Here is a 40,582-nt window from a genome sequence, read left to right on the forward strand (position 1 = left end):
ATTGCCCCTTCCCCTGCCGGACTGGAACGTGAGCCAGCCTTCCTCCTGCCATAGCTGCAGTTTTCGGCGAGTCTGCTTCGTACTGAGCATCAGGACTTCCGCAATTCCCTCTACTTTTACGGCTCCTGATTTGACCTGATTCCATAACAATAGTAAATAGCGATCCATATGTTCTCCTTAAAAGTAGACATTTTTATTTAAAAAGGGAATTTTTAGTTCTATCCGTCTCCTTTAATATACAGATTATAGAAGGAGGCTGGCAATATGAAATGGAAAGAATATCCTCAAAACCTGAAAGTCCGCTTAATTACGTCATTTTTTAACCGTGCGATTTCGAGTGCCGTCATGCCGTTCATGGCTTTATTTTTCGCGCAGCATAAAGGTGCTGTGTGGGCAGGGATTTTCCTGGGCATCAATGTTTTCATTGCGTTTATTGGCAATTTGATTGGCGGGTATATATCAGACCGTTTTCACCGCAAAACGATTCTGCTGCTAACATCTACAATCAGCGCTGTCACTTTTGGAGCGATGACGGTCAGCTTGCTGCCTGAACAAAAATGGATCACAGTCTTCGCTGGGGGATATATGTGTTTCATGTTGTTCAACAGTTTAGGCCGTCCATCGATGCAAGCCATTATCATCGATTCAACGACAGCCAAAAACCGTAAAGCCATTTACGCTCTCGACTACTGGTTCACGAACTTGTCTCTGGCAATAGGTGCTGCACTCGGCGGATTGTTTTATGCCCATCACCAGCTGGCTTTGTTTACGGCATTGACAGCTGCCTCTGCAGGTTTGCCAATCGCGTATGCAATCTGGCTCCAGGACACATCTGTTCCACAATTGGAGCAAAAACATAAAAATATCTTTATCGACCTGATTGCCAACTACAAAGTTGCATTGCAGGATAAACCATTCGTCATGGCGATTCTCGGAAGCATGTGCATTTACTCAGCTGAATTCTCGCTCAACAGCTATATCGGCGTGCGTTTGGCTGATGAATTCCGTCCGCTGTTTGTTGGCAATTTTGAACTATCAGGCGTGAGGATGCTCAGTATACTGAATATCCAGAACATGCTTCTCGTTGTAATGCTGACTTTTATCGTCACAAAAATCACGGACAAGTTCGATAAGAAAAAGATGCTGCTGGCGGGGCTGATTTTTTACAGCATTGGATACATCGTGATGACGTCTGCAAATGTGTGGTACGCTTTGCTTTTGTTCAACCTGGTTGCAACCATCGGAGAGCTGATTTACTCGCCAATAGCCAATGCTGAAAAAGCGAATATGATGCCAGAAGACAAACGCGGCTCCTATTCAGCGTTTTCAGGCATCAGCTTCAGCGGCGCAGACTTGATCGCCCGTTCAACGATCATCATGGGGGCCTTTTTAGTGCCGAGCATGATGAGTGTGTATATTGGCATCATTTTGATGGCGGGAACATCGTTGCTGTATGGCGGGTTGTTTGTGGTTCGTGGGAAGAAACGAAAAGAGTTGTTTGTGAAAACTGTATAAAAAAAGAGGGAAAACCTTGGGTGCAGGTTTTCCCTCTATTCATTTCACGTCTGAAGAGTCGTCGTAATCGTAGCGGAAGCCGTCTGTTTGATTAGCAGAGGGTTCGTTCTTTTCGTTTTTCTGCTGCTGTTCAACCGGATTCTTATCTGGTTGCCTCTTGTCAGGGTTCAAATGCGTTGCCTCCTTTTTGACTTCTATTATCCCAAGTCAATTCTTCTTATATTCATAAGGCTGACGATTGGGGAAATACTAGGAGTATAAATCCTGACAGAACGAGGAAGCCAATGCAGCGCAATTACGCAATCGACTTCATCAAATTTTATGCCATCGTGGCAGTTGTCATCATCCATACCTTCCCTGGCAATGATCAGCCAGGCTATTTTGTCCTTGATAACCTTTCAAGATTTGCCGTCCCGTTTTTCTTCGCCGCATCAGGCTATCTGTTCAGCCTTAAGGTGAGCGAGAATCCGCAGTCCTTTGCTTACTTCAGGAAATATGTCACAAAAATCCTGAAGATTTACGTTAGCTGGCTTATTTTCTATTTCGTCTATGATGTGTCGAGAATCATACTGACCAACGAAAATCCTTCAGATGAACTTTCGAAGTATATGGAAAATATGACCGCCCTCAACCTTCTCTATTACGGCCAGGGGACGAGCGGCTATCAGCTGTGGTTCGTGATTTCACTAGTGTGGAGCACCGCGATTTTATACCTCTTTTACAGGCTGAAAAGAGTCAGGCTGCTGTTGGTGATCGCCCTTTGTTTCAATCTACTCGGCCTGTTTGGACAGTCTTATTCGATATTCGATGAGCTGCCGGTGAGCACTACCCGGGCCGCTCTATATGTCAGCCTGTTTTATACAGTGCTGGGATTCTGGCTAGCCAATGTTCAAGCGTGGCAAAAATATAGCGGAAGGATTTATTTCTACCTGTTTGGCCTTTTTACCATCCTGCAGGTTCTGGAGGGATTCTGGCTTCAAAAGGGGTTGGATGCTAAACATGGAGAGTACTTCCTATCAACGATTTTCCTTACCATATTTCTGTTCCTGTACGCCTTAAGCAACCCCAATCTCGGCAAGGGCTTATTCATCACAAAAATCGGGGCAAACTCGCTCGGAATATATGCCATTCATGTTTTCTTCATAGATATGGTCGATTTCCTCTTTGAAAAAATCGGCTTGGAAAAGAGTACCCATAACTTACTGCAGAATTTAGTGGACGCGTCTCTTGTTTTTGTTGTGTCGTACGTTGCTTACAAGCTGATTCAGTCTGCTAAGCAGGCGTTAATCAACAGAGCCTGACCCATCATGGATCAGGCTCTGTTCTATGGAAGTCCCTATCTCTCCTCAATTAAATCCCGCTCCAGCCGTTCCAAAATCCGCCGCTTCTGATAAAGCATCGTCCCGGTCTCGGCAAGGTCGCTGACCATCGACCGATTGGCGAAGGCGCCGAACACGATTCCGGCTACCGGCACCATCTGGAGCAGCTTTTTCCAGCCGAAGGATTCTGTATAAGTCAGCGTCACCTCGCGCCAGCCCTGCAGCTGGGAAATGACTTCACGCGATTTGTTTTCATTGTTAAAATCGGTCAGTTCGTTCAGGATCGCCTGTTTTCCGACTACATCGGCGGAGGAGTACTGCAGGCATTTAATGATGAATACTCTTTCCTTTTTATCATGTGGATCGTACCCATGGATGATGGCGATGTCCTGCAATGTTTTTAGCGAGAGGGCAAGGACCGCAGGAATATCAATTGCCAGGGTGAAAATCCCGCCAATCCCTGTGCTGGCTCCCTGGATCGTTGCGGCCTTTTTTCGCTGCTCGCCAAGGGCCAGGGAGGCTTTCTTCATTTCCTCTACTGGTACATTCTCAAGGTCAGATAACTGGTTAACTCTCCTGCCTGTCTTTTTCTCAAAGTATTGAAACACTGATTTCTCGCTGGTCAAATACTGGCCGCCGGTTTGAATGTAACTACCCATCTCATCAAGCAGGAGCCCGACCTTCTCCTGGATGAACTTTGGCGTGAACCGGTCAAGCATCTTGAATGGAAGCCTGGTCAACTTCTCCCAAAACCACAAGCCTTTCTGGTCCTTCTCCCACTTTTCGATTTGCTTCAATTCCTGCAATAAATAATCCTGTGAATCCATGCTCAACCATCCACCTGTCATTTTTGATACTATATTAACGGTGTACACCATCAGAAAGTTTCATTTTACATCGAGATTATAGTGTTCCTTCGCCAGCAGTTTGAACTGGCTCGCATCGATTTCTTCCTTCGCAACCTGGCCATCCATCCAGCGGGTGAAGCTCGTTTCTGTCAGAACCATGCTGCCGTCAGCAGTCACCCTGGTAAGCAGCGGCTTCTTATTAAAAGGGGATTGTGGATGTTCGGTGATGATTTTCTTCATTTCGGATAAGTCACTTACATCGTCAACCGGATCACGGGAATCAAAGGCGTATCCGATTCTCCAGTCAGTGTCCTTATTCTTAAGCTTCATCTCTAAAAAGCAGTCACCGAATTCACTTTCTTCTTTTTTCACCCGGAACTCCCCGGTGGGTGTGATGGTTTCGGAGCCATCAAGTGGAACTGGCCTCAACGGCAGATTCCCCCCGAAACCTGTATCGATCAAATACCGCTCGCCTCGATCGTTCAGGATGATCGCTGCATGCGTCCTGCCAGTTGGGCTAAAGCCGTTAAGTTCAGGGACGTATACAGACCCGCGGACCAGCTGGACATCAAGGCCATTTTCTTTTAAAAACAGATATAAAATCCCGTTAAGATCATAACAAAGACCGCCTTCGTTTCGGTGGAGAATTTTATCCACGAGGCTGCCCTCATTCAATTCATCAATACTGCCTGAAAGCGTGCAGAGGTTTTCGAACGGAAGCCCAGATGCAGTCAGCTCCAAAAAACCGCCAAGATTTTCGATAGTAATGGGTTCTTCTGAATTCATGCCAATCCTTTTTCGGAAAAGCAAATTTAGATCATTCATCTCTCAATACCTCTTTCTCATACTAGACATACTACAAGAATACTTGAAACTGCCAGTCAGATTCCAGTTATCACATAGTTCTATTTACTCATTTTTCAAGTATCGATCACTTTAACTCGACAACGATCCTGCCTGTTTTTGACGAATCAGTGACATTTGTTGAAGAACCAACTCGTTTTTCCTATGAAAGTCCCGATTCCTGCAGGATTATGGAACTATTTGCTTGCTTTCTGAGCGTTGATGCTCCGTTGCTGGACGGGCAATTCTATTGTAAAATGAAAAAGATAGATTATTGCAAACGCTTGCATTTTTTCAGAGGATCAAATTTTTTTACCTGTTTGTGCAAACGGTTTCATAGATTGCGCATTCCAGAAAGGAGGACGCTGAAAGACTGATTTTAGCAGCATCAATCAATCTAGGGAGGAATGGATTCAGATGAGAAGAAGCACTAAACGCAGTTTCTCGATTTTCATGACAGCGATCATGCTGTTGAGCTTGTGGATTCCTTTTATATCTGCACAGCAGGCAAACGCAGAAGGAACCCCCGCAGCTTCGGAAACAACCAATCGCGAAGTCCGCTTTACCTATATTCGTGAAGATCAGAATTTTGGTGAGTGGAATATATGGACCTGGAATACCGGTGTACAGGACGGCCAGGTTGATTTTACAACTAAGGAAGGCACCAAGGCGGCAGCAACTATCCCTGTTGGCGCGAATACGTCAGAAATGGGATTCGTGCTTCGCAGTACTTATGACTGGAATACGGCACAAAAGGAATTCGGGGACCGTTTTATCAGGGTTAGCAAAAACGATTCCATTACTAAAGTGTACGTGACCAGCGGCGTAGAGCAAATCCGTATCGTACCTGATGGGTCGGCTCCTGTCATTAATAACGGAAATGCTACCTTCTTTTACCGTGACAAAGAGCTCTTCGCAAGAAATCAGATGGACACGATTGAAAAAGTAGAATTAAAGTTTGACGGCAAGACTTTACCAATGACTTATGAGCCAGAGAATGAGAGATTTGTAGTTTCATATGAGAACATTCCAACTGGAACGCATAAGTACACGTATTTGGTTACGAAAAATGGTGTTACGAATGAAGTGACCGATCCTTACAATCCAGTTTCAGAGATCGCGTATGTGAACGCTGACCTGACTGTTACAGGCTCTGTCAATCCAGCCGAGATTGATTACAGCCAGAACGCTGTATTGAAAGTTGATGTAGAGGGTCTGACAGATGGCATTGAAGTCAGCTCTATCACTGCGGATATTTCCGAGCTTGGCGGATCAAAGACTCTTGCCATCGACCCTTCATTGATGGAAGTAACCATTGCAGTCGATGACAACATCACGGCAGGTGCCAAGAACATTCCCGTAACGGTTACCGATTCATTTGGCACCCCTCATACAGGCACTGCCAATGTAACAGTAAAAACAAGACAATCTGTCGGCGAAAATGATTTTGACTGGGATGAGTCGATCATTTACTTCATGCTGACTGACCGTTTCTTTGATGGGGATTCTTCTAATAACGATCCTTATGAGTTAAACTATGACACTACTGATCGCGGTACGTATCAGGGTGGCGATTTTAAAGGAATTACTGAAAAACTAGACTACCTTGACGAGTTGGGCGTTAATACAATCTGGATCAGTCCGATTGTTGAGAACATCAAGCACAATGTCCGCTACAAAGATGGTGATCCTTCTTATTATGGGTATCACGGATACTGGGCCAGCAATTTCGGCGAATTGAACCCTCACTTTGGGACGATGGATGATTTTCATAACCTGATTGACGCTGCACATGACCGCGGCATCAAAATCATGGTCGATGTTGTATTGAACCACACTGGTTATGGTTTGAAAAATGTTGATGGCCAGGTGACAAACCCTCCTGCCGGCTATCCGACGGATGAAGAACGCAACAATTTCAGCAGCCTGCTCCGCCAGGGTTCAAATGTTGGCAACGATGAAGTGGTTGGTGAGTTGGCAGACCTTCCTGACTTCAAAACAGAGGACCCTGAAGTCCGCCAGACAATCATCGACTGGCAGACAGACTGGATTGACAAAGCAACAACGAATAATGGAAATACAATCGACTACTTCCGCGTAGATACAGTGAAGCACGTAGAAGACGCAACCTGGATGGCATTCAAGAACGCCATTACGGAAAAAATGCCAAAGCATAAAATGATTGGCGAAGCATGGGGTGCAAGTGCTGATAACCAACTGGGCTATCTTGAAACAGGAATGATGGATTCCCTGCTTGATTTCGATTTCAAAAATATTGCTCATGATTTTGCAAACGGCAACCTGAAGGCAGCCAATGATGCCCTGATTGCGCGCAACGATAAAATTGACAACACCGCTACACTGGGCCAATTCCTTGGAAGCCATGATGAGGATGGTTTCTTATACAAAGAAAGAGATGACAAAGGCAAACTGAAGATCGCTGCTTCCCTGCAGGCAACAGCGAAAGGCCAGCCAGTGATTTACTATGGAGAGGAACTTGGACAAAGCGGTGCAAATAACTACCCGCAGCAAGATAATCGATACAACTTTGCATGGAATCAGGTGAAAGGCAATGACGTCCTTGCACACTATAAAAAAATCCTGAACTTCCGCAGCGATCATTCTGAAGTTTTTGCCAAAGGTGAACGTACTGCGATTGGCGGCTCTGACGCTGATAAGTTCATGGTTTTCGCAAGAAAATATGAAAATGAAGCGGCATATGTTGGTTTGAACGTAGCTGATGCTGCAAAAGAAGTAACATTGACAGTTGATGGTGAAAACGCAGTAGTAACTGACCACTATTCAGGTGAGACCTATACTGCGACAGATGGAAAAGTAACACTAGCAATCCCTGCAAAAGCTGATGGCGGTTCAGTTTTACTGACAGTCGACAGTGGTGAAATCACTGCTGCAGCAGCGGCAGGTTCTGGAGATGGCGGCGGAGATGGAACTGTTGAACCAATCCCAGCCAACCACATCCGCATCCACTACAAGCGTGACGATAACAACTATGAAAATTATGGAGCATGGCTGTGGAACGATGTAGCCTCCCCTTCTGCCAACTGGCCGAGAGGTGCTACCATGTTCGGGAAAACGGACAGCTATGGTGCCTATATTGATGTAGAACTTAAAGATGGCGCAAAAAACATCGGCTTCCTCGTGATGGACGTAACAAAAGGTGATGCCGGTAAAGATGGTGGAGACAAGGCTTTCACAATCACATCTCCTGAAATGAACGAAATTTTCATCAAGCAAGGCGATGACAAGGTTTACACTTACGAACCAGTCAACCTGCCGGCTAACACCGTCCGCGTCCATTATGTACGTGACAATGCTGACTATGAAAACTGGGGGCTATGGAACTGGGAAGATGTCGTGGCACCTTCTGATGGCTGGCCTATAGGTGCAGCTTCCTTCACTGGAACTGACCGCTATGGTGCTTATGTCGATATCAAACTGAAAGACAATGCTAAGAAAATTGGCATGATCACCTTAAACAAGTCAACTGGCGACAAGGACGGCGGAGACAAATCCTTCAACCTTCTCGACAGATACAATCACCTATGGGTAAAACAAGGCGATGACAATGTCTATGTATCTCCATATTGGGAGCAGGCAACAGGCCTCACATCTGCAGAAGTCATCTCTGAAGATACGATTCTATTAGGTTTCACGATGACAGATGGATTGACGGCTGAAGAACTGAAATCAAAGCTGGAGATCAAGGATGCTAGCGGTGCAGCCGTTTCAATTAAAAGTGTTGAAATCAAAGGCAAATCCGTAACAGTGAAAGCAGATTTCGATTTGGAGAAGCTTCCTTTATCAGTTACCTACTCTGGCAGAACGGTAAAAGCGGAGTCTGGCTGGAGAATGCTTGATGAAATGTTCTCCTATGACGGCGATGACCTTGGCGCTACTTACAAGAAAGGATCTGCCACCTTGAAGCTCTGGGCTCCAAAAGCCAGCAAGGTTGTGGCAAACTTCTTTAATAAAGACAATGCAGCCGAACAGATTGGCAGCATCGAACTGACAAAGGGTGAAAAAGGAGTCTGGTCAGTGACTGCAGCTCCTAAAGACCTCAAAGTAAAAGATCTTAAGGGTTATTTTTACCAGTATGAAGTGACAAATAACGGAGTCACAAATAAGGTTCTCGATCCTTACGCGAAATCGATGGCAGCGTTCACGGTGAATACAAAAGGTGAAGCTGGCCCGGATGGGGATACTGTCGGTAAAGCGGCGATTGTTGACCTGAGCAAAACAAACCCAAAAGATTTTAATCATGCGAAAATCAAAGGCTATGAAAAGCGCGAAGACGCCGTAATCTATGAAGTGCACGTACGTGACTTCACATCCGACCCTTCTATTGAAGGTGATTTGGATGCTAGATGGGGTTCATATAATGCGTTCACCGACAAGCTGGAATATCTCAAAAAGCTTGGTGTAACGCATGTTCAATTGCTTCCTGTCATGGCATGGTATTATGGCGATGAAACGAAGATGGGCCAAAGGGAACTTAATTACTCTGCCGGCGGAAATGAGTACAACTGGGGCTATGACCCGCACAGTTACTTCTCTCCGGATGGCGCCTATTCAGAGGATGCAACTGACCCTGAATTGCGCGTAAAAGAACTGAAACAGATGATTGATGCGATCCATGAGGCTGGAATGGGTGTCGTTCTCGACGTGGTCTACACTCATATGGCAAAAGCCAGCCAGCTAAACGATATCGTTCCTGACTACTATGCGTTCAAGGATGCTCAAGGAAACTTCCTTGGCGGTTTCGGCAACAACCTGGCTACAAGCCACAAGATGGCCGAAAAACTGATGGTCGATTCTGTGAAATACTGGTTTGAAGAGTACAAGATTGATGGAATGCGTTTTGACATGATGGGTGACGCGACCTATCCTTCCATCCAGAATGCTTACGATGCAGCGGCATCCGTCAATCCTGATGCATTGTTCATCGGTGAAGGCTGGAGAACATTCGCAGGGCACATCGCTGAGCCGGATTTAGCTGGCATGGGCGCTGATCAGGATTGGATGGATAAAACCGATAATGTCGGCGTATTCTCTGATGAAATCCGTAATGAGCTGAAATCAGGCTTTGGTTCTGAAGGTGAGCCTCGCTTCATCACAGGCGGTGCCCGCGATATCAACACGATTTTCAACAATATCAAAGCACAGCCAGGCAATACAGCTGATGATGATCCAGGAGATATGGTCCAGTATATCGCGGCGCATGACAACCTTCCGCTTCACGATGTTATTGCGCAATCGATTAAAAAAGATCCATCGATTCCTGCAAATGAATTAGAGATTCACAAGCGCATCCGTCTGGGCAATTCCTTGATCCTCACCTCCCAGGGTACTGCTTTCCTACACGCAGGCCAGGAGTACGGAAGAACCAAGCAATGGAAAGGCGATGGTGTCCCTGAGCAGAAGTATCACGAATTGATGGATGAAAATGGTGATTCATTCGGCTATTTCATTCACGACTCCTATGATTCATCCGATGCCATCAACATGTTTGACTGGCAAAAGGCAACAAATAAAAAGGAATACTCAGTCAACACAACGACACAAGCCTACACGAAAGGCTTAATTGAGCTAAGAAAGTCAACAAATGCTTTCCGCCTCGGCGAAAAGGAGCTCGTTGACCAGAATGTAAGATTGCTTGATTTGCCTGAAATCCAGGATACGGACCTAGTCATCGCATACGAAAACGAGTCCACAGACCGTACTGGCACGTACTACGTATTCGTAAATGCTGATACTAAAGCTCGCACATTGACACTAGGCGATCTTGATTTTTCAAAAGGAAAGGTACTGGTCGATAATGACGAAGCCGGTAAAACTCCGGTATCCAAAAAGTCTGGATTCAATATGTCAAAAGACAAGTTGACACTTGATCCATTGACAACGGTCGTCATCAAAGTAGACCAAAAAGGCAAGAAGAAGTAAACTTTCACGGCAGGTATCATCCTTACCAGATGGTACCTGCCGTTATTTTTGCCTTAATCGTTTACTGTCAGCGCTATCAAGGGTATCATTAATGAACAACTAGAACGACTAAGGAGAATCGGATGCTGGATTATAAGTTATATAAGGGCCGCGGCTCGGAGTACATTGTGCTGCTGCACGGGATTGGCGGGAACTCGAACATCTTTTACAAACAGCTCAAACCTTTCCTCAAAAAATATCATATTGTGGCGATCCATATGCCTGGCCATGGAAAATCGCCAGACATAGACTCGTATCAAGATGGGTTTTCGTTTGATGTGATTGTCCGGGAGATTCTGCATACCCTCGATCATCTCTCGATACGAAAAGCGCATTTTGTCGGGATTTCGCTCGGTTCGATCATCGTCCACCATCTTCTGCAGACGCGCCCCGAGCGAGTCAGGTCTGCCGTTCTGGGCGGCGCCATCACCAGGTTCAACCTGTTCGCCAAATCACTGATCAAATTGGCAGGAGTGATAAAAGACTTCATTCCTTTCATGTGGCTGTACCGCATTCTCGCCTTGGTTTTGATGCCGAAGGACAATCACAAGGATTCGCGGCGTTTCTTCATCCAGGAAGCCTACAAGATGAAACGCAAAAATTTCCTCGCATGGTACCATCTTGCCGGCGATGTCAAAGCCACCTACAGCAAGGTCCAGGAAAACAGTGAGGATATCCCAAAGCTCTATATATCAGGCGCCGAGGACCATATGTTTGTCCGCGAATTAGCGGAAGACCTGCGCGGAGCTGAAAACTCGGAGCTCGTGATCCTCGAGCATTGCGGACACGTCTGCAATATCGAGAAGGCCGATGAATTCAACGAGCTTTCCCTCGAATTCATGGACAAGCATCAGGTCAAAAAAGCGCATATCAGTTAATTTTCTGTCTGCTTCTCGACCTATCGCTGATCCGATTCGGAAGCTTGTTTTAACAGTCAAATAGGCTTCTTTAATATAAAAAGGGAGCTGGCCAAGCGGCCTGCTCCCTTTTTGTTGCTTATTAGTAGTAAAATCCAGGTCCGCAGCATGGGTACATCGGATATCCGTAACCATAGCCACCATAAAATGGCCTCGGGTAAAACAAAGCGCCGCCCAATAATCCACCAGCCAAACCACCTAAAAACGGTAATCCAAAGCCCCAGCCGAACCTCTGATCCTGCATTCGATAAGGATTTCTGTATGCGTACATACGGCTTACCTCCCTCTTTTCTATTTTGTATACACTACTTTTATATGCGTTTATCACGGTTTTGGCTTGGGCGAATACACCTGTAAGGCAGGCTGATTCTGGTTGGTATCCATGAGTTTTCGCGTCAAACTCCTGAATGAATTTCAGCCTTGGATAAATGAAAAAAAGCATAGGATGAACAAATCCCATGCTTCACACTTTGCGTATTTAAACCCTGAACTTCGCAACCATTTCCCTCAGGTTCTCTGCCAGCCTTGCGAGTGAAGCGGAAGACGAAGATACTTCCTCCATGGAAGCAAGTTGCTCTTCCGTGGCGGATGCGATTTCCGCCGTGCTTGCGACTGAGTCGCGGGCAATTTTGGTCACCTCATCGATTGAGGCGTTCACCTGCATGACGCTTGCCGACATTTCTTCGGAGATTGCGGAGACTTCCTGGATTTCCGAGCTGACATTTTCGATCGACCTCATAATCTCATCAAATGTCCGGCCAGTATCTTCAACCAAAGATGTTCCCTCTGAAATTTCTGCCGTTCCTTTGTTCATCATCTCGACGACCTGATGGGTTTCTTTTTGGATGACTTCAATCAAGCCGGAAATCTGGCTGGCAGACTGTCTTGAAAGCTCAGCCAGCTTCCTGACTTCATCCGCGACGACGGCGAACCCTTTACCATGCTCGCCTGCCCTTGCTGCCTCAATGGCCGCGTTTAGAGCGAGCAAATTCGTCTGGTCCGCAATCCCGGTGATGACCTCAATGATTTTGCCGATTTCAGCCGATTTTCGGTCCAGATCCTTGATGACCGAATTCGTTTCGCTTGTTGTATGGTTGATCGCTTTCATCTTTTCAATGACTTTTTCCAGAGAATCATGGCCAAGCATTGCCTGTTTCGTCGTATCCACCGCAGACTCTGCGACTGTGGAAGTCGTAACTGCGACACGCTGGATGGCACTCGCCATCTCGCCTACTGCCTTCGCGCTTTCCTCTGTATTCTTGCTTTGGAGCTCAGCACCGCCAGCGACTTCCTGGATCGCCGTCGCCACTTGGTTCGTGGCAGAATTCGTCTGGTCCGCACTAGCCATCATCTCTTCAGCTGATGCCGCAACCTGCTCCGAAGTGCTGCTCACCTGAAAAATGATATTCCTTAAATTTGTTGCCATTTCATTGAAATCAGCTGCTAATTGCCCGATTTCATCTTTATTCTTCACATTAATTTTTTCAATCGCCAGATTACCGCCAGCCAATTGCTTTGCTGCCTGAGATACGAGCTGGACAGGCTTGCTGATCATTCTGCTGATATAAGTAGCAATCACGGTTCCAATGATAAATGCCGCAACACTGAGCCCGATGATTAACAAGGCTACCTTCTGAACATTTGCGGAAAGCGTTTCACTCGTTGAATTCAGAGCATCTTGCTGGTACTTAATCGCATCTTCGGCAGCTGAATTCATGCTAAAGATCAGCTGATTCCCTTTTTGCTGCATCAAAAGCCGAACCTTTACCATTTGTTCATCCCGAATTAATGTAAAGGCTTCAGAAGCGACATCATAATATTGCGCCTCAGCCGCAATCAGGTTCTCTCCTACCTTCTTTCCCTCAGCGGATTTCGTCGTGCTCAAATACTTCTTTGAGCTCTTTGCAAAATCCTCTACCGCTCCTTCAAACTCGATCAGGCTTTCACCATCACCATTCGCCATGTATTTTTGAAGCGCAAGCTGCTCCCGCATGACGGCATCCTTCATTTCGACAATCAAATTCAGTTTTCCCATCCGGTCTTCAATCGAGGATGAATACTGGCTATTCATCTTATTGAATTCAAAATTTGTGATGATTGCGACGACTGCCAACAAAGCCAAAACCGAAAAAAAGCCCGCCAATAATTTGGCTCGAACACCGAACTTCATCTGTGGTTTTCCCGCAAATCTCTTCGTGAATTTCATTTTCCGCTCTCCCGTCCAGCAATATAGTCCATTACCGTTTCTCTTCATATTAATTATTTCGGTTCGATTTCAGAAAATTTTAGGACTTTAGCCATAAAACTAAAAAGAACGGCACTCCTGCCTCCAACTGGAATCAGAAGTACCGTTCTTATGCTTATGAGAGACTGCGATACTTGACTTCCCCTCCGATGATTGTCATGTCGATGTGCATGGACAATAATTCGTCCGGATCGGCCATCTCAAATGGATTGGCTGAATACACCGTCATATCCGCCAATTTTCCGCGGGCAATCGTGCCTTTGACCGTCTCTTCATTGGTCGGATAGGCCCCGAGTTCGGTGAACAGGCGAAATGCATCGACCATTGATAATTTTTGCTCAGGTACATAACCCTCGTGGTTTTCACCCGGCTTTTTGCGTGTCACTGCCGCATGGATTCCGAGAATTGGATCAACTGGTTCCACTGGCGCATCCGAGCCGCCAGCGCAAATCACGCCAGCTTCCATCAGCGTTTTCCAAGCGTAGGAAAGCTTGATCCGTTTTTCGCCAAGGCGTTCCTGGACCCACGGGAAATCACTCGCAAGGAAACGCGGCTGGATGTCGGCAATCCTGCTAGGTGCTTTGAGACGCGGAATTAATTCCTCTCTTAAAACCTGTGCGTGGATCAAACGGTCACGATAGGCTGCAGCTGGGAACTGGTCAAGGATATCCAGGACATTCTCCAGCGCCTGGTCGCCAATCGTATGGACCGCAATCGGCATGTCCAGGTCACGCGCCCCTTTTACGATTTCAAATAGCTGTTCCTGGTCATACATCGCATCGCCGTAATGGCCCGCTGCGTCACTATATGGTTCTGACAGGAGCGCTGTTCTCCGGCCGAACGCTCCATCTGCAAAAATCTTCACCGCACCGATTTGCAGCGTATCATTACCGTACCCTGTGTACATCCCTGCTTCTTTAAGGTTTGGTAAAAATTCATGGTTGATAAGCAGATTGCTTCGCAGGCCAAGCTGCTCTCCATTTAACAGCTCATTGAACAGATTCCACGTTTTTTCAAGCCCGCCGAGATACAGCGGATCATTCGTATGCACGCTGGTCAGTCCCTTGCTCATCGCAAACTGCATCGTCTGGCGCATCGCTTTTTTCCAGTCGTCGTAAGAACGCTCCGGGATATATTGCCTGACTATATTGGCCGCTGACTCCAGGAACAATCCCGTCGGCTGCTTCGTTGATTCGTCCAATACAATCGTGCCGCCCTCCGGAACACTCACGCCCGGATGATAGCCGCTCACCTCGAGTGCCTTGCTGTTGACTAGCGTCGCATGCAGGCATGTTCTTGTTAAAAATATAGGATTTGCGGGCGCTACATAATCCAACTCCGTAATCGTCGGAATCCCTCCGTCAGTAAAAAGGTTCTCGTCCCAGCTTGAGCCGACAATCCATTCGCCAGGCTCAAGCTGATCCGCTTTCCGCTTTATTTTTGCCAGCATTTCTTGCCTTGAAGTGATTCCGACAAAATCGAGATTGATGAAGCTATCCGCCATGATCGATAAGTGAAGATGGCTGTCAATCAAACCAGGAGTGGCTGTTTTCCCTTCGAGGTCGATGATTTGCGCCTGGCTGCCCCATTGCAGCACCATATCCACAGAAGTTCCCATATCGATGAAACGGCCATTTTCAATGACCACAGCCTGTACAATTGGGTTTAGTGAATTGAATGTATAGATGGTTCCATTTTTGTAGATGGTTCTCAAGATGATTCTCTCCTTTTTGGTTAAATAAAAAGCCAGGAGAGGCACATGCCCGGGAGTGGAGTTTGATAGAAGGAATGGATGAAAAGCTCTAGCATATAAAAAGCAACGACAGAAATAACCGGTCATTGCTTTTACAATACACGTTATCTCCCATTTCGATCAGTAGTTCTCCATGCGCCAATTCAAGCATGACAGTCTGCTCCTTGTTCAGAAAGCATCCCAGCAGTAACCAGTCTGACCCTGGCCACGCTTCGGCAAACAACCCTTCCAGCCACCATCATTGATGTCATACTCCGATGGCCTACTCTTGCTGTTTGCTCCTCTACCTCACCGATCTGATAAGATCATATGAAATTAGCTTAATAGTATCATAAATGCCCCAGAATGTTCACTGATTTTTACTTTGGATTCTTTTAAAATGAAGGAGAAAGGAAGTGGACTATGATAGTAAAAGAACGGACCAAACCAGAGGAATTAGAGATTTTACTGGCGTTGAAGCCCCGGCTGGAGCTGGAAGAGAAAGTGGCATCAAACTTGTACACGCTGGAGAAGGGCTACGAAGGCGAAGTGCAATTTGACAAATGGTTTACGAACCACCGAGTGGAGAGTTTAATTATCAACGACTTGTTACTGGAAGTGAATGGCACACTCTTTCAAATTGACTCCTTCGTGATCACGCAAGACCGGCTGCACCTTTTTGAAGTAAAAAATCTGGAAGGCGACTATTATTTGGATGGAGAAAAATTCAAGACTGCCGCTGGTGCCGAAACCAAAAACCCCCTCCACCAGCTAAACCGCGCCGAAGCCCTGCTTAAACAACTGCTGAAGAACCTCGGATTCTACATCCCTCTCGAACCCCACCTCGTGTTCATCAACCCGGAATTCACCCTTTTGCAAGCACCAGTCAAATCACCCATAGTTTTGCCAACCCAACTGAACCGCTTTATGAAAAATATGAACCGAGTCTCTTCCAAGCTGACCAGCAAACATACCAAGCTGGCCGAAGCCTTATTGTCCTTGCATATTAAGAAATCACCATTTAGCCGAGTGCCAGAGTATGATTTTGATGGGTTGAGGAAAGGGGTAATTTGTGAGGGGTGTGGGGGGTTTTATGAACTTCATAGTAAAAGCAAATTTATTTGCATTCAATGTGGACAATTGAAGAATATAGATTCTTCTATGGTTCAAACTGTAAAGGAATTCCAGATACTTTTTCCTGAAATTAAGGTGACGACCCAGTCTGTATTTGAGTGGACTGGAGGCATATTGTCCAAGAAAACAATTAGAAGAATATTAAAAGTAAACCTTTCCTACATTGGAGAATTTAACAGGCGCTATTACGAATAATAACCCTTGATTAGTGTCTACTATATTAGTGGACNCTTTTTTCTGNGACCGTAATCTTGNNGNGATNCCTTTTTCGGGCGCAGCTTNNTCCTTTCTGCGACCGTAATCTTGCTGAGATCCCTTTTTCGGGCGCAGCCTCGTTCTTTCTACGACTCTATTCCTGTTGCGATACCTTTTTCGGGCACAATGTTATAGAAAGTAACCACATTAGAATATAAGCAAAGATAATTGGCAAAATAACCCCAACAGAAAACGCTTGCAATTTCTCAGATTCGTTTTATAATACTTGTATACAAGTATACTTGATTAACTGGGAAGGTGAGGAAATGACTGAAAATAAAGAGTTTCTTTATCCTCAAAAATGGCTTTCGAAGGCTTCTACTGGTGACCGTGTCGCGAGTGAGCTGCGGATGCAAATTATTTCGGGTTTGATTGAAAGCGGTGCCACTCTTTCGGAGAACAAATTGGCCGCGGACTTTGGGGTCAGCCGTTCTCCAATTCGTGAAGCGCTGAAAATCCTCGCTTCTGAAAATTTGATCCGCCTGGAAAGAATGGGTGCTGTGGTCATTGGCTTGACTGAAAATGATGTTGAAGAGATATACGATGTCCGCTTATTAATCGAATCATTTGTTTTTGAACGACTGATAAAAATAGATACGTCCCATCTGGTCACTGAGTTGAGCAAAATCCTCGAAATGATGAAAATCGCCATCAAGTACAAGGATGCGGATGAATTCTCCTTTCAGGATGTACTTTTCCATGAAACAATCATCAGGGCCATCAACCATTCCTATATCAAAATGATCTGGGATAACACGAAGCCCGTCATGGAGGCTTTCATTCTTTTATCGATGAGGGTAAGGATTGAAGAAAAGTACGAAGACTTCGATCGCATTCTCGAGAATCACGAGCTTTATATTGAAGCCATCAAAACGAAGAATCGCGAACTTATGGTTAAATCTTTACACCAAAATTTTGATGATGTTCAAGGTAAAGTTGAGGACCTTTGGATATCGCAGCAAACGCTTTCCAAGGGAGTTGAGAAAAATGACTGAGTATATGCTGGGTGTCGATATCGGCACGACAAGCACGAAGGCTGTTCTTTTCAGTGAAAAAGGTGAAGTCATCCAAAAGGAGAACATCGGCTACCCTCTCCACACGCCGGATATTTCAACGGCCGAGCAAGATCCAGAAGAAATTTATATGGCAGTCCTCACTGCCATCACGAAAATCATGAAACACCATCAGCAAAAAAAGCTGGCGTTCATCTCATTCAGCAGTGCGATGCACAGCGTCATCGCGATCGATGAAAAGGATGAGCCGCTCACACCATGCATCACCTGGGCGGATAACCGCAGTGAAGCATGGGCGCACAAAATTAAAACAGAGCTCAATGGACATGAAATTTACAAGCGTACCGGAACGCCAATCCATCCGATGTCGCCGTTAAGCAAGATTGCCTGGATTGTGAACGACCGTCCCGAAATCGCCGCTAACGCGAAAAAATACATTGGCATCAAGGAATTCATTTTTAAAAAGTTCTTTGACCAATATGTCGTTGACCATTCACTTGCATCGGCGATGGGGATGATGAACCTCAAAAAGCTTGATTGGGATGAAGAAGCCCTTCAAATTGCCGGAATCACCAGAAACCAATTATCCGAGCTTGTCCCGACAACAAAGATTTTCACGGGCATCAATCGGGAAATTGCGGAGCAACTCGGAATCGACCCGCAAACTCCTTTTGTCATTGGCGCGAGTGACGGTGTCCTTTCCAACCTCGGCGTCAATGCGATTGGCAAAGGTGAAATCGCGGTGACGATTGGGACAAGCGGTGCCATCCGCACGATCATCGACCAGCCTCAAACGGATGATAAAGGCCGGATTTTCTGTTACGCACTCACGGAAAATCACTGGGTCATCGGCGGCCCTGTCAATAATGGCGGGATGGTCCTTCGCTGGATCAGGGATGAATTCGCGTCTTCCGAGGTCGAGACGGCAAAACGCCTGGGAATCGATCCTTACAATGTGCTGACGAAGATCGCTGAGCGCGTGAGGCCTGGAGCGGAGGGATTGCTGTTCCATCCGTACCTTGCAGGAGAACGTGCACCACTTTGGAATCCTGATGTCCGCGGCTCCTTCTTCGGACTGACGATGTCCCATAAAAAAGAGCATATGATCCGAGCAGCATTAGAAGGGGTTATTTTCAATCTTTATACAGTTTTCTTGGCTCTTACTGAAGCGATGGAGAGCCCGGTAACAAGAATCCAGGCTACCGGCGGTTTTGCAAGGTCAGATGTTTGGCGCCAGATGATGTCCGACATTTTTGACCTAGAGGTAGTCGTGCCTGAAAGCTATGAAAGTTCATGCCTTGGCGCCTGCATCCTCGGGCTTTATGCGACTGGAAAAATCGATTCCTTTGAAGTCGCTTCCGAAATGATTGGCAGCACTCACAAGCATACGCCAGATGAAGACGCAGCAAAAGAATACAGGCAGCTCGTGCCGATTTTCATCAGCTTAACGCGAGCACTGGAACAAGATTATTCAAGAATTGCCAACTATCAAAGAAGCTTGATTAAATAAAGGAGCTTTTATTCAAATAAGCTTGATTAAAAAAGGGGTCATCTGATCCCTGCACAAAATTGGCAGCGCTTTTATTTTTTAAAGAAAGCCAGAGTTCTTAAAAAGCCTTATTTTACAAACACCCGCTCCAAAGCGGGAATTACAGACATCTTAGGGGGAAATTACAATGCCATTGGTTATTGTAGCAGTTGGTATCTTAGCATTACTATTGTTGATCATGGGTCTTAAATTAAATACTTTTGTTTCTTTGATTATTGTTTCATTCGGTGTTGCCTTAGCACTTGGTATTCCATTGGAAGAGGTTGTCAAAACAATTGAAGCTGGTTTGGGCGGAACGCTTGGTCACCTGGCGCTGGTCTTCGGTCTTGGTGCGATGCTTGGTAAATTGATCGCAGATTCGGGCGGTGCCCAGCGGATTGCGATGACGCTTGTGAACAGATTTGGTGAAAAGAACATCCAGTGGGCTGTCGTTGTGGCTTCATTCATTATCGGTATTGCTCTATTCTTCGAAGTAGGTTTAGTATTATTGATTCCAATCGTTTTTGCGATTTCAAGAGAATTAAAAGTTTCAATTTTGTATCTTGGTATTCCAATGACTGCTGCTTTATCTGTCACACATGGCTTCCTGCCTCCTCACCCTGGTCCAACTGTTATCGCTGGTGAGTTTGGCGCTAACATTGGTGAAGTATTGCTTTACGGTTTCATCATTGCTATTCCAACTGTTATTCTTGCGGGACCTGTTTTTACGAAACTTGCTAAAAAGCTTGTACCTGATTCATTCAACAAAACTGGCAGCATTGCTTCTTTAGGTGAGCAAAAAACGTTCAAACTTGAAGAAACACCTGGCTTCGGCATCAGTGTTTTCACAGCATTGCTTCCAGTCATCTTGATGTCAATCGCAACAATCATTACCTTGCTTCAAAAAACAATGGGATTCGAAGATAATAGTTTCCTAGCATCGATCCGATTCATCGGTGACGCTGGTACTTCGATGACGTTATCTCTATTATTCGCGATTTATTCAATGGGTATCGCTCGTAACATTCCAATCAAGACGGTTATGGAATCTTGCGCAACTGCCATCTCCCATATCGGCATGATGCTGTTGATCGTCGGCGGCGGCGGTGCCTTCAAGCAAGTATTGATCACTGGCGGCGTTGGTGACTATGTAGCTGAACTTTTCAACGGCACGTCACTATCACCGATACTGCTTGCCTGGATCATCGCAGCCATCCTGCGTATCGCGCTTGGTTCTGCAACAGTTGCTGCTTTGACAACTGCTGGCCTCGTCATTCCAATGCTTGGCACAAGCGATGTTAACCTTGCACTTGTTGTTCTTGCAACCGGAGCAGGAAGCTTGATCGCGTCACATGTCAACGACGCTGGCTTCTGGATGTTCAAAGAATATTTCGGCCTGAGCATGAAAGAAACATTCGCAACGTGGACACTATTAGAATCAATCATTTCCATTGCTGGACTTGGATTCGTCCTCTTGCTTAGCCTATTTGTTTAAAAAATTGTGGCCAGCCCTCTTGAAGGGGCTGGCCTTTTTAGCATTTCTACAACTAAAGTCTGAATAGAATTCATGCTTCTCTCTGAATCTCTTTAGCTCCCCTCATTGTAAAATAAACCTATAAAACTCGATTGAGGTGCTTACATTGAAAAAAATCCGGTCAAATAAAATGCAGGCTGTCCAATTCCGAATCGCCCGGCCAACGGATCAATTAGATAAAGTAGTTGAATTTTATCGAGATGGGCTTGGGCTTGAAGTTGTTGGCGGATTTAAAAATCATGATGGGTATGATGGCGTGATGCTCGGCCTGCCTGATTTCAGCTACCACCTGGAATTCACTCAGCATACAAACGGCAGCCCCTGCCCTGCTCCAACCGAAGACAATCTATTAGTCTTCTACATTCCCGACAAAGTGGCGCGGGACGAAATCGCACAGCGGCTGCATGATATGGGCTATCCCGAAGTCGAACCAGAGAACCCTTATTGGAAAAATGCAGGCGTGACGATTGCCGACCCTGATGGCTGGAGGATTGTGCTGCAGAATTCAGCTGGCTTGGGGAATTAAACGCTAGAAAGGCTCTTCTGCGTTTGGTGCCAGAAAGACACGGCTGTGTTGGATGCTGGAAAAGCTCTTCTGCTTAGGATGCTGGAAAAGCTCTTCTGCTTAGGACGCTGGAAAGACGCAGCTGCATTGGATGTTAGAAAGGCTCTTCTGCGTTAGGTGCAAGAAAGACGCAGCTGCGTTGGATGTTAGAAAGGCTCTTCGACATTAGGTACAAGAAAGACGCGACCCGCGTTGGATGCAAAAAAGGCTCTTCTGCTCAGAGTGCAAAAGAGCCTTCTCTATTGGTAGTGTAATCTGCTTGCTTCCTAAAACTCCAGTTCCCCTACCTTTTCATAGCTGCCGATATTATGACTGGTAATTTTCTCGGCTGATACGGCGTACAGTGTGTCCCCGATATAGAGCAGGCGCTGGATCTGGTGTTCCCAGTCTTCGTAATACGGCATGTCGCCGTTAATGTGGGTGACTTTGGACTTCAGCTTAAAGCCGGCCACCGGATCGATACTATAAACGTAGGCTCCCTGATATTCGAAGATTTGCTCGTATTCGTTCTTGTCGCTGTTCTGGTAAACCGAGATTGGGAAGGCAAAAATGTCTTTGTCTTTATTGAACAGCAAGGCTTTGTGGTCATGATTCAAGGGTGAGTAGGTGCCCCGCCCGCCAATTACCTCGGTGAATTTTTCTTTCGGATTGGACATATCGCTGACATCGAATAGCGAGATCTTGACGCCATCTGTCAGGATCCGCGGCTGCGTGGAGCCTTTTTCCGCGACGATTTTCGTATCCTGGCCAAATCCGATGATATGGTTTTCATCATATGGATGCAGGTAATTGCTGAAGCCAGGGATTTTCAATTCGCCCAGCACTTTCGGATTGGCCGGGTCGCTTGCGTCGAACACGAACAACGGATCGGTTTCTTTAAACGTAACCATATAAATGCGGTCACCCATGAACCTGGCGGAATAGATTCTCTCGCCACGCGCCAGTTCCTCGATCTTCCCGGTTTCCTTCAGGTTTTTATCGAGGATGTAGAGATGGTTGGAGGACGGCCGCTTCTCATCCCATGCATACCCTTTCGTCGTCACGACACGAAAATAACCGTTATGCTCATCCATCGAGAACTGGTTCAGCACCGTTCCCGGTACGGTGGCGGAGCTGTGGTATTTGACTTCCATGCCTTTGATCTCAAATTTATGGACATCGGTGTCAGGCGCAAGGACACCGCGCTCTTTGAAATCCATATCGCCATAATTTTCAACAGCTAGATATAGGTTATCCTTCGACATATACAGCTGATTGCCGCTGCCTAGGTAGGTCGTCATGGCAACTTCCTTTTTCGGCTGGTCGAGATCAAGCGCAGCAATCATCGTGTAGTTCGGCTGACGCGATTCCGGGAAATAGTGAATATCGTCATAAGTGACTGTTTTTTCCTCTGACCCCAGCACGGTATCAGTGAACTTCGGCCTGATATCGATTCTTCGGTTCTCCTTCAGCAGCCAGTAATCCGGGTAATGCTGCGTGACAAGATAGACAAGGTTCTCCACCTTCCTTGCCGAAACGTACGAACCTTCCACCTTGACTTCACGGACCTGTTTCGGATCAGCTGGATTTTTCACATCATAGACAATGACTGCCGTTGTCTGCATCATCGGGGCAACCAGCGAATCCTTGGCGGCATCTTCATATGACTTGCGGAGTTCATTGTACTGATGGCCAATGACCACCAGCTGATCATCCTGCAGGAACAACTGGTACGGTGAAAAATTCTGGCCGTAACGGATCGTCGATAAAACCTTCATCTGTGCACCGGGTACCGCCTGGATGATGCGCACTTTATCATACTCAGCCTGAAAAATGCTCTTGCCATCGGTCTTGACGATATCCGCTTCATCCACGCCCTGGACCTGGACATTCGTTTCGGAAACATCCCCGCCGCCTCCCGATTTATCCGCTGCCACTGACTCTTCTGACGCTTTATCTTCAGAGATGGAGTCCTTCACTCCGCCAAACCAGCCTCGTTGCTTCTTTTCCTCATCAAGGATTTTTTCAAAATAACTCGCCAGATTCTCCTGACTGCCAACAGTCGGAAGCGTTTCTTTTACAACAAACTTCCACGTTTGGGCAGAATTCAATTCCCGTCCCAGCGCGGATTTAATCCCTTTTTTAAAATGAACAGTATATTGCTTTGCTTTGGAGTCATATCCTTTTTCCGGCGGATGGATGTAAATGGTCTTGCGGCCGTCCCCCAGCTCAAGCTTCGTGTCGAGCTTCTCACCCTGGTCATTTGTGACATAAATCAAGTCCGAGTCGAGACTCTTTTCCGAAAGCTTATCGGAAAATTGCAGCTGCCAGACCTTGTTCGGCAGCACTACCTGCTCTTCTTCCCATGCATTCACTACCTTGAATTGGGACAGAGAATAAAATGCCAACATCACAATCGAAATAAAGACAAGACTGCCCAGGATCCACCATTTTTTCATCTTTTTTCATCCCCCTTGTAAAATTAGACGAGGATTGATGCCAGGTGTTTCAATTTTTCCCAAAAATAATTCCCCGTAAGGTTCCAATCATGACAGAGATGGGCAAAAAATAATCCGTTTCTGCAGCTTGCTTTTATAATAAAAGGTTTAATCAAGTGATAAGATGGGTATATAAATCTGTTGAATTTGTTACGGAGAGGAATTACATATGAGCATTCTGATCGTCGATGATAATGAAGCGAATTTATTTGTCATTGAAAAGTTATTGAACCGGGCCGGTTACAAAGATCATCTTTCGTTCACGTCGGCTCATGATTTATTCGGCTATCTGGAATCCGAACATCCTTATATCATTGCGGAACAGGTGGATGTGATCCTGATGGATATCATGATGCCTGAAGTGGACGGGATCGATGCATGCCGGCGTCTTCAGGAACTCCCCCATCTGAAGGATATCCCTGTTATTTTCGTCACCGCCCTTGAAGATACGGACAAGGTTGTGGAGGCGCTGGATGCAGGGGGAATGGATTATCTGATGAAGCCGATCAAGAAAACGGAATTGCTGGCGCGAATCAGGGTCGCATTAAGGTTAAAATATGAGAAGGATTGGCACAAAAAGCAGGAAGAGAAGATTGTCAACGAACTTGAACTTTCGATGCAAGTCCAGACCAGTCTGCTCAGCCTGCCTGTCGAGGAGGAGAATCTCCTGATCAAAGCCTCCTATTTGCCGGCATACAAGCTGGCCGGGGATCTTTACTACTGGCACAGAATCGACGAACATCGATATGCGGTCATCCAGCTGGATATGATGGGACACGGAATATCCTCTTCACTTGTGTGCATGTTCATCTCATCCGTGCTCCGCGATGCCATCCGCTCGAATCCTGATCCCGAGTATGTAATCGGCGAGCTGAACAAATGGATGAACTCCCTGAACCTACATAATCAAAAAATCCCTTATTATTTTACTGCGATTTACCTGACGCTGGATACCGAGCAGCGGAAAATCGAGTATATCAATGCAGGCCATCCGACGGCGCATGCGATGATCGACGGTAACCATATCGAGGAACTGAAGAGCAATACGTGTGCAGTCGGCTTTTTTTCTGACATACATACAAACAAAACGACCATCTCCTACTCCGATTCCGTGCAGCTCCTCATCTGTACAGACGGCGTCCATGAAGCCATCGACAAATACGAGCAGGCAGGAACGGAATTCCTGAAAAACACCACCATGAAGTTTATGGAGGAGGCAAGTGTCAAAGAGCCTCTTGATCTCATCCTGACACCTGAACAAAAGGAAGCCGGGTCAGACGATATGTGCACCGTGCTGATTCAGGCGAGATAGCAGCAGGAACAAAAAGCGCAAGCGCCTTGTTCAGCCCCGACAAGCGCTGGAGGGCCTGACAGTGAAGTCGTTCTTTGACTTCATTGGCAGGACCGAAAACGAAAAGTATAGCCGACTGCCCAGAAACGCAGAAACTGGAGACTCCGACAAAGAAGCGCTTTTTGCTTCTGCGGGCGGAGTTGAAGTTTCGGAGTTTCTAGGAGGCGACACTAGATTTCGAAAAGCGGAGGCGACTGCCCAACTGCGACAAGCGCTGGAGGGTCTGGCAGTGAAGTCGTTCTTTGACTTCATTGGCAGGACCGAAGCGTCTCGAGGAGTTAGGAGCCGTAGCTAGACAAGCGTCTCGAGGGGCTAGGCGCTGGAGCTGGATTAAGACTCCCATATGTAGTTATCCGCACAAAAATACTTTTATAATTTCATAAACAGTAAAAAAGCAGAGTGGATTTTCCACTCTGCTTTTTGCTCTCTCTAGTTATCCTCTTCCACTTCCGAGACGTCAAATAAATATGCGGCCGAGTCGGCACCTTGAAAGCTTTCATGTATGATCGTTCCCTGTTCATCTCTCTCTTCGTCGGTTTTCTCCATTCCATAGGTTAATATAGAATACCCCTCGACGGGAAGCTGGTCGTCAGTTAACTCTTGAATGATCCCATCTGAAAGAATGAAATTATCTTCATCTTCTACGGCATATGCCTCTCGTTGCCCTGAACTTCTTATCACGTAAGAAGGGAAGCTTGCTTTGGCAGCCGTCAGCTCTTTACGATCAAGCTCCTTCATCACTTCAAAGAACCGGCCCGCATCAACCAGCTCATCATATTGAAGCCATGAATCCACCTGACTATGCGTTACTCGATATTTCTTCTTATCCGTTTCATATATAATGTTATAAAGATCAAAATGATTGTCATTTTGGCCAAGCAACTGCCATCTTAAACCTATTATTCTGCCATCCTTTGCATATTCCACTTCAAACTCCTCAAGTCTCCAGCTGTTGCCGCTCGATTCCAGTTTTTGCGTGATCAGCTCATTTTCATCCTGAAAATTCACATTATAAACGGAACCCAGCTCACTTTCAATGTATGCAGGCCGGCCTTCCCATTCATTGCTCACCATTGGCAAAATCCAGTAGGTCAGGATAAAAGCGATCACGCCGAAGTAAGCAGCCAGCCTCTTTGCCCGCAAATTCAGCTTTGGACGAAAAGCCAACAAGTACACAAGAAACCCTAGCGGCACTGAAAAATCATTAACAGTAAACGCAAATGAACCTAACATAAAATAGCCTATGATCTTCAGCAGGAAATAAGGCTCTGAATCGTCCTTTTTCCGAGCTAAAAACAGGATACTGCCAAGCAACAGGATTGGATACACACCTGCGACCATTTTGACCTCCATTTCGACCATGCAAGCACAATCAATCTTTTTCCCAATTTTACCATATTCCAATGCCTTAAAATACAAAAAAAACAGCAGATTCCCAAATGAAATCCACTGTTTTTTGGAGATTATTTTTTGCGATAAAGCTTCTCCCGGGAATTGAAGGCTTCCAAAAAGCCTAGTTCGACCCTCGCTGCTTCCTTTGTACCAAGGCCCAGGAAACCTCCTTGACTGAGACTCTCATTGAACAGCTGGAATACCTGCTTCTGCAGCTCCAGGTTGAAATAGATCAGGACATTGCGGCAGATGATCAGATGGAACTCATTAAAGGAACCATCTGTCACCAGGTTATGCTGGGCAAATACGATATTCTTTTTCAAGGATGGCTTGAGGCGGGCGAATTCGCTATCCGCATCGTAATACTCAGAGAATGATCTATTCCCCCCAGCCATGATGTAATTTTTCGTATAAGCCTGCATTTTGTGCAATGGCATTGTCCCGGATTCGGCCTTCGCGAGGACGGTTTCGTTCATGTCTGTCGCATAGATCTTTGTCCGATCAGCAAGGCCTTCCTCTTCGATTAAGATCGCCATCGAATAGGCTTCCTCCCCGGTCGAACAGCCAGCATGCCAGATCCTGATCTCCGGCAGCTCCCTCAAGAGCGGAACCACTTCCTCGCGCAATGCTTTGAAAAAAGGAGGATCACGGTACATTTCCGTGACATTAATCGAGAAATCCTTGAGGATGTCATCCAAAACCCGTTCATCATGAATGAGTTTCTCGGTCAAACCCGTGATGCTGGACAATTTTTCAGCATTCATTCTTGCTGTAGTTCTCCTCAAGATCGAAGAGCGCATATAATTCCTGAAGTCATAGCCGGACAGGCGATAGATCGCCAACAAAAGCAATTCAAGTTCTAATTCTTCGTTTTTCACCTTTCAACCCTCTGCTTTCATCCTGATCGTCGCCAGCATCTATGACAGCCAAACACGCATGGCTGACAACAGCTGGTCCAGCTTCATCGGCTTGCTGATATAATCATTCGCTCCCGCATCAAGGCATTTTTCACGGTCGCCCTTCATTGCCTTCGCTGTCAGTGCAATGATCGGCAGGTCCTTATTATTTTCATTCCTGCGGATTTGTCTGATCGCTTCATATCCGTCCATGACCGGCATCATGATATCCATCAGGATGATATCGACCCGATCGATTTCCTTCATCTTCTCAAGACAATCTTCCCCATTAACAGTCGTAACCACATTCATGCCCTCTTTTTTCAGGACATTCTTCAAGGTGAAAATATTGCGGTGATCATCGTCCGCAATCACAACGGTTTTACCCGTAAGGACTGTCGTTTCCCCGACAATGATTTCTTCTTCCGCTTGTGGCGGATCTGGTAAAAGCGGCGCAGGTTCTGCTGTGCTCTCCAAGGATGCTGCCACCTGATCGTGCACTTCGAAACCGGCCATGGAAGGATAGCCATCCGGCAGGTTAGGGAGGATGAGCGTGAAGATGCTGCCCTCGCCTTCCTTGCTTTCCACCTTGCAGACTCCACCAAGAAGGAGCGCAAATTCTCTTGAAATCGACAGGCCGAGCCCGGTGCCGCCATACTTCCTCATCGTCGCGCCGTCCACCTGCTGGAATGCTTCAAAAATCATCCGCTGCTTATCTTTCGGAATACCGATTCCCGAATCCGTCACCGAGAATTTCACCCACGCATCAGACTGCCCTTTAAGCGGACAGCCAATCGTTTCCTTCGCATTCGCTTTCTCGATTTTTACGGAGACAGAACCTTTTTCCGTAAACTTGAAGGCATTGGATAGCAGGTTCTTCAAAATCTGCTGCAGCCTTTGTTCATCGGTATAGATAATTGGCGTTACGTCATCAGCCTTTTCAACGGTAAAATCAATCTTCTTATTCTTCGCAGCCTGTGCGAATTGGCGTTCAATTCGCTCCGTAAACTCATCAAGGAACACCTCTTCGAAGCTCACTTCCAGCTTCCCGGCCTCGACCTTCGACAAGTCAAGGATGTCATTGATCAAGTTCAGCAGATCCTGCCCTGAAGAATGGATGACTTTCGAGAATTCCTTTTGTTCCTCTGAAAGACCATGCTCTTCATCATCAAGCAGCATCTCGGAAAGGAGCAGGATACTGTTCAATGGTGTCCGCAGTTCATGGGACATATTAGCGAGGAACTCAGATTTATAGGTCGAACTCTGTTCAAGCTCTCTTGCTTTCTGTTCCAGATCTTCCTTTGCCGCCTGCAATTCTTCGGATTTCAGCTCCGCATCGCGTGAACGTTCCTCCAGCTGCTCATTCGTCATCCGCAGCTCCTCAGTCTGCATTTGCAATTCTTCTGACTGTGCCTGCAGTTCCTCGGATTGGGATTGCAGTTCCTCGGATTGCGCCTGCAGCTCTTCCGTCTGGGCTTGGGACTCAAGCAACAAGCGCTCCACTTCCATCCGGCCAATGATATTGGCAAGTCCAATTCCCAGCGTTTCAATGACATTTTCAAGAAGCTTCAGGCTGGCTGGACTGAACCCGGAAAGGCTCGCAACTTCCACCACCGCAATCACTTCATCCTTCAGCATGACAGGGGCCATGACGATGCTCTTCGGCGCTGCATCACCCAGTCCTGTAGAAATTGTCCTGTAGTCAGCAGGAATGTCATTCAGCACAACACTGCGTTTTTCCTCCGCACACTGGCCAATCATCCCTTCGCCGTAAATAAAACCATCACGCCCAGCTTCATCAGCAAAAGAGGCAATCTTTTTAAAATACGGCTCTCCAGCGGTTTCATCTTTCAGGTAAAAAGCGCCAAGGTTTCCGTTCATGACTGGCGTCAGCTTTTTCATGAAGTTTTCTGCTAGAGACGACACGGCCACTTCCCTGCTGTAAAGCTTCACTACCTCGACAGAGTTGGATTGAATCCAGTTCTGTTCCTGCATTTCTTCATTATATTTCTTTTCCTTCTCAGTAAGCTTTTCGATGGAAACGGCCATCGAATTATAGGCTCGGGCAATCTCGCCAAACTCACCCTTTATGTCACCGTCCATTCGGGGAATCGAAGACAAATCATTGAAATCGACCTTCTTGATCGACTCTGTAAAGGAGTGGACCGTGCCAACCGTATCCCGGATGACCCAGAGCATTACACCAGTGATCAGGACGATGGCCAGGATGACCATTCCAATCAGGCCTTTGACCAGATTATTATAGGTCTCGTTTGCATCCTTCATTGCCCCGTTCATCAATTCTTCCTGAAAATCTTTGAACTCCTCGATTTTCTCAAATAATACATTCCTTGTCCCCAGCTCACTCTGATAGAGGCCGCGTACTTCGGCCTGGCTTGCTCCATTCGCGATCAGCCCATTGATCCTGTTTTCCACCCCAGCATATTCGCGGTATGCATCCTGGACTTCAGCAACAAGCACCTTTGATTTATTCCGGTTCAGGATCGTTTCCAGCTCTACAAGCGTCTGGGCAATATCCATCTGGTCACGGGAAGCATTTCCTTCCTCTATTGTCGACCCTTCTTCTTCCCCGTACTCCGTGATTAACTCAACAAGGTTGCGGTCCCTCTGATAAAGCTCCTTCCTGATTTCCATAACCGTGCTCACTTTTGTATAGCGATCTTCCACGATCTCAAGCAGGTTTTCCCTGATTGAATTCATCATCGCCAGAATGGTAAACAATAAGATGAACAAGAATAACACCGTCAGCCCCAAGCCGACATATTGCTTCTTTTTAAAGCCCATCTTCTCCCCCGCTTTCACTCGAATTCTGTACTTCTATCAATATAACAAAAACCCTGTCACATAGCTATTTACAAGCTATTATTGGCGAACATTGGGAGGAAAACACCAGAGGGTGCCGGAAAGGCTTTGCTTTTAATGAAGAAAAAGCATGAAGTTTTTGTAGTAGTTTCAGAAAAGAGAAGGATTTTCACAACGAAAAAACCGAGTATAAAACCTGATGGTTTCATACTCGGCTTGGAATCACGATCACGAAGAAACTTTTATTCTGGCAAACTCTTCTGCCGGTACCGGCCTGCTGAAATGATAGCCTTGCGCTTCATTGCATCGATGCTGTCTGAGCAGCTTCAGCTGGCTCGCTGTTTCAACACCTTCCGCGATGACCGATAGTCCAAGGTTATGCGCCATCAGGATAATCGTCGTGGCGATGTTTTCATCACTTTTATTTTCCGCGATATCCCTGACGAAGCAGCGGTCAATTTTCAGATGGTCGATTGGGAATCTTTTCAGGTAGCTGAGCGAACTGTAGCCAGTCCCGAAATCGTCAATGGAAATACCGACTCCAAGCTTCTTCAATTCCCTCAGGATGACGCTCGCCTTTTCCACGTCCATCGTCATGCTTTCGGTAATTTCAATCGTTAGGAAGCAGGGCTCGATTCTGGCTAGCTCAATCGCTTCCCGGATCATCGCGAGCAGGTTAGGCTGGTAAAATTGGCGGATGGATAAATTCACCGACATGGTTAGATTCTCCAATCCGTTCTCGTGCCAATCCTTGAGCTGCAGCAACGCCGTTTTCAGCACCCACTCACCAATCGGAATGATCAGGCCTGTTTCTTCAGCAATCGGGATGAATTGATCTGGCGGTACCTTGCCGACCCTTTCATTTTCCCAGCGAATGAGCGCTTCCGCTCCTTTGATCTCATTTTTGCATAGGTTCACAATCGGCTGATAATGGAGCACGAATTCTTCCCGTTCGAGTGCTTTTCGCAGCTCATTTTCGATTTGCATTTCCTCATATGCTTTTGCATCCAGCATCACGTCATAGACCTGGAAGTTATTCCGCCCTTGCTTCTTAGCCTGGTACATGGCCACATCTGCTGTCCGGAGCAGCATCTCCACATCCTCACCATCTTCCGGGTAAAAACTCATGCCTATGCTTGTTGAGATAAAAATGTCCGTTCCGTCAATCACAATGGGCTCCTCTAACACTTCTAAGATGACTCGGGCTATGTCTTGAGCTTTTTCTTTCGTTGTATGCTCCAGCAAAATGGTGAACTCATCGCCCCCCTGTCTTGAGAACAAGGCACCTTCACCAAGAATCTCCTTGAATTTTTCAGAGACTTTAACCAACAGCCGGTCACCTATCGAATGACCAAGGGAATCATTCACAAACTTGAAACGGTCAAGGTCAAGGAACATCAGGCAAAGTTTTTCCCCATCCTCCACCTTTGTCCCGGCAATCGCCTGCTTAGCCCTTTCATCAAAAAAGCGGCGATTAGGCAGATTCGTGAGGGCGTCATGATAGGCCATAAAATCAATTTTCTTTTTGGCATGATAATGCTGGATGACCAGACTGGTCAGATTCGTCGCTTGCTCAATGATCACCCTGTCATTTTCCAGCGGAGAACTCACACGACAGTAGTAAATGCTTAACGTGCCAATCACCTTGTGGTCATCGTCGAAAACTGGCGAGGACCAGCAGGCTTTTAAATTATGGGAAAGCTCGAGGCCGCGATAATCCTCCCATAATGGATCATCCTCTGTATCGGTGACCACCACGGATTCTTTTATGAAGGCAGCCCTTCCGCATGAGCCAACATTTTCGCCAATTTGAATTCCATCGACGGCTTTGTTATATGCTGGGGGCAAATTGGGAGACGAGCCGTGTATCAGCCGCTTCCCCTCCTGGTCGGCAAGCAGGATCGAACAATGCGCACCGTTCGTGAAGCTCTCTATGAAAAAAACAATTTCATCCAGCACTTCCTGAAAAGAGGCTCCTTTCGCCATCATTTTCAGGATGCGGTTCTTCCCGCTCAACATGGCTTCAAGTCTTTTATTTTCCGAAATATCCTGGGCACACCCCACCACACCGAGGATTTCATTGCCAACCTTGATCGGCACAACTGTCAGCAGCAAATTCACTTGCTCTCCAGTTTCTTTTCTTATGATAACCGTTTCAAACCTCTCCCGCTCCCCCCTGAGTACACGCTTGAAATGCCCGATTGTCTCTTCAAGGAAATCCTCATGGACAATCGAAACGAAGTTCATTCCCAGTGCAGAATCGAGCGGGTATCCGGTGATTTCTACGGCCGCTTCATTGAATAAAATGAAATTCCCATCTATATCAAGGGCATAGCAGGCATCATGGTTAAAATTGAATAATGATTGATAAACCTCAAAAAGAGAGCTGCTATTTAAATCTGGCTGCATGAAAATCACCGTCCTTTTTAAAAATCAGAAGTATATACATGTCCTTGTATATATATCGACAATCCCTGACTATGGTTACACTGGTATTTGTTTACAAATAGTGTTTCCATGCATAAAAAGCCCTTAATCAAGGGCTTTTTCTTGAAACTTTCTTAATTTTTGAACCTGATCCTTTTCAGGGAGAGCGGATATCGCTCCTTTACCGGCAGCCGTAAGTGCTCCGCTGGCATTAGCAAAACGAAGAATTTGGAGATGTTTCTCCTTAAGAACTTCAATCAGATTATCTGGATTTGCACCCGCTTCAAGCAGCTTATAAAGGAATCCGCCGATAAAGGCATCTCCAGCACCAGTGGTGTCCTGGACATCGACCTTGTAGCCGTATGACTCCCATTTCGCATCCTTCACATACAAATCAGCACCCGCTGCGCCTCATTATTTCATCGCAACGATGAAACCGATAGAAGAATTCCACAAGGAAGGCGATGATTACCCATTTTTAAGCGGGGAGGACTATAAAAAGGAATTTCCGCTCTCTCTTCCGTATGTTTATGAGTTCAGTGGGGAAGATGTGGAGTTCCTGGGTTTCCTCGATGGCTTCATGGAGTATGGTGATGTCGTCGAGCACTATATCTATGAAGAAGGAAAATGGGGAAGGGCATTGTCTTCCAACCATCCAGAAGAAGCGAGGACACGTCATAACGTTCACATCCTTAATTTTTGCGGTCGGGAAACGAGGAAAAGCAGGTGCTGTTCCTGGTTTATAGCGAGGTTTTTATTTTTATAGCGAGTTTTCTATTTTTATAGCGACTTTTTCGTTTTTATAGCGAGTTTTAAATTTTTATAGCGACTTTTTCATCTTTATAGCGAATTGGAAATTCCCCCGCTTTTTTTCCAGTTAAAAATGCAGCGAGAACCTTTTCAGGCGACCGCTGCACTTTTTCTAGATGCAGTTCTACTCATACCTCAAGGATTCGATCGGATCGAGTCTTGATGCTTTATTGGCTGGCAGCAGTCCGAAGACGACGCCGATGATCATCGAGAACAGCATGGCTCCGGTGACGACTTGCCATGATACAAGCGATGGCCAGCCGGCAAAATAGGAAATCAATGATGCCGAACCCCAGCCGAGCAGGATGCCGAGTACGCCGCCGATCAGCGTCAGCGTGACGGATTCGATCAGGAACTGGGTCATGATTTGCGACCTGGTTGCGCCAAGCGCTTTCCTGATACCGATTTCCCTCGTTCGCTCCGTGACGGAGACGAGCATGATATTCATGACGCCGATTCCGCCGACAAACAGGGAAATCCCGGCGATGCTGCCGATGATCAGGGTCATCACCTTGGTGATTTTGCCGATTCCTTCAGCCATTTCCTCCATGTTGATGACCATATAGGAATCTTCTGTATTATGCATCTTGTTCAAAAGGTCGGCCGCCTTTTTCCCGGCGATCTGCAGTTCGTCAGCGGAAGCCGCCTGAAGGGTGACCTGGTTAAATTCGCTTTTGCCGTAAATGACCTGCCAGGTTTTTGTCGGTACGTATACTTGCATTGCTCCGAACGCGAACAGACCAGTTGGCTTTTCCAGAACGCCGACGATTTCAATCGGCTGGACACCTATCCGAATCACTTTACCGATCGGTGATTCGCCGCCGAACAATTCCTCCTGCATCGAGTAACTGACAATCCCGACCCTTCTGCCGCCGAGAAAATCAGCTGATGAGAAGCTCCTGCCTTTTTCCGTCTTGATGTCGTTCATTTCAAAAAAGGCTGCACTCACTCCTGTTGTCGAGGCGTCCACTGCTTCTTCCTTATATGAAGCTTTTGAAAGCTGAGAGCTCGACGCTACTACCTGCTTGATCTCCGGTATTTTTTCCAGGGCACGGATATCTTCCTGCTCAAAAGGCGCTTCATTGAAGATATTCGGATTAGCCTGGATTTCTTCATCTGACGGCTGATAAAACAGCTCAATTGTGTTGCCCGGTCCGGTCAGCTGCGTTTTCAGCATCGCTTCGCCTCCCTGGCCGATGGCAACGACGATGATGACCGCCTCGACACCGATGATGATGCCGATCATCGTTAAAATCGACCTCATCTTATGCGCCTTCAGGGAACCGAGGGCCATCCGCAGATTCTCCATCATGTTCATGATCGCACTCCCCTTCCGGCTGGTGTGGAAGAGACGATCAGCCCATCCCTGACCATGATGATCCGCTGCGCATATTCCGCGACTTCCGCTTCGTGGGTGACGAGGACGATCGTCGAGCCTTCCTCATTCAAGCCGGTGAACAGCTCCATGATCGTCTCGCTCGTTTTCGTATCCAGCGCGCCAGTCGGTTCATCAGCGAGGATGATCTTCGGCTCATTCACGATCGCCCTGGCAATGGCGACACGCTGCTTTTGCCCGCCGGACAGGGCGTTCGGCAGATGATCCATCCTGTCGCCAAGCCCAACCTTTTCAAGTGCAGCCCTCGCCCTTTCCAGCCGCTCCTTTTTCGCAATGCCGCTGTAAATCATCGGAAGCTCGACATTCTGGACTGCCGTCAGCCTCGGCAGGAGATGGAACTGCTGGAACACGAACCCGATCGATTGGTTCCTTACCTTCGCGAGCTCCGTATCCAAATAGCGCGAGACATTTTCACCGGCAAGCTCATATTCTCCGGCAGTCGGTTTATCAAGGCAGCCGATGATGTTCATCAAAGTCGATTTCCCCGAACCAGAGGGACCCATGATGGCCACACATTCTCCCGCTTCGATACTTAAATCTATTCCTTTTAAAACTTCAATCGTTTCCCTGCCGACTTCAAACGATTTTGTAATCTGTTTCAGTTCGATCATTCTACTTCCACTTCCATTCCATCCTTCAGCTTGTCGGATGGATTGACAATGACCTGATCTTCCTTGCTCAAACCGCTGACGACTTCCATTTTGCTGCCGAAAGCGATCCCTGTCTCGATTTCCTGCTTGTGGCTTTTCCCCTCTTTTAAAAGGAACACATAAGCTGTATCCTTGTCAGTCAGGACGGCTTCCGCAGGTACGGTGAGTGCCTTTTTCCGCTCGGTCTCAATTTCCATGATCAGCTGGAAGCCCGGCTTCAGCTCCATGCCCCTGGCTTTTACCTTGATTGGATATTGTGCGGCAGTATTCTCGCCCATCACGGCAGTCTGAGACTCTTCTGGAAAAATCGCCACCTCATCGACAACGCCTTTCCACTCCTGATCTGGCAGCACATCGGAACGGAGCACGACCTTCTGCCCTTCTTTTACCTTCATGCTGTCAAACTCGGATAAATTACCGGAAGCGCCTTTTGTCTCCAGATTCCCGATATGGATCACCGGCTTCACTGCTGCAGCCGGGTCCGCCGTATTCTCCTCATTCACCTGGAGGACAACGCCATCCATTGAACTCTTAATCTCTAAATCTTGCAGTCGCGCTTCTGCATCCTTCTGTTGAAGCAGCACCTGTCGGAGGTCGATATTTGCCAGCCTTTTTTCCGAATCAAGCTGGTCGATTTCCGCCTCGGTCTGGTCTTTTGCTGCCTTTTTCCCTATTTGTTTGCTAAGCTCAGACTCTTTCTCCCGGACATCTTTTATCTTTTTATCCAGCTGGTTGATCCTCAGATACCCTGATTCGGCCTGAAGTTTCACCCGCTCCAGCTCAAGAGTCAAGGCACTGGCATCATACTTCGCCAACACATCGCCTTTTTTGACACTTTCGCCAGCTTTGACCAGGATTTTCTCCAGCTTCCCTTTTTCCGGGGATGCGTAGACTTTCTGTTCTTCCTCGAGGATGACAGTTCCCGGAATCATGATTTCATCCGCAATTTCTTCCTGTGCCGGGTTCTCCACCTTCACTTCCTGCCCTTTCGCAAAGGCCTGCCTGTATATGCTCACTCCTGCCATCAGCACAACCAGGCTGGCGACACCAATGGCAATCCAGATTTTCTTATTCATTTACACACCCATGACATCGGAAAACATGGTTCCAAGAATCGCAAAGCCGATGCCAATCAGGAAGAACACGATGGCAATGCCCCATGCCCAGCCTTTCGACAGACCCGCAACGCGATGGAGGCCAATGGCAGTCAAGATCGTTTGCCAGATGGAGAATACCTCGATCGATCCAAGAACACCAGCCTTTTCGCTGTTCACCAGACCCGCGAGACTCGTAATGAAAACTTCAGGATTTCCGCCAATAGCCGCCTTCAGCGCCATATTCAGCACAAGTCCGACAGCACCAATGATCATAATGTGCGTATTCATGGAAAATAGCTGTTTGAACTTTACATCAGACCCGGCAATCTTCGTAAAAATCAGGTAAATCGCACTCGAGATCAGCACGACAAACACCGGCGTCAGGATTCCCGTCACCGCAACAGACACCTTTGAAAAAGCCATCACCATCGCAATTTCTTCCTCACTCATATCATCCAGCCCCAGATAAGAAGCATCCATCGATAAGGTCATCAAATACATGCCAATCGCGTACACAATACTCACTACAATCAACGGAACCCAAATCCTCGGGTTTTGACGGATCCGGTCAAACTGCTCACCAGGACTCCAGAACATTTTGATTAATCTCGGTTTCTCCAATTTGCTGTTCACTTCTTGTTCCATACAATACACTCCCATTCTTTTTAAGCCTTTCGCCTTATCTTTTACGAGATTGATATGTAAAAAGTTTCAAAATTAATCAGATTTTAGGTAAATTTTGGAGGGTTACATTTTTGAATGTTGCCCTTATCCTGGTGATTCCTTCTTTATAAGGGTATCTTTTTGCCTTAAAGGTGCCCTTATGGTGGCGGATCTGCTCTCATAAGGGTATCTTTCCGCTTTAATGGTACCCTTATGGTGGCGGTTCCTCCCTCATAAGGGTATCTTTCCGCTTTAATGGTACCCTTATGATGGCGAATCCTCCCTCATAAGGGTATCTTTCCGCTTTAATGGTACCCTTATGATGGCGAATCCTCCCTCATAAGGGTATCTTTCTTCCATAAAGGTGCCCTTATGGTGGGGGGTTCTTCTCTATAAGGGTATCTTTCCGCCTGAATGGTACCCTTTTGGCACTGGTTCCTCCCTCATAAGGGTATCTTACTGCCTGAATGGTGCCCTTATAGTGGCGGTCCTTCTCTCAAAAGGGTATCTTTTTGCCTAAATGGTGCCCTTTTGGCGTGGGTTCTCCTTTTAAAAGGGTATCTTTCCCGCTCCCCTGAATCCTCCCTACTAGACAAAAAAACGGCAGAAGCCCGATTGTACCGGATTTTCCGCCGTTTTAAGCTTTCTCGATGGTTCTTAACAGGTTTTCATTTCTTCTCTAGCAGCGTCCTCCGAAACAACAACGCCACAATCTCCGTAAGAGACAGTAGGCAAACAGGAGAACCACGATTAACCCAATGATACCTACAATTGTATTTACAATAGCAGCAAACGCCGCGCCAAGTACAGCGAGGACTGCAGCGACCAACCCAAAAGTAGATAACAGGATCAACCCTACGCCCACCAGGACTGCAAGAAACAAATCGAACACGCTGCATGCAGCATGAACACCGTTACTCATATGCTTCACCTCCAAACCTTTGTTCATCTTCATCATATGCGTGTACCAGACTGCTTGTTTATTTTTGAAGAAAAAAGAGGCGATTATCATAGCTATTTATGTCTTACACCCATATTTCCATCTATGCTTAAAGTGGTTTATGATGGAAGCAACCAGTACGAATAGGAGAATGGTAATGGAAAAACAGTCTACAAGCTTAAAGCCTTTTTTATCATTGATACGATCAACGAATCTTCCGAAGGCGGCGCTTTATACGGGGATGGGTGCCAGTGTCATCACGACTCTGGCGGGCCTGGTTGTTCCGCTTCTGACGAAGAACCTTGTTGATGGTTTTTCTGTGGAAGCGATCAGCCTTCCGCTTATCCTCGCGATTGGAGCGGCGTTTATCGTTCAAGCCTTGATCAGCGGGATTTCGATCTACCTGCTTAGCTACGTCGGGCAAAAAGTGGTGGCCCGGTTGCGGGAGCGGATGTGGTCGAAGCTGATCCGGATGCCGGTGCGTTATTTTGACAAGCAATCGAGCGGTGAAACGGTCAGCCGGATTGTCAATGACACCAGTATTGTCAAAGAGTTGATCACGAACCACTTCCCGAATTTCGCGACGGGCATCATCTCGATCATTGGTGCTGTCGTGATTCTCCTTGTGATGGATTGGAAAATGACTTTGCTGATGCTCATTTCAGTTCCGCTGACGCTTGCCATCATGATCCCGCTTGGCAGGAAAATGGCCAAAATCGCGCGGGGCTTGCAGGATGAGACCGCTGTTTTCTCCGGCCATATCACCCAGACACTAGGGGAGATTCGCCTCATGAAGGCTTCGACTGCTGAAAAAATTGAAGAAGAGAACGGTTTTAACGGAATCGGGAAACTGTTCAACTATGGTCTGAAGGAAGCGAGGATTTTCGCCTTGATCGGTCCGATCATGCAGCTGATGATCATGGTCGTCATCGTCATCATCATCGCCTATGGCGGCATGCGCGTGGTGAACGGGACGATGACGACAGGTGCGCTTATCGCCTTCCTGCTTTACTTGTTCCAGATCATCATGCCGATCACTTCGTTCGCGATGTTCTTTACTCAGCTGCAAAAAGCGAAAGGGGCGACTGAACGGATCATCCAGATCCTCGATCAGCCTCTGGAGGAAAATGCTGAGGGTGTTGAAATGGATATCAGCAATAAGCCGATCACGATTGAACAGGTTTCTTTTGCTTATAGTGAAGAGGAACCCGTCATTGAGAGAGTTTCGCTGGAAGCGCAGCCCGGGCAGATGGTCGCCTTTGTAGGACCGAGCGGGGGCGGCAAGACGACGATGTTTGGCCTGATTGAGCGGTTTTATGAGCCAACCCGAGGAGAAATCAGGATTGGTGATACGAATATCCAGCAGCTTTCGCTGAATTCCTGGCGAAGCCAAATCGGCTATGTCTCCCAGGAAAGCGCGATGATGGCGGGAACGATTCGTGAAAACCTGTATTATGGGCTGGAAAATGGAGAGCAAATTCCCGATGAACTGTTGTGGGAAGTGGCGAAAATGGCCTATGCCGATCAGTTCATTGCAGAATTCCCGAAAGGGCTTGATACCGAAGTCGGCGAACGGGGCGTCAAGCTGTCCGGCGGCCAAAGACAGCGGATTGCGATTGCCCGCGCCTTCCTCCGCGACCCGAAAATCCTGATGATGGACGAAGCGACCGCCAGCCTCGACAGCCAGTCAGAGGGCATTGTCCAGCAGGCACTTACCCGGCTGATGGAAGGCCGGACGACATTCGTCATCGCCCACAGACTTTCCACCATCGTCAATGCTGACAAGATTGTTTTTATCGAAAAAGGACGGGTGACCGGAATGGGTACACACCAGGAATTGATCCAGACGCATGACTTATATCGAGAATTCGCCGAGCAGCAGCTGGCGTAAGAAGAAAAAGCGCAAGCGCCTTGTTCAGCCCCGACAAGCGCTGGAGGGCCTGGCAGTGAAGTCGTTCTTTGACTTCATTGACAGGACCGAAGCGTCTCGAGGAGTTAGGAGCCGCAGCTAGACAAGCATCTCGAGGGGCTAGGCGCTGGAGCTGGATTAAGACACCCATATGCAGTTATCCACACAAAAATGCTTTTATCATTTCCTGGTGTATGAAATACTGATTTCAGACACAAAAAAAGTCCCATGACTATGCTACGATTGAGATACTTAACCAAGTTTACTCAATCACCCACCCAACCAAAGGAGGTCATAGTCCAT

The 40,582-nt window shown here is 46.8% G+C and carries 28 protein-coding genes, 1 pseudogene and 1 riboswitch (1 of these 30 running past the window's edge); of the genes and pseudogenes, 12 read left to right on the top strand and 17 right to left on the bottom strand.

The window, feature by feature from the left end:
- Nucleotides 1–168: the 5' portion of an ABC transporter substrate-binding protein gene (locus tag ACNAZ4_RS11125; RefSeq protein ID WP_415814452.1), read on the bottom strand. The gene continues 1,476 nt to the left of window position 1, outside the view; the window shows 168 of its 1,644 coding nt (coding positions 1–168); its start codon is at nt 166–168; its stop codon lies off the left edge, out of view.
- Between the two features lie 96 nt (nt 169–264).
- On the opposite strand from ACNAZ4_RS11125, the gene ACNAZ4_RS11130 reads away from it, so the two are divergent.
- The gene (locus ACNAZ4_RS11130) at nt 265–1,515 is read left to right on the top strand and encodes an MDR family MFS transporter (RefSeq protein WP_415814453.1); all 1,251 of its coding nucleotides are present in this window, start codon (nt 265–267) and stop codon (nt 1,513–1,515) included.
- Nucleotides 1,516–1,554: 39 nt separating this feature from the next.
- Here ACNAZ4_RS11130 and ACNAZ4_RS11135 read toward each other — a convergent pair whose 3' ends face one another.
- A complete protein-coding gene (locus ACNAZ4_RS11135; RefSeq protein WP_415814455.1) occupies nt 1,555–1,686 on the bottom strand; it encodes a hypothetical protein in 132 nt (43 codons plus the stop codon).
- 113 nt (nt 1,687–1,799) lie between these two features.
- Here ACNAZ4_RS11135 and ACNAZ4_RS11140 point away from each other — a divergent pair, with 113 nt between their 5' ends.
- Nucleotides 1,800–2,816, top strand: coding sequence for an acyltransferase (locus tag ACNAZ4_RS11140; RefSeq protein WP_415814456.1), 1,017 nt, complete (start codon nt 1,800–1,802; stop codon nt 2,814–2,816).
- A 35-nt stretch (nt 2,817–2,851) separates the two neighbouring features.
- On the opposite strand, the gene ACNAZ4_RS11145 is transcribed toward ACNAZ4_RS11140, so the two are convergent.
- Both ACNAZ4_RS11145 and ACNAZ4_RS11150 read right to left on the bottom strand, forming a co-directional pair.
- Nucleotides 2,852–3,667: an EcsC family protein gene (locus tag ACNAZ4_RS11145; RefSeq protein ID WP_415814457.1), complete on the bottom strand. Its 816-nt coding sequence runs from the start codon at nt 3,665–3,667 to the stop codon at nt 2,852–2,854.
- Between the two features lie 54 nt (nt 3,668–3,721).
- Entirely contained in the window at nt 3,722–4,507 is a 786-nt protein-coding gene (locus tag ACNAZ4_RS11150) for an arylamine N-acetyltransferase family protein (RefSeq protein WP_415814459.1), read from the bottom strand.
- A gap of 435 nt (nt 4,508–4,942) precedes the next feature.
- Between ACNAZ4_RS11150 and ACNAZ4_RS11155 the strand changes: the two genes are divergently transcribed.
- Nucleotides 4,943–10,486: a pullulanase gene (locus ACNAZ4_RS11155; RefSeq protein ID WP_415814461.1), complete on the top strand. Its 5,544-nt coding sequence runs from the start codon at nt 4,943–4,945 to the stop codon at nt 10,484–10,486.
- Nucleotides 10,487–10,608: 122 nt separating this feature from the next.
- Entirely contained in the window at nt 10,609–11,403 is a 795-nt protein-coding gene (locus ACNAZ4_RS11160; protein WP_415814462.1) for an alpha/beta fold hydrolase, read from the top strand.
- 121 nt (nt 11,404–11,524) lie between these two features.
- On the opposite strand, the gene ACNAZ4_RS11165 is transcribed toward ACNAZ4_RS11160, so the two are convergent.
- The 3 genes from ACNAZ4_RS11165 to ACNAZ4_RS11175 all read right to left on the bottom strand — a co-directional run bounded on the left by ACNAZ4_RS11165 (nt 11,525) and on the right by ACNAZ4_RS11175 (nt 15,404).
- Entirely contained in the window at nt 11,525–11,713 is a 189-nt protein-coding gene (locus ACNAZ4_RS11165; protein WP_415814463.1) for a hypothetical protein, read from the bottom strand.
- 207 nt (nt 11,714–11,920) lie between these two features.
- A complete protein-coding gene (locus ACNAZ4_RS11170; RefSeq protein ID WP_415814464.1) occupies nt 11,921–13,648 on the bottom strand; it encodes a methyl-accepting chemotaxis protein in 1,728 nt (575 codons plus the stop codon).
- A 154-nt stretch (nt 13,649–13,802) separates the two neighbouring features.
- Nucleotides 13,803–15,404: an amidohydrolase gene (locus ACNAZ4_RS11175; RefSeq protein WP_415814498.1), complete on the bottom strand. Its 1,602-nt coding sequence runs from the start codon at nt 15,402–15,404 to the stop codon at nt 13,803–13,805.
- A 152-nt stretch (nt 15,405–15,556) separates the two neighbouring features.
- Nucleotides 15,557–15,734: riboswitch (Lysine riboswitch) on the bottom strand.
- Nucleotides 15,735–15,842: 108 nt separating this feature from the next.
- Here ACNAZ4_RS11175 and ACNAZ4_RS11180 point away from each other — a divergent pair.
- From ACNAZ4_RS11180 to ACNAZ4_RS11200, 5 genes are all read left to right on the top strand, one after another.
- Complete coding sequence (locus ACNAZ4_RS11180; protein WP_415814465.1) at nt 15,843–16,748, top strand: nuclease-related domain-containing protein; 906 nt, start codon at nt 15,843–15,845, stop codon at nt 16,746–16,748.
- Between the two features lie 326 nt (nt 16,749–17,074).
- Nucleotides 17,075–17,803 (top strand): GntR family transcriptional regulator, encoded by a 729-nt coding sequence (locus tag ACNAZ4_RS11185; RefSeq protein ID WP_415814467.1) that lies wholly within the window; start codon nt 17,075–17,077, stop codon nt 17,801–17,803.
- Entirely contained in the window at nt 17,796–19,331 is a 1,536-nt protein-coding gene (gene gntK / locus ACNAZ4_RS11190; protein ID WP_415814468.1) for a gluconokinase, read from the top strand. Before ACNAZ4_RS11185 ends, gntK begins: the two co-directional genes overlap by 8 nt.
- 166 nt (nt 19,332–19,497) lie before the next feature.
- Entirely contained in the window at nt 19,498–20,844 is a 1,347-nt protein-coding gene (locus tag ACNAZ4_RS11195) for a GntP family permease (RefSeq protein ID WP_415814469.1), read from the top strand.
- Nucleotides 20,845–21,013: 169 nt separating this feature from the next.
- A complete protein-coding gene (locus tag ACNAZ4_RS11200; protein WP_415814499.1) occupies nt 21,014–21,409 on the top strand; it encodes a VOC family protein in 396 nt (131 codons plus the stop codon).
- 305 nt (nt 21,410–21,714) lie between these two features.
- On the opposite strand, the gene ACNAZ4_RS11205 is transcribed toward ACNAZ4_RS11200, so the two are convergent.
- Nucleotides 21,715–23,886 (bottom strand): beta-propeller domain-containing protein, encoded by a 2,172-nt coding sequence (locus ACNAZ4_RS11205; RefSeq protein WP_415814470.1) that lies wholly within the window; start codon nt 23,884–23,886, stop codon nt 21,715–21,717.
- A 208-nt stretch (nt 23,887–24,094) separates the two neighbouring features.
- Between ACNAZ4_RS11205 and ACNAZ4_RS11210 the strand changes: the two genes are divergently transcribed.
- Entirely contained in the window at nt 24,095–25,237 is a 1,143-nt protein-coding gene (locus tag ACNAZ4_RS11210; RefSeq protein WP_415814472.1) for a PP2C family protein-serine/threonine phosphatase, read from the top strand.
- 468 nt (nt 25,238–25,705) lie between these two features.
- On the opposite strand, the gene ACNAZ4_RS11215 is transcribed toward ACNAZ4_RS11210, so the two are convergent.
- The 5 genes and pseudogenes from ACNAZ4_RS11215 to ACNAZ4_RS11235 all read right to left on the bottom strand — a co-directional run.
- Nucleotides 25,706–26,617 (bottom strand): G protein-coupled receptor family protein, encoded by a 912-nt coding sequence (locus ACNAZ4_RS11215; RefSeq protein ID WP_415814473.1) that lies wholly within the window; start codon nt 26,615–26,617, stop codon nt 25,706–25,708.
- A gap of 122 nt (nt 26,618–26,739) precedes the next feature.
- Complete coding sequence (locus tag ACNAZ4_RS11220; protein ID WP_415814474.1) at nt 26,740–27,546, bottom strand: CheR family methyltransferase; 807 nt, start codon at nt 27,544–27,546, stop codon at nt 26,740–26,742.
- Between the two features lie 39 nt (nt 27,547–27,585).
- On the bottom strand, nt 27,586–30,369 hold the full coding sequence (locus ACNAZ4_RS11225; protein WP_415814475.1) for a response regulator: 2,784 nt from the start codon (nt 30,367–30,369) through the stop codon (nt 27,586–27,588).
- 246 nt (nt 30,370–30,615) lie between these two features.
- A complete protein-coding gene (locus ACNAZ4_RS11230) occupies nt 30,616–32,796 on the bottom strand; it encodes an EAL domain-containing protein (protein WP_415814476.1) in 2,181 nt (726 codons plus the stop codon).
- 123 nt (nt 32,797–32,919) lie between these two features.
- Nucleotides 32,920–33,213 (bottom strand): annotated as a pseudogene (locus ACNAZ4_RS11235) (PfkB family carbohydrate kinase); the annotation flags it as partial.
- Nucleotides 33,214–33,244: 31 nt separating this feature from the next.
- Here ACNAZ4_RS11235 and ACNAZ4_RS11240 point away from each other — a divergent pair.
- On the top strand, nt 33,245–33,580 hold the full coding sequence (locus ACNAZ4_RS11240) for a hypothetical protein (protein ID WP_415814477.1): 336 nt from the start codon (nt 33,245–33,247) through the stop codon (nt 33,578–33,580).
- 168 nt (nt 33,581–33,748) lie between these two features.
- On the opposite strand, the gene ACNAZ4_RS11245 is transcribed toward ACNAZ4_RS11240, so the two are convergent.
- The 4 genes from ACNAZ4_RS11245 to yknW are packed head-to-tail and all read right to left on the bottom strand — an operon-like array spanning nt 33,749 to nt 37,412.
- Nucleotides 33,749–34,942: an ABC transporter permease gene (locus ACNAZ4_RS11245; RefSeq protein WP_415814479.1), complete on the bottom strand. Its 1,194-nt coding sequence runs from the start codon at nt 34,940–34,942 to the stop codon at nt 33,749–33,751.
- Nucleotides 34,939–35,631 carry an ABC transporter ATP-binding protein gene (locus ACNAZ4_RS11250; RefSeq protein WP_415814481.1) on the bottom strand — a complete coding sequence of 231 codons (693 nt, stop codon included), beginning with the start codon at nt 35,629–35,631 and terminating at the stop codon, nt 34,939–34,941. The genes ACNAZ4_RS11245 and ACNAZ4_RS11250 overlap by 4 nt, the downstream gene beginning before the upstream one ends.
- Nucleotides 35,628–36,746, bottom strand: a complete 1,119-nt coding sequence (locus ACNAZ4_RS11255) for an efflux RND transporter periplasmic adaptor subunit (RefSeq protein WP_415814482.1) — start codon at nt 36,744–36,746, stop codon at nt 35,628–35,630. The genes ACNAZ4_RS11250 and ACNAZ4_RS11255 overlap by 4 nt, the downstream gene beginning before the upstream one ends.
- Nucleotides 36,747–37,412, bottom strand: a complete 666-nt coding sequence (yknW, locus tag ACNAZ4_RS11260; protein ID WP_415814483.1) for a YknW family membrane protein — start codon at nt 37,410–37,412, stop codon at nt 36,747–36,749. It lies immediately after the preceding gene.
- 1,115 nt (nt 37,413–38,527) lie between these two features.
- Here yknW and ACNAZ4_RS11265 point away from each other — a divergent pair.
- A complete protein-coding gene (locus tag ACNAZ4_RS11265) occupies nt 38,528–40,261 on the top strand; it encodes an ABC transporter ATP-binding protein (RefSeq protein WP_415814484.1) in 1,734 nt (577 codons plus the stop codon).
- Nucleotides 40,262–40,582 lie beyond the last annotated feature (321 nt).

It is taken from the genome of Mesobacillus thioparans, assembly GCF_965138835.1.
GTDB classification, from domain to species: domain Bacteria; phylum Bacillota; class Bacilli; order Bacillales; family Cytobacillaceae; genus Mesobacillus; species Mesobacillus thioparans.

Bases quoted from the DNA above. Each gene is read 5' to 3' on its own strand.
- ACNAZ4_RS11130 (WP_415814453.1), top strand. From the start codon at position 265: ATGAAATGGAAAGAATATCCTCAAAACCTGAAAGTCCGCTTAATTACG.
- ACNAZ4_RS11140 (WP_415814456.1), top strand. From the start codon at position 1,800: ATGCAGCGCAATTACGCAATCGACTTCATCAAATTTTATGCCATCGTG.
- ACNAZ4_RS11150 (WP_415814459.1), bottom strand. From the start codon at position 4,507: ATGAATGATCTAAATTTGCTTTTCCGAAAAAGGATTGGCATGAATTCA.
- ACNAZ4_RS11155 (WP_415814461.1), top strand. From the start codon at position 4,943: ATGAGAAGAAGCACTAAACGCAGTTTCTCGATTTTCATGACAGCGATC.
- ACNAZ4_RS11160 (WP_415814462.1), top strand. From the start codon at position 10,609: ATGCTGGATTATAAGTTATATAAGGGCCGCGGCTCGGAGTACATTGTG.
- ACNAZ4_RS11165 (WP_415814463.1), bottom strand. From the start codon at position 11,713: ATGTACGCATACAGAAATCCTTATCGAATGCAGGATCAGAGGTTCGGC.
- ACNAZ4_RS11170 (WP_415814464.1), bottom strand. From the start codon at position 13,648: ATGAAATTCACGAAGAGATTTGCGGGAAAACCACAGATGAAGTTCGGT.
- ACNAZ4_RS11180 (WP_415814465.1), top strand. From the start codon at position 15,843: ATGATAGTAAAAGAACGGACCAAACCAGAGGAATTAGAGATTTTACTG.
- ACNAZ4_RS11185 (WP_415814467.1), top strand. From the start codon at position 17,075: ATGACTGAAAATAAAGAGTTTCTTTATCCTCAAAAATGGCTTTCGAAG.
- gntK (WP_415814468.1), top strand. From the start codon at position 17,796: ATGACTGAGTATATGCTGGGTGTCGATATCGGCACGACAAGCACGAAG.
- ACNAZ4_RS11195 (WP_415814469.1), top strand. From the start codon at position 19,498: ATGCCATTGGTTATTGTAGCAGTTGGTATCTTAGCATTACTATTGTTG.
- ACNAZ4_RS11200 (WP_415814499.1), top strand. From the start codon at position 21,014: ATGCAGGCTGTCCAATTCCGAATCGCCCGGCCAACGGATCAATTAGAT.
- ACNAZ4_RS11205 (WP_415814470.1), bottom strand. From the start codon at position 23,886: ATGAAAAAATGGTGGATCCTGGGCAGTCTTGTCTTTATTTCGATTGTG.
- ACNAZ4_RS11210 (WP_415814472.1), top strand. From the start codon at position 24,095: ATGAGCATTCTGATCGTCGATGATAATGAAGCGAATTTATTTGTCATT.
- ACNAZ4_RS11215 (WP_415814473.1), bottom strand. From the start codon at position 26,617: ATGGTCGCAGGTGTGTATCCAATCCTGTTGCTTGGCAGTATCCTGTTT.
- ACNAZ4_RS11225 (WP_415814475.1), bottom strand. From the start codon at position 30,369: ATGGGCTTTAAAAAGAAGCAATATGTCGGCTTGGGGCTGACGGTGTTA.
- ACNAZ4_RS11230 (WP_415814476.1), bottom strand. From the start codon at position 32,796: ATGCAGCCAGATTTAAATAGCAGCTCTCTTTTTGAGGTTTATCAATCA.
- ACNAZ4_RS11240 (WP_415814477.1), top strand. From the start codon at position 33,245: ATGAAACCGATAGAAGAATTCCACAAGGAAGGCGATGATTACCCATTT.
- ACNAZ4_RS11245 (WP_415814479.1), bottom strand. From the start codon at position 34,942: ATGAACATGATGGAGAATCTGCGGATGGCCCTCGGTTCCCTGAAGGCG.
- ACNAZ4_RS11250 (WP_415814481.1), bottom strand. From the start codon at position 35,631: ATGATCGAACTGAAACAGATTACAAAATCGTTTGAAGTCGGCAGGGAA.
- ACNAZ4_RS11255 (WP_415814482.1), bottom strand. From the start codon at position 36,746: ATGAATAAGAAAATCTGGATTGCCATTGGTGTCGCCAGCCTGGTTGTG.
- yknW (WP_415814483.1), bottom strand. From the start codon at position 37,412: ATGGAACAAGAAGTGAACAGCAAATTGGAGAAACCGAGATTAATCAAA.
- ACNAZ4_RS11265 (WP_415814484.1), top strand. From the start codon at position 38,528: ATGGAAAAACAGTCTACAAGCTTAAAGCCTTTTTTATCATTGATACGA.